This window comes from Nocardia sp. NPDC004654 (assembly GCF_040609595.1).
In the GTDB taxonomy this organism is placed as follows: Bacteria; Actinomycetota; Actinomycetes; order Mycobacteriales; family Mycobacteriaceae; genus Nocardia.
This window is the reverse complement of record NZ_JBEXKI010000002.1, coordinates 607805-664369: the sequence shown is the minus strand read 5'-3', so window position 1 is coordinate 664369 and position 56565 is coordinate 607805. Positions and strand designations below refer to the sequence as shown.

The 56565-nt window shown below is 69.5% G+C and carries 51 protein-coding genes and 2 pseudogenes (2 of these 53 only partly in view); 13 read left to right on the top strand and 40 right to left on the bottom strand.

All coding sequences use genetic code 11. The features are described 5' to 3' along the window. Positions 1-719, bottom strand: partial view of a DUF4192 domain-containing protein gene (locus tag ABZV58_RS08900; RefSeq protein ID WP_354999569.1) — the 5' portion only. 649 nt of this gene lie to the left of the window's left edge; 719 of the gene's 1368 nt are visible here — the first part of the coding sequence; it begins with the start codon at positions 717-719; the stop codon falls past the left edge of the window. 164 nt (positions 720-883) lie between these two features. Then, positions 884-1591 (bottom strand): sensor domain-containing protein, encoded by a 708-nt coding sequence (locus ABZV58_RS08895; RefSeq protein ID WP_354999568.1) that lies wholly within the window; start codon positions 1589-1591, stop codon positions 884-886. A 299-nt stretch (positions 1592-1890) separates the two neighbouring features. Here ABZV58_RS08895 and ABZV58_RS08890 point away from each other — a divergent pair, with 299 nt between their 5' ends. The 4 genes from ABZV58_RS08890 (at position 1891) to speD (ending at position 7818) form a co-directional block, all read left to right on the top strand. Further along, on the top strand, positions 1891-2823 hold the full coding sequence (locus ABZV58_RS08890) for a PAC2 family protein (RefSeq protein WP_067779533.1): 933 nt from the start codon (positions 1891-1893) through the stop codon (positions 2821-2823). A gap of 66 nt (positions 2824-2889) precedes the next feature. Beyond that, entirely contained in the window at positions 2890-5388 is a 2499-nt protein-coding gene (locus ABZV58_RS08885) for a DUF3516 domain-containing protein (RefSeq protein ID WP_354999567.1), read from the top strand. Between the two features lie 97 nt (positions 5389-5485). Continuing rightward, positions 5486-6601: a type III PLP-dependent enzyme gene (locus ABZV58_RS08880; RefSeq protein WP_354999566.1), complete on the top strand. Its 1116-nt coding sequence runs from the start codon at positions 5486-5488 to the stop codon at positions 6599-6601. 8 nt (positions 6602-6609) lie between these two features. Beyond that, the gene (gene speD / locus ABZV58_RS08875) at positions 6610-7818 is read left to right on the top strand and encodes an adenosylmethionine decarboxylase (RefSeq protein WP_354999860.1); all 1209 of its coding nucleotides are present in this window, start codon (positions 6610-6612) and stop codon (positions 7816-7818) included. A gap of 257 nt (positions 7819-8075) precedes the next feature. Here the strand turns inward: speD and ABZV58_RS08870 are convergent, their stop codons facing one another. The 7 genes from ABZV58_RS08870 to ABZV58_RS08840 all read right to left on the bottom strand — a co-directional run bounded on the left by ABZV58_RS08870 (position 8076) and on the right by ABZV58_RS08840 (position 13734). Then, on the bottom strand, positions 8076-9470 hold the full coding sequence (locus ABZV58_RS08870) for a cation:proton antiporter (protein WP_354999565.1): 1395 nt from the start codon (positions 9468-9470) through the stop codon (positions 8076-8078). A 219-nt stretch (positions 9471-9689) separates the two neighbouring features. Continuing rightward, positions 9690-9893, bottom strand: a complete 204-nt coding sequence (locus tag ABZV58_RS08865) for a 4-oxalocrotonate tautomerase family protein (protein ID WP_354999564.1) — start codon at positions 9891-9893, stop codon at positions 9690-9692. After that, positions 9893-10630 (bottom strand): SDR family NAD(P)-dependent oxidoreductase, encoded by a 738-nt coding sequence (locus ABZV58_RS08860; protein ID WP_354999563.1) that lies wholly within the window; start codon positions 10628-10630, stop codon positions 9893-9895. The genes ABZV58_RS08865 and ABZV58_RS08860 overlap by 1 nt, the downstream gene beginning before the upstream one ends. Positions 10631-10709: 79 nt before the next feature. Beyond that, positions 10710-11300, bottom strand: a complete 591-nt coding sequence (locus tag ABZV58_RS08855) for a TetR family transcriptional regulator C-terminal domain-containing protein (RefSeq protein ID WP_354999562.1) — start codon at positions 11298-11300, stop codon at positions 10710-10712. Positions 11301-11324: 24 nt separating this feature from the next. Next, the gene (locus tag ABZV58_RS08850) at positions 11325-11858 is read right to left on the bottom strand and encodes a gamma-glutamylcyclotransferase family protein (RefSeq protein WP_354999561.1); all 534 of its coding nucleotides are present in this window, start codon (positions 11856-11858) and stop codon (positions 11325-11327) included. A gap of 114 nt (positions 11859-11972) precedes the next feature. Next, positions 11973-12752, bottom strand: coding sequence for an MBL fold metallo-hydrolase (locus tag ABZV58_RS08845; RefSeq protein WP_354999560.1), 780 nt, complete (start codon positions 12750-12752; stop codon positions 11973-11975). Between the two features lie 73 nt (positions 12753-12825). Further along, the gene (locus tag ABZV58_RS08840) at positions 12826-13734 is read right to left on the bottom strand and encodes a hydrogen peroxide-inducible genes activator (RefSeq protein ID WP_354999559.1); all 909 of its coding nucleotides are present in this window, start codon (positions 13732-13734) and stop codon (positions 12826-12828) included. 108 nt (positions 13735-13842) lie between these two features. Here ABZV58_RS08840 and ABZV58_RS08835 point away from each other — a divergent pair, with 108 nt between their 5' ends. The 3 genes from ABZV58_RS08835 (at position 13843) to ABZV58_RS08825 (ending at position 15918) form a co-directional block, all read left to right on the top strand. After that, positions 13843-14430, top strand: coding sequence for a peroxiredoxin (locus tag ABZV58_RS08835; RefSeq protein ID WP_354999558.1), 588 nt, complete (start codon positions 13843-13845; stop codon positions 14428-14430). Positions 14431-14538: 108 nt separating this feature from the next. Beyond that, entirely contained in the window at positions 14539-15078 is a 540-nt protein-coding gene (locus ABZV58_RS08830; protein WP_253808802.1) for a carboxymuconolactone decarboxylase family protein, read from the top strand. Positions 15079-15243: 165 nt separating this feature from the next. Beyond that, positions 15244-15918 (top strand): PhzF family phenazine biosynthesis protein, encoded by a 675-nt coding sequence (locus tag ABZV58_RS08825; protein ID WP_354999859.1) that lies wholly within the window; start codon positions 15244-15246, stop codon positions 15916-15918. Positions 15919-15927: 9 nt separating this feature from the next. On the opposite strand, the gene ABZV58_RS08820 is transcribed toward ABZV58_RS08825, so the two are convergent. The 5 genes and pseudogenes from ABZV58_RS08820 to ABZV58_RS08800 form a co-directional block, all read right to left on the bottom strand. Then, complete coding sequence (locus ABZV58_RS08820; RefSeq protein ID WP_354999557.1) at positions 15928-16608, bottom strand: DUF5134 domain-containing protein; 681 nt, start codon at positions 16606-16608, stop codon at positions 15928-15930. Between the two features lie 127 nt (positions 16609-16735). Continuing rightward, positions 16736-17659: pseudogene (locus tag ABZV58_RS08815) on the bottom strand (hypothetical protein); the annotation flags it as partial. Positions 17660-17671: 12 nt separating this feature from the next. Next, complete coding sequence (locus ABZV58_RS08810) at positions 17672-18565, bottom strand: hypothetical protein (protein WP_354999556.1); 894 nt, start codon at positions 18563-18565, stop codon at positions 17672-17674. 2 nt (positions 18566-18567) lie between these two features. Beyond that, positions 18568-19626 (bottom strand): MoxR family ATPase, encoded by a 1059-nt coding sequence (locus ABZV58_RS08805; protein ID WP_354999555.1) that lies wholly within the window; start codon positions 19624-19626, stop codon positions 18568-18570. A gap of 77 nt (positions 19627-19703) precedes the next feature. Beyond that, positions 19704-20756 carry an AraC family transcriptional regulator ligand-binding domain-containing protein gene (locus ABZV58_RS08800; RefSeq protein WP_354999554.1) on the bottom strand — a complete coding sequence of 351 codons (1053 nt, stop codon included), beginning with the start codon at positions 20754-20756 and terminating at the stop codon, positions 19704-19706. A 220-nt stretch (positions 20757-20976) separates the two neighbouring features. On the opposite strand from ABZV58_RS08800, the gene ABZV58_RS08795 reads away from it, so the two are divergent. Next, positions 20977-21687 carry an SDR family NAD(P)-dependent oxidoreductase gene (locus ABZV58_RS08795; protein WP_354999553.1) on the top strand — a complete coding sequence of 237 codons (711 nt, stop codon included), beginning with the start codon at positions 20977-20979 and terminating at the stop codon, positions 21685-21687. A gap of 29 nt (positions 21688-21716) precedes the next feature. Here ABZV58_RS08795 and ABZV58_RS08790 read toward each other — a convergent pair whose 3' ends face one another. After that, positions 21717-23354 carry an acyl-CoA synthetase gene (locus tag ABZV58_RS08790; RefSeq protein ID WP_354999552.1) on the bottom strand — a complete coding sequence of 546 codons (1638 nt, stop codon included), beginning with the start codon at positions 23352-23354 and terminating at the stop codon, positions 21717-21719. Positions 23355-23458: 104 nt separating this feature from the next. Between ABZV58_RS08790 and ABZV58_RS08785 the strand changes: the two genes are divergently transcribed. Beyond that, positions 23459-23947 carry a GNAT family N-acetyltransferase gene (locus ABZV58_RS08785; protein ID WP_354999551.1) on the top strand — a complete coding sequence of 163 codons (489 nt, stop codon included), beginning with the start codon at positions 23459-23461 and terminating at the stop codon, positions 23945-23947. A 76-nt stretch (positions 23948-24023) separates the two neighbouring features. On the opposite strand, the gene ABZV58_RS08780 is transcribed toward ABZV58_RS08785, so the two are convergent. Together ABZV58_RS08780 and ABZV58_RS08775 are read right to left on the bottom strand one after the other, a co-directional pair. Next, positions 24024-25247: an aminotransferase class III-fold pyridoxal phosphate-dependent enzyme gene (locus tag ABZV58_RS08780; RefSeq protein ID WP_354999550.1), complete on the bottom strand. Its 1224-nt coding sequence runs from the start codon at positions 25245-25247 to the stop codon at positions 24024-24026. A gap of 128 nt (positions 25248-25375) precedes the next feature. Further along, positions 25376-25540, bottom strand: a complete 165-nt coding sequence (locus ABZV58_RS08775; protein WP_354999549.1) for a hypothetical protein — start codon at positions 25538-25540, stop codon at positions 25376-25378. Positions 25541-25679: 139 nt separating this feature from the next. Here ABZV58_RS08775 and hrpA point away from each other — a divergent pair, with 139 nt between their 5' ends. Continuing rightward, positions 25680-29753 (top strand): ATP-dependent RNA helicase HrpA, encoded by a 4074-nt coding sequence (hrpA, locus tag ABZV58_RS08770; RefSeq protein ID WP_354999548.1) that lies wholly within the window; start codon positions 25680-25682, stop codon positions 29751-29753. 82 nt (positions 29754-29835) lie between these two features. Here hrpA and nrdR read toward each other — a convergent pair whose 3' ends face one another. The 3 genes from nrdR to ABZV58_RS08755 all read right to left on the bottom strand — a co-directional run bounded on the left by nrdR (position 29836) and on the right by ABZV58_RS08755 (position 32375). Next, positions 29836-30306 (bottom strand): transcriptional regulator NrdR, encoded by a 471-nt coding sequence (gene nrdR / locus ABZV58_RS08765; protein ID WP_067779472.1) that lies wholly within the window; start codon positions 30304-30306, stop codon positions 29836-29838. A 120-nt stretch (positions 30307-30426) separates the two neighbouring features. Continuing rightward, positions 30427-31674: a hypothetical protein gene (locus tag ABZV58_RS08760; protein ID WP_354999547.1), complete on the bottom strand. Its 1248-nt coding sequence runs from the start codon at positions 31672-31674 to the stop codon at positions 30427-30429. Positions 31675-31928: 254 nt separating this feature from the next. Next, positions 31929-32375 (bottom strand): hypothetical protein, encoded by a 447-nt coding sequence (locus ABZV58_RS08755; protein WP_354999546.1) that lies wholly within the window; start codon positions 32373-32375, stop codon positions 31929-31931. 208 nt (positions 32376-32583) lie between these two features. Here ABZV58_RS08755 and lexA point away from each other — a divergent pair, with 208 nt between their 5' ends. After that, entirely contained in the window at positions 32584-33315 is a 732-nt protein-coding gene (lexA, locus tag ABZV58_RS08750; RefSeq protein ID WP_354999545.1) for a transcriptional repressor LexA, read from the top strand. Between the two features lies 1 nt (position 33316). Here lexA and ABZV58_RS08745 read toward each other — a convergent pair whose 3' ends face one another. The 13 genes and pseudogenes from ABZV58_RS08745 to ABZV58_RS08685 form a co-directional block, all read right to left on the bottom strand. Continuing rightward, positions 33317-33691, bottom strand: coding sequence for an AraC family transcriptional regulator (locus tag ABZV58_RS08745; RefSeq protein ID WP_354999544.1), 375 nt, complete (start codon positions 33689-33691; stop codon positions 33317-33319). Positions 33692-34003: 312 nt separating this feature from the next. Beyond that, entirely contained in the window at positions 34004-34885 is an 882-nt protein-coding gene (locus ABZV58_RS08740) for an SDR family oxidoreductase (RefSeq protein WP_354999543.1), read from the bottom strand. A 42-nt stretch (positions 34886-34927) separates the two neighbouring features. Then, on the bottom strand, positions 34928-35737 hold the full coding sequence (locus ABZV58_RS08735) for a class I SAM-dependent methyltransferase (protein ID WP_354999542.1): 810 nt from the start codon (positions 35735-35737) through the stop codon (positions 34928-34930). Positions 35738-35870: 133 nt separating this feature from the next. Beyond that, a complete protein-coding gene (locus ABZV58_RS08730; RefSeq protein ID WP_354999541.1) occupies positions 35871-37004 on the bottom strand; it encodes an Mrp/NBP35 family ATP-binding protein in 1134 nt (377 codons plus the stop codon). A 35-nt stretch (positions 37005-37039) separates the two neighbouring features. After that, positions 37040-38410, bottom strand: a complete 1371-nt coding sequence (locus ABZV58_RS08725; RefSeq protein ID WP_354999540.1) for an FAD-dependent oxidoreductase — start codon at positions 38408-38410, stop codon at positions 37040-37042. Next, positions 38407-38742, bottom strand: coding sequence for a ferredoxin (gene fdxA / locus ABZV58_RS08720; protein WP_354999539.1), 336 nt, complete (start codon positions 38740-38742; stop codon positions 38407-38409). The genes ABZV58_RS08725 and fdxA overlap by 4 nt, the downstream gene beginning before the upstream one ends. Continuing rightward, positions 38739-39524, bottom strand: a complete 786-nt coding sequence (locus tag ABZV58_RS08715) for an ABC transporter ATP-binding protein (RefSeq protein WP_354999538.1) — start codon at positions 39522-39524, stop codon at positions 38739-38741. Before ABZV58_RS08715 ends, fdxA begins: the two co-directional genes overlap by 4 nt. Continuing rightward, entirely contained in the window at positions 39521-40396 is an 876-nt protein-coding gene (locus ABZV58_RS08710; RefSeq protein ID WP_354999537.1) for an ABC transporter permease, read from the bottom strand. Before ABZV58_RS08710 ends, ABZV58_RS08715 begins: the two co-directional genes overlap by 4 nt. A gap of 32 nt (positions 40397-40428) precedes the next feature. Next, the gene (locus ABZV58_RS08705; protein ID WP_354999536.1) at positions 40429-41850 is read right to left on the bottom strand and encodes an ABC transporter substrate-binding protein; all 1422 of its coding nucleotides are present in this window, start codon (positions 41848-41850) and stop codon (positions 40429-40431) included. A gap of 21 nt (positions 41851-41871) precedes the next feature. After that, positions 41872-42099 carry a ferredoxin family protein gene (locus ABZV58_RS08700; protein WP_067782630.1) on the bottom strand — a complete coding sequence of 76 codons (228 nt, stop codon included), beginning with the start codon at positions 42097-42099 and terminating at the stop codon, positions 41872-41874. Further along, a pseudogene (locus ABZV58_RS08695) lies at positions 42099-44764 on the bottom strand (fumarate reductase/succinate dehydrogenase flavoprotein subunit). The gene ABZV58_RS08700 and the pseudogene ABZV58_RS08695 overlap by 1 nt, the downstream one beginning before the upstream one ends. Before the next feature lie 11 nt (positions 44765-44775). Beyond that, positions 44776-45561 (bottom strand): GntR family transcriptional regulator, encoded by a 786-nt coding sequence (locus ABZV58_RS08690; RefSeq protein ID WP_354999535.1) that lies wholly within the window; start codon positions 45559-45561, stop codon positions 44776-44778. A gap of 134 nt (positions 45562-45695) precedes the next feature. Further along, positions 45696-46613: a LysR substrate-binding domain-containing protein gene (locus ABZV58_RS08685; RefSeq protein ID WP_354999534.1), complete on the bottom strand. Its 918-nt coding sequence runs from the start codon at positions 46611-46613 to the stop codon at positions 45696-45698. Positions 46614-46734: 121 nt separating this feature from the next. On the opposite strand from ABZV58_RS08685, the gene ABZV58_RS08680 reads away from it, so the two are divergent. Both ABZV58_RS08680 and ABZV58_RS08675 read left to right on the top strand, forming a co-directional pair. Further along, positions 46735-47937 (top strand): putative sulfate exporter family transporter, encoded by a 1203-nt coding sequence (locus ABZV58_RS08680; RefSeq protein WP_354999533.1) that lies wholly within the window; start codon positions 46735-46737, stop codon positions 47935-47937. Between the two features lie 228 nt (positions 47938-48165). Continuing rightward, positions 48166-48810, top strand: a complete 645-nt coding sequence (locus ABZV58_RS08675) for a histone deacetylase (RefSeq protein WP_354999532.1) — start codon at positions 48166-48168, stop codon at positions 48808-48810. Positions 48811-48945: 135 nt separating this feature from the next. Here the strand turns inward: ABZV58_RS08675 and ABZV58_RS08670 are convergent, their stop codons facing one another. The 7 genes from ABZV58_RS08670 to miaA all read right to left on the bottom strand — a co-directional run. Next, on the bottom strand, positions 48946-50091 hold the full coding sequence (locus tag ABZV58_RS08670; protein WP_354999531.1) for an acyl-CoA dehydrogenase family protein: 1146 nt from the start codon (positions 50089-50091) through the stop codon (positions 48946-48948). Positions 50092-50295: 204 nt separating this feature from the next. Next, positions 50296-51345: an alpha/beta hydrolase family protein gene (locus ABZV58_RS08665; RefSeq protein ID WP_354999530.1), complete on the bottom strand. Its 1050-nt coding sequence runs from the start codon at positions 51343-51345 to the stop codon at positions 50296-50298. Between the two features lie 67 nt (positions 51346-51412). Next, positions 51413-52273, bottom strand: coding sequence for a lysophospholipid acyltransferase family protein (locus ABZV58_RS08660; RefSeq protein ID WP_354999529.1), 861 nt, complete (start codon positions 52271-52273; stop codon positions 51413-51415). 331 nt (positions 52274-52604) lie between these two features. Beyond that, positions 52605-54050: a GTPase HflX gene (hflX, locus tag ABZV58_RS08655; RefSeq protein WP_354999858.1), complete on the bottom strand. Its 1446-nt coding sequence runs from the start codon at positions 54048-54050 to the stop codon at positions 52605-52607. Positions 54051-54222: 172 nt separating this feature from the next. Beyond that, positions 54223-55104 carry a diaminopimelate epimerase gene (gene dapF, locus ABZV58_RS08650; protein ID WP_354999857.1) on the bottom strand — a complete coding sequence of 294 codons (882 nt, stop codon included), beginning with the start codon at positions 55102-55104 and terminating at the stop codon, positions 54223-54225. A 31-nt stretch (positions 55105-55135) separates the two neighbouring features. Continuing rightward, positions 55136-55972: a TrmH family RNA methyltransferase gene (locus ABZV58_RS08645; protein WP_354999528.1), complete on the bottom strand. Its 837-nt coding sequence runs from the start codon at positions 55970-55972 to the stop codon at positions 55136-55138. Next, on the bottom strand, positions 55969-56565 hold the 3' portion of the coding sequence (gene miaA, locus ABZV58_RS08640; protein ID WP_354999527.1) for a tRNA (adenosine(37)-N6)-dimethylallyltransferase MiaA. The gene runs 324 nt beyond the window's last position; only the last 597 of its 921 coding nucleotides appear in the window; its start codon lies off the right edge, out of view; it ends in the stop codon at positions 55969-55971. The genes ABZV58_RS08645 and miaA overlap by 4 nt, the downstream gene beginning before the upstream one ends.

Here is a 56565-nt window from a genome sequence, read left to right as displayed (position 1 = left end):
GTACCGCGGTCGGACCCGCCCCGCAGACTCCACCACGGTCGCCCCTCCTCGATCGCCGTCACCGCCCACGCGCCGCCGACCCGGATGCCGTCGGCGCCGAGCCGACCGGCCAGCGCGGCGATCAACGCCCCCGGCGGCGAACCACGCCGCCCGCGCCCCGCCTTCCCGAGCGGTCCGCCGAGCCGGTCGTCGACGACCACCGCGAGCGTCTCCGTCGCCCGCTCGGCGGCGCAGATCTGCCCGATGAGGTCCGCGAACGACCCGACGAGACCGCGGCGCGCGCCGACCGGCTCGAGATCGAATCGCAGCACCGCCGCGATTCCGTGGCTCGCGCCCGGTTCCGCGGGCCCGAGCACCGCGACGACCAGCGAGCGATGCGGGTAGAACCCCACCATGGCGGGCAGCGCGGCGATGAGTTCTCCGGGATCGTCCACCCGGAGTGGTCGCGCCGAATACCCGGCGCGGTACAGCGGTGACGGCTGCGCGAACACCGCGCTCGGCCCCGAGTCGTCGTCGTTCCCCGTCCGGCGGATTCGCGAACCGGCGGCGGATGGCCGTAGACACAATCGCTGGTGCGGCGGCCGCCAGTGCACCCGCCCCGGCGGAAGCTCGGAACGCATCGGGTCGCCCGGGTAGCGGCCGGGCGGATCGACGGATTCGCTGCCCTCGCCGCCGCGCCGGGCGCCCGCGCCGAGTGGCGGATTCGCTGAAGTCGTCATGTCGCCATAGTGCGCATCGCCCCTCCGTCCGCCGATCGCCCGACCTGCGCGAACAGCTCCCCTGTGGACAACCCGCAGCCTGTGTACGAAGCACGGCGACGGCCCCACCCGGTGGCACTGATTGTCGGACCGGGCGAGTACACGGCCCCGTTCGACCGGGCCGCCTACGCCTCGCGCACCTTCCGCACCGCCGTCGTGAACAACTCGTCCAGCGCCGCGGTGTCCGGCGGCGCGTCGCTGAATGTCATGTAGGTCACCGCGATTCGCACATCGCCCACCTGCCCGACCAGCGTCCGCATGGTCTGCGTCAGGCCGGGCCCCCCGACGTCGGGGGCGACGGTGCGGCGCAGCGCCAGCGTGTCGTCGGCGTAGAAGGGCGGCGGCGGATCCAGCTCGGTCGACACCGTTGTGGTCGCCCCGGCCCTGGCCACCCGCATCTCGCCGCAGCGAAGCACCTGTTCGCGCAGCGTAGACAGCGGCTGTCTGGTCCGGGTGAGCTCGACGGTGAGCGTGGCGCGCGACGTCTCGTCGCTGCCGACCGCGATGGCGGTGTGGTCGGGGCCGAACTGCTGTTCGTCGGGGGCGCAGCCGTCCGGCCGCACGGTCGCGCCGCGGATCACGCCGTTCAGGTCTCCCGCCGCCTGGGCCGCCGCCTCCGGGGGTAGCACCACCGCGGGATAGCGCGCCGGGAACTGCGCGGGCTCGGGCAGTAGCGTGGTCAGTCCGGCGGCGATATGCCGCACGGTCGATGGCCGCGCCGCGACGGGCTGCCCGGTCACGGTGGAGCCGCACCCGGTGAGCAGCAGCGCGCACACGGCCGCCGCGCAGGCGCCGAGCGCGCGCGTGCGTCCCGTCGAATCCGGCACAGTCACACCGCCCACTGTGCCAAAAGCGGGTTCGGCGCTTCCCGCGCCACGCCGACCCGCCCACACGACCTGCGCGCACCCGACCTGATTTCGCCGTAACCGGTGTCACCCGTCGCGACGAGGGAATACAGGTATCTACCCGGTGGGGAATGCCGGGCGTTCGGGCGCTGTTGGCTCGTTCTATGGGTCGGTGTCCGCACCGTGCGCGGTGCGCGACATCGCCATGGGGGACAATGGACATGGGTTCCCCGCGGTGCTGCCCTCGATCGGCCGCCGCGGTGGACCGCGCAGGAAGGAGTGACGCGATGGACTACGAGTCGCGAATGTACGAGCTGGAGTTCCCCGCTCCGCAGTTGTCGTCCGCCGACGGCGCGGGTCCGGTCCTCGTGCACGGGCTGGAAGGCTTTACCGACGCCGGGCACGCCGTCCGCCTGGCCACGACGCACCTGCGCGAAAGCCTGGAAAGCGAACTGGTCGCCTCGTTCGACGTCGACGAACTGCTGGATTACCGCTCCCGCCGTCCGCTGATGACGTTCAAAACCGATCATTTCGCCGATTACGCCGAACCCGAGCTGAACCTGTGGGCGCTGCGCGACACCGCGGGCACCCCGTTCCTGTTGCTCTCCGGTCTGGAGCCGGATCTGCGGTGGGAGAAGTTCACCACCGCGGTACGGCTGCTCGCCGAACAGCTCGGCGTGCGCCGCAGCATCGGCCTGAGCGCGATTCCGATGGCGATTCCGCACACCCGCCCGCTGGGTGTCACCGCGCATTCCTCGGATCGCGACCTGATCTCCGATCACCAGCGCTGGCCGGGAGAGTTGCAGGTACCGGGTAGCGCGTCGTCGCTGCTGGAGTTCCGGATGGCCCAGCACGGGCACGAGTCCGTCGGCTTCTCGGTGCACGTGCCGCACTATCTCGCCCAGACCGCCTACCCGGAGGCTGCCCAGACGCTGCTGGAGAACGTCGCCGAGAACGCGGGCCTGGAGCTGCCGCTCGCCGCGCTGGGCGAGGCCGCGGCGCGCGTCCGTGAGCAGGTCAACGAGCACATCTCGGGCAACTCCGAGGTCGAGACGGTGGTGCACGCGCTGGAGCGCCAGTACGACAGCTTCGTCACCTCCCAGGAGCGCCAGTCCAGCCTGCTGGCCGGTGACGGCGAGCTGCCCAGCGGTGACGAACTGGGCGCCGAGTTCGAGCGTTTCCTCGCCGAGCAGGGCGGCTACGACGGCGACAACACCTAGACGCCGGCGCCGCGGCGCGCCGATCGCGGTGACGGCCGCGGCGAGGCCTGCCCTAAGCTGGTCGGAGTGGATCTGACCGAACTGCTCGACATTCCAGGAACCGACGCCGACGCGCTCTACGAGTCGTTCGGCATGTGGGCCGCCGAGCAGGGCACGCCGCTGTATCCCGCGCAGGACGAGGCGCTGCTGGAGCTGGCGTCCGGATCGCACGTCATCCTGGCCACGCCCACCGGTTCCGGCAAGTCGCTGGTGGCGGTCGGCGCGCATCTGTTCGCACTGACCCGCGGGCAGCGCACCTACTACACCGCCCCGATCAAGGCCCTGGTCAGCGAGAAGTTCTTCGCGCTGTGCGAGGTGTTCGGCGCCGACAAGGTGGGCATGGTCACCGGCGACGCGTCGGTGAACGCCGACGCGCCGATCATCTGCGCCACCGCCGAGATCCTGGCCAATCTCGCGCTGCGCGAGGGCGCGGACGCCGAGGTCGGCCAGGTGGTCATGGACGAGTTCCACTTCTACGCCGACCCGGACCGCGGCTGGGCCTGGCAGGTGCCGCTGCTCGAGCTGCCGCGCGCGCAGTTCCTGCTGATGTCGGCGACCCTGGGCGAGGTCGACTTCTTCGCCCGCGACCTGGAGCGCCGCACCGGTCGCGGCACCGCGATCGTCGCGGGCACCGAACGCCCGGTGCCGCTGAGCTTTTCGTATGTGCGGACGCCCATCACCGAGACCTTGGAGGAGCTGGTCACCACCCACCAGGCGCCGGTCTACGTGGTGCACTTCACCCAGGCCGCGGCGCTGGAGCGAGCGCAGGCGCTGACCAGCGTGAACTTCGCCACCCGCGCGGAGAAGGACGCCATCGCCGCGGCGATCGGCGACTTCCGCTTCGCCGCGGGCTTCGGCAAGACCCTGTCGCGGTTGATCCGGCACGGCATCGGCGTGCACCACGCGGGCATGCTGCCGAAATACCGTCGGCTGGTGGAGCGGCTGGCCCAGGACGGTCTGCTGAAGGTGGTGTGTGGCACCGACACGCTCGGCGTCGGCATCAACGTCCCGATCCGCACCGTGCTGCTGACCGGACTGACCAAGTTCGACGGCGTGCGCACCCGCAGGCTCAAGGCCCGTGAGTTCCATCAGATCGCGGGACGGGCCGGACGCGCGGGCTTCGACACCATGGGCACCGTGGTGGTGCAGGCGCCCGAGCACGAAGTGGAGAACGCCAGGCTGCTCGCCAAGGCGGGCGACGATCCCAAGAAGCAGCGCAAGGTGCAGCGCCGCAAGCCGCCGGAGGGTTTCGTCTCCTGGAGCGAGGAGACCTTCGACCGCTTGGTGGCGGCCCAGCCGGAGCCGATGGTGTCGCGGTTCAACGTCACCAACGCGATGCTGCTCAACGTGATCGCCCGGCCGGGCAACTGTTTTCAGGCCATGCGCCATCTGCTCGAGGACAACCACGAGCCGCGCCCCGCGCAACGCAGGCACATCCTGCGCGCGATCCGCCTCTATCGCGCGCTGCGCGACGCCGGGGTGGTGCAGCAGCTGCCCGAACCCGACGCCACCGGCCGCTACGCCCGCCTCACCGTCGACCTGCAACGCGATTTCGCCCTCGACCAGCCGCTCTCGCCCTTCGCGCTGGCCGCGCTCGACCTGCTGGACCGCGACTCCCTCGGCTACACCCTCGACGTGGTCTCGCTCATCGAGTCGACCCTCGAAGACCCCCGCCAGCTGCTGATGGCCCAGCAGCACAAGGCGCGCGGCGAGGCCGTCGCCGAGATGAAGGCCGACGGCATCGAGTACGACGAGCGCATGGAGCTGCTCGAGGAAGTCACCTGGCCCAAGCCGCTGGCCGAGTTGATCGAGCCCGCCTACGAGACCTACCGCGCGGGACATCCGTGGGTCTCGGAGTTCGCGCCCTCCCCCAAGTCGGTGGTGCGCGACATGATCGAGCGCTCGATGACCTTCGCCGAACTCATCTCGCACTACGAGCTGGCCCGCTCGGAAGGCGTGGTGCTGCGCTACCTGGCCGACGCCTACCGCGCGCTGCGCCGCACCGTGCCCGACGCGGCGCGCACCGAGGATTTCGAGGACCTCACCGAGTGGCTGGGCGAGCTTGTCCGGCAAGTGGATTCGAGCCTGCTCGACGAATGGGAGCAGCTGACCAGCCCCGGTGCGGAAACCGACGCCGAGCAACTGGCCTTCGGCGCGGAGACCATCCGCCCCATCTCCGCCAACGAGCGCGCCTTCCGCGTGATGGTGCGCAACGCCATGTTCCGCCGCGTCGAGCTGGCCGCGCTGCGGCGCTGGGACGATCTGGCCGAGCTCGGCACCGGCCCGGACTGGGCGGACGAGCTGGCCCCCTACTTCGAGGAGTACGAGCGCATCGGCACCGGCCCCGACGCGCGCGGTCCCCAGCTGTTCCAGATCGAGCAGCGACCCGGCTTCTGGCATGTGCGGCAAGTTCTCGACGACCCCGCGGGCGACCACGGCTGGTCGATCGAGGCGGTGGTCGATCTCGCCGCGTCCGACGCCGCGGGCGAGGTGGTGTTCGACGAGGTCACGGTGTCCGAAGGGTAGGCGGGCAGCCCCTGCTCGAATACGGGTTTCGACGGATTCGTATCTGGGTAGGGGCCGCTGATACTCTCTCCGCTGCTGCCCACGCGAAAGATCAACTATGCCCGAATCTCCGTACCTTGTCATCCACTCCGAGCGAGTTCGCGAAAATTACCGCGCGCTCGATGCCGCCGTCACCGTCCGCGGGGACGACAAGGCACGCATTCGCTTCGCGGTGAAGGCGAGCCCGGTGCCGGAGTTGATCATTCTGCTCGATGCCGAGGGCGCGGAATTCGACGTGGCGAGCATCGGCGAGATCGAGCTGTGCCTGGACCTCGGGGTGGCGCCGGACAAACTCTGCTACGGCAACCCGATCAAGAAGGCCGCCGACATCGCCCGCGCCTACGCCAAGGGCGTGCGCCGCTACGCCTTCGACACCGAGGACGATCTGCTGCGCATCGTGGAGCACGCACCGGGTTCGGAAGTCGAATGCCGCTTCCTCGCCGCCACTCCCGCCTCGCAGACGCCGTTCGGCACCAAGTTCGGCTGCTCGCCCGCCGAGGCGCTGCGCCTGCTGGTGCGCGCCCGCGATCTGGGGCTGGTCGTGGCCGGACCCTACTTCCACGTCGGCTCCCAGCAGCTGGATCCCGCGGCATGGCGGATCGGCATCCAGCAGGCCGGTGAGATCGCGGAAGCGTTGGCCGCCAAAGACATTCACATCACCTCGGTGAACATCGGCGGTGGGCTGCCGATCTCCTACGCCGAGGCCGCCCCCGCGCTCGGCGAGATCGCCGCGGTCGTGAACGCCGCCGCCGCCGAATTCCTGCCCGAAACCGCCGGACTGGTCGTCGAACCCGGTCGCGCGCTGGTCGGCAACGCGGGCACCATTCACGCCGAGGTCGTCGGCGTCCGTATCGCGCCGGACGGACGGCGCTGGGTGTATCTCGACATCGGCCGCTACAACGGAATGGCCGAGACCGAGAACGAGTACATCGCCTACCGGTTCGTCACCGAACGCGACGGAGACCCCGTCGACGAGGCGGTGGTCGCCGGTCCGACCTGCGACGGCGACGATGTACTGTATCAACGCACACGGGTCCTTCTGCCGACCACGTTGCGAGCCGGTGATCGCATCACGATCCTCGACACCGGCGCCTATACCGCGAGCTATTCGTCGGTGTCCTTCAATGGTTTTCCGCCCTTGACCGTTCATGTCTCGGGCGCTGAGCGAGAGTGAGTTTGCCTATGACGGCGGAATTCACCGGCTGGCATGTGCTGGCCGAGTTCGGTGGTGTCGACGCAGATCTCTGCGACGATCTCGAACGACTCGAATCGGCGTTGCGTGAGTCTCTGATCGCGGCGGGCGTCACCATCTGCGATGTCGTTCACAAGAAGTTCGATCCGCAGGGGGTGACCGTCCTCGCGCTGTTGTCGGAGTCCCACGCCTCGATTCACACTTATCCGGAGTCCGGCGACATCTTCGTCGACGTCTTCACCTGCGGCAGCATCGGCGCGGGCGCGACGAAGGCCGTCGAGATGTTGCGGGACAAGCTGTCTCCCAAAGACGTTCGCATGAAGGTCATCCAGCGGGGGCACGGCGCGCAGAAGATCGAGGAGCCGGTGGGCGCGGGCCTGACCCGGATCTGGGATCTGCACGATGTGATCATCGACACCAATACCCCGTTCCAGCACATGGTCATCGCGCGCACCGAACAGGGCATCAGCCTGTTCTCCGACGACGACCGCCAGTCCACCGAGTTCTCCCAGCTGACCTACCACGAGGCGATGATGGTGCCCGCCTTCGTGCTGGCCGAGAAGCTGGACAGCGTGCTGATCATCGGCTCCGGCGAGGGCGTCGCGAGCCAGATGTCGGTGGCCGCGGGCGCGACCCTGGTCGACCACGTCGACATCGACCAGCTCGAGGTCGAGCTGTGCGCCGAACACCTGCCCTACGGCTACACGACCGAGGAGCTCGCCGCGGCGGTCGCGGGCGAGGGCCCGATCAAGGTGCACTACGCCGACGGCTGGGACTTCCTGGCCAACGCGCAGCAGGCGGGCACCCGCTACGACGTCATCGTGATCGATCTGCCCGACGAGCGGGTCGAGGACGCGCAGCACAACCGGCTCTACGAGTCGGAGTTCCTGTCCCGATGTCGAGCCCTGCTCGCGCCGGGCGGCGTGCTCAGCGCGCAGGCGGGTTGCGCGACGATGTGGCGCAACGAGACCCTGAAGCGGTCCTGGCAGCGTTTCCACGAGCAGTTCGGCACGGTCGTGCACTACGGCAGCGACGAGCACGAGTGGTCGTTCCTGTTCGGTCTCGTCGACGCGATCGAGGACCCGGTGCCCGGCATGGTCGACCGCCTGGCCACCTTGCCCTACCGCGCGGAGACCATCGACGGTCGCGCGCTGGTGCGCGGCGCCATCGAACCGCACGCGCTGCGCGCGGCCGAATAGGTCCCGACCGACGAACGCCGAATCGCATCGGCGCCAAGGAGTTTCGACATCCTCGGCGCCGGTGCGATTCGTCTTTTCCGGCGCCCCGCGGCGAGCCGAGGCCTGACCGGCGCGGTTCATGCGCGCCCGCGCCGATCGCCCCAGCGCCCCGCCCCGGTCGACCCAGCAGCCGCGCGAATCGACCCAACGGCCGCGCGAATCGACCCAGCGGCCGCGCGAATCGACCCAGCGGCCGCGCTGGTCGGCCTAGCGCCCGCTCACGTGGCGACGGGCGCCGGTTCGCCGGAACGCTCCGGCTCGCCGCCCGGCTCCTTCCCCGGCGTCTCCGGCTTGGGCTGTTCGCCGTCCGGGCCGAAGACCAGACCGGCCTTCCACGCGTTGCGTTCGAAGATCCGCTGCACCGGCGTCGCCATGAACGTGGTGATGATCGTCATCAGCGCCAGGATCGTGTACAGCTCACCGGTGATGAGCCCGGCCCCGAGACCGATGTTCAACAGGATCAGCTCCATCAGGCCGCGGGCGTTGGCCAGCGCGCCCATCGACGCGGCCTCCCGCTTGCTCATGCCCTGCCAGCGCGCCGCGAGTCCGACGGCGCCGAACTTGCCGACGAACGAGACGATCAGCACGATCGCCGTCACCAGCAGGACCTCCGGTTCGAAGATCAGGCTGAGTTCGGTGTTCAGGCCGGAGTAGATGAAGAACGCGGGCAGCAGCAAGTAGGCCACCAGCGGCTCGAAGCGCGCACGGATGGTGTCGAGCAGGTGGCCGCGCGGCATCACCGCGCCCGCGACGAACGCGCCGAACACCGAGTAGATCCCGCACCAGTCGGTGAACCAGCTGGCGAGCAGCACCACCAGCAGCACAACGGACAGCTGTGCGATGGGCAATCCGCCCGCGCGCTCGGTGTCGCCGCGCTTGGGCTGCCAGGTCTCGAGCCTGGCCAGCCAGCGCCGCGCGACGAACATCATGAACAGCAGGTAGGCCAGTCCGCCGCCGACAGCGAGGAACGCGCCGTTCATACTGTCCTTGGTGGTGGCGACCACGGTGGCCAGCAGGATCCAGGCGCACGCGTCGTCCACCGCGGCGCACGCCAGCGACATGGTGCCGAGCCGTGTGTTCAGCAGCCCGGAGTCGTAGATGATCCAGGCCAGCATCGGGAACGCCGTGATGGCGACGGCCGCGGCCACGAAAAGCCCGCCCTGCCACTGCTCCACCTTGTCGGTGAAATATCCACCGCTGCCGACCATCCACCAGCCGAGCGCGCCGCCGAGCACCAGCGGCACGGCCACGCCCGCGGTCGAGGTCGCGCCCGCCTTGCGCAGGTGCGAGGACAGGATGTCCACCTTGAACGATGCGCCGACCAGGAACATGTACAGCACCAGACCGAGCTGGCCCACGACGTAGATCGCGGTCAGGTTCGGGTGCGTGATGCTCGCGCCTCCCACCGCGAGCGTGGTCGGGAACAGCCATTCCTGGGCTTCGGGCCAGATGAGGCCCAGAATCGAAGGCCCCAAAACGAATCCGGCGACCATGATGGCCACGACCTGTACCTGACCCAACCGGCGGAACACCGGCCAGAGCAGGCGATAGGTCACCAGGATGACGGCGACCTGTAAGAAGAAATGAGTGGTGATTTCCAAAAGCGATGGCATCGCAGCTCCCCTCCGTCGAGCTGGATCGTGCACTGACACTGTGAGATCGCGGGCACTCTCCGTAACGCAACGCCGTGCCGAATACGGTACCCGAACCCCTTGCCGTGCGACCGCTTTCCCGCCGCGCCGCCCTGCGGCGAACCACCCGGAAACGCCGACGCCCGGCGGCGCGAGGCCGGAACCGCGTTCCGGGCCGATCGCGTCCGCCGGGCGTCCCGCTCAGGAATTGCGCGCGCGCCAATCCGCCACGTTCATCCCGCCGACACCCCAATCGGTCAGCGGCACTTCGTCGATCACCACGAACGTGCTCGCCGAATCCTTGCCGAGCACCTCCCGAAGCAGGTCGGTGACGCCCTTGATGAGCTGGGTCTTCTGCTCGGCGGTCACGCCTTCGTCGGTGACCTTGATGTTGACGTACGGCATTACGCTGCCCTCCCGGAGATGAACCCGCCGTCGACGGGGAAGATATTGCCTGTGGTGAATTCCGCGTCCGCCAGATAGAGGACGGCTGCGGTGGTCTCGGCGACCTCGCCGATACGGTTGAGCAAAGCCAAACGGCCCGAGGCTTTTTCGTCGCCGTCACCGAAGAGCGGGGTGCGGACGATGCCCGGCGCGACCAGGTTGACCCGGATGCCGTCGACCGCGAGTTCGGCCGCGAGGCTGGTGGTGAGCGCGTGTACGCCACCCTTGCTGACCAGCGCGGCGGAGGCGGGCAGCCCGGCGAGCGCGTGGTTGATCAGGACGGTGCCGATGTTCACGATGCTGCCGCCGCCACCCTGCTCGCGCAGCCTGCGCACCACCGCCTGGGTGGTGAAGTAGGTGCCCTTGAGGTTGCCGTTCAGGTAGCTGTCCAGTTCCGCCTCGGTGACGTCGACGAACGGCTTGGCTCCGAAGATGCCCGCGTTGTTCACCAGCACGTCCACCCGGCCGAACCGCTCGACCGCGGTCCGCACGAGCGCGGAACCCGTTGCGGCCGAGCCGATGTCGCCGATCACCTCGGCCACCCGTTCGGGCGCGCCCAGCTCGGCGGCGACCGCGGCGAGCTTGTCCGGGTCGCGCCCGTTGATCACCACGTTGTCGCCGCGGGCCACCAGCGCCCGTGCGACATCGCGACCGATCCCGCTGGAGGATCCGGTCACGATGACCGTTTTGGCTGTCATGTTGATTCCCTTCTCATATGATACGACCGGTCGTCTTGGAATAGACAAAGTAGTCAGCTGCCCTGCTGGGCAAGCGAATTCAGGGGCGGAAGTAGTCGTCCAGGAGACGCCGCAGACACTTGTGCAGCGGTTCCAGCGAGCGGTCGATCTTCATCCGGATCACCGCCCCCTCCCAGGACTCGATGAGCAGGTCGGCGAGTTCCTCGGCCGGGATGTCGCCGCGCACCAGATCGCGCTCCTGCGCCTCGAGCAACGCCTTGGCGACGCCGTCGCGCCAGCCGCGGAACGCCCCGGACAGCGACTCGCGCAGCGTCTCGCTGCCCTCCAGCTCGCCGCCCAGGTTGGCGATCAAACACCCACCGGTGAAATCGGTTTCGACGAACTCGTCCATCTGCTTGGCGAAGAAAGTCCGCAGCCCGGTCACCGGATCGGGGGCCGGCCCGAGCGCCTCGGCGAGGTTTCGCTGGATGCAGCGGGAGTGGTAGTCGATGACCGCCTGCCCGAAGCTCTCCTTGCTGTCGAAGTAGTTGTAGAACGAGCCTTTCGGCACGCCGACCGCGTCGAGCACCTGCTTGATGCCGGTGCCGTGGTAGCCGTTCGCCAGAAAACCGGCGGCGCCCTCCTCCACCAGGAGCTGGCGGGTGTCGCCACTACGTCGCGGTCGTGCCATACGGAGAAATATACGACCGGTCGTCTAGGAATTGCAATCGGTGGGCTCGACAGTGCGGCGCCAGCCCGCGCACCGCGTGGCGAATACGGTCAGATGTTCGGCGGCGAATTCCTCGGCGCGCCAGTCGTGCGGGGTGACATCGGCGGTCCACACGTAAGTCCACACCACGCCGGGCGCAGAGCGCGCGGTCCCCGCGAGATCGGGATTCTCCGGCCGACGCCCCCAGCGAGCGCCAGGATCGCCGCCGAAATCCACCGGGCGCAAGTCGTATTCGTCGTCCTCGAAGGCATCCAGCACCGCCCACTCCCCCGCGCTCAAACCCGAGAGCACGACGCCACGCACCGTCGCTCGCACCGAGGAGACCAGCCCTGGATACACCCGGCCGGGCAGCGCGGCCGCCCGCCATCCGGTCAGTTCGACGGGCGCTAGATCGGGGCAGCGTCCGAGCAACGGGAGCAGCACCTCGGGGAATTGCAGGGTGCCGTAGACGAAGAGCGCATGCTCGGTTGTGGACACCCGCGCGAGGCGTCCACCGGGGCGGTTGCCGATCACCTCCACACCTCACTCCTCTCCGGCGTTGTCACCACTGTGCCCGATTCGAGTTTGCCCCATTCGACGCCGCGCCTGATCCCCACCGCCACCGACCGTTCCACCAGGCGAACCGGAACGGCGTCAATCCCGCCCCGCCAGCCGGGCGAACGCGTCGGGGTCGTGGGACGAGAACACGGCGATCTCCGCACCGTGCGCCCGATTGAGTTCGAGGAGACGTTCGCGGTTCTGCCGGAAGTCGTTCGAGCCGAGCGAACGCAACTCCATCAACTGCCAGATCAGCGGGGTTCGCGGGCGCACCGGGTCGATCTCGCTGCCGACGTAGAAGGCGTCGCCCGCGTGCAGCAGCCAGCCGTCGCCGGTGTCGACCGCCACGCCCACGTGTCCCTCGGTGTGGCCGTACAGCGGGACGACGAGAATCTCCGCGGGCAGGCCGGGCAGGTCGCGGACCGCGCGGAAACCGAACCAGTCCGCGCCGCCGTCGATCTCGTTGGTCAGCCACTTCGGCCGGTGCGCCCACTGCGCCGGTTGGTAGCGCAGCCGGTCGAACAACCCCTTCGACGAATTCGCCGCGCGCAGTTCCGGGCCGTGCACGTGCACGGTCGCGTCCGGGAAATCGACAAGCCCACCCGCGTGGTCCAGATCCAGATGGGTGAGCACGATATCGCGGACGTCGGCCGGGTCGTAGCCGAGCGACTGGATCTGCCGTATCGCCGTCTCCCGTTCGAGCAGCTTGGCGCCCAGCGAGAATCGCGCTGGCCCCATCATCCGTCCCGGATCTCGCACGCACTCCAGGCCGTAGCCGGTGTCGACCAGGACGAGCCCGGTATCGGTCTCGATCAACAGGCAGTGGTCGACCATGCCCAACGTCATCGACCCGCAGTTCAGGTGGTGAATCCGCACCAGCCGAGCGTCCCAGCCGCCGAACCCGCGGTCAATGCCACGAAGAGCTCGTTACGGGGGACCGCTCGATGCCTCACATCGGCCGATGCGCGCGGATGATGGCGGCGAGGTATTCGTAGTCGTCGCTGCGGGCGCTCGAGGCGCGGAACGCGAGACCGATGGTGCGGCCGGGCGCCGGATCGGCGAAGCGCGCGGTCTCCAGTGTGCCCCTGGCGGTTTCGGCGGGCACGGCCATTTCCGGGATCAACGTGACGCCGAGGCCGCCCGCGACGCATTGGACGACGGTGGCGAGCGAGGCGGCGCGGGTGTCGCCGACCGCGCCGGGGTGGACGTCGACCGAACGGCACAGGTCGAGCGTCTGGTCGCGCAGACAGTGCCCCTCGTCGAGCAGCAGCAGCGGCAGCGTGCCGAGCACCGCGGGCGCGATGTCCTTGCGCCCGGCCAGCGCGTGGCCGCGCGGGGTCACCAGCACGAATTCCTCGGTGTAGAGCGGAATCTCCACCAACCCCGGGTTCTCGGTGGGCAGTGCGAGCAGCGCGACGTCGAGCACGCCGGTGCGCAATCCCTCCAGCAGACGCGCGGTCTGGTCCTCGACGACCTGCGGCACCAGCGCGGGCAGTCGCTTGCGCAGCTCGGGCAGCAGAGCGGGCAGCACGTAGGGCGCCACGGTCGGAATGATCCCCATCCGCAGCGTGCCGCCGAGCCCGTCGCCGGTGGCCGAGGCGACGAAGCGGTCGGCGGCCTCCAGCGTCGCCATCGCCTGTGGCAACAACCGCATTCCGGCCGCGGTGACGAGGACGCGGCGGGTGCTGCGCTCGATCAGCTGGAGTCCCAGTCCGTTTTCGAGCGCGGCCAATGCTTGCGATAACGTGGGCTGGCTCACACTGAGCCGGGCGGCCGCGGTGCCGAAATGCCGGTATTCCGCGATCGCCACGAACGCACGCAGCTGCGAAAGTGTCGGCTGATAAGTCTGATCAGTCACGCCTATCAGTGTAGTGCGACTGATCACCTTTACCTTTCACTGCCCTTTGTGCAAGATCACAGAGAACTTCGCACGCCCAAAACCCCACGAAGGACGAGGAGACAAAGCATGGCCCTGCTGACCATCGGCGACCAGTTCCCGGCATACAACCTCACCGCGGTCATCGGCGGTGATCTGTCGAAGGTCGACGCTCAGCAGCCTGACGACTACTTCACCCAGGTCACCAGCGACGATCACGCGGGCAAGTGGCGGATCGTCTTCTTCTGGCCGAAGGACTTCACCTTCGTCTGCCCGACCGAGATCGCCGCGTTCGGCAAGCTGAACGAGGAGTTCGCCGACCGCGACGCGCAGGTGCTCGGCGCCTCGGTGGACAACGAGTTCGTCCACTTCCAGTGGCGCGCGCAGCACGAGGACCTGAAGACCCTGCCGTTCCCGATCCTGTCGGACCTGAAGCGCGAGCTGGCGACCGCCACCGGCGTGCTCAACGCCGACGGTGTCGCCGACCGCGCGACCTTCATCGTCGACCCGAACAACGAGATCCAGTTCGTCTCGGTCACCGCCGGTTCCGTGGGCCGCAACGTCGACGAGGTGCTGCGCGTGCTCGACGCCCTGCAGTCCGACGAGCTGTGCGCCTGCAACTGGAAGAAGGGCGACCCGACCATCAACGCCGGTGAGCTCCTCGCCGCCAGCGTCTGATCCGGAACACCCACTCCCCGAACAGATCCCGCTCCCCGCTCCGGCGGGGAGCGTCTTCGAGAACATCCCCGCGCTCGCCGGGCCTGACACACACAGAGGAAACGTCGAATGAGCATTGAGAACCTGAAGAACTCCCTTCCCGAGTACGCCAAGGACCTCAAGCTCAACTTGTCATCGATCGCGCGCACCACCGTGCTGAACGAACAGCAGCTGTGGGGCACCCTGCTCGCGTCGGCGGCCGCGACCCGGTCGGCGACCACGTTGCGTGAGATCGCCGAGGAAGCCGCCGACATCCTGTCGGCGGAGGCGTACAACGCCGCGCTCGGCGCCGCCTCGATCATGGGCATGAACAACGTGTTCTACCGGGGCAAGGCGTTCCTCGGCGGCCGCTACGACGACCTGCGGGCCGGTCTGCGCATGCAGATCATCGGCACTCCCGGCGTCGACAAGGCCGATTTCGAGCTGTGGTCCTTCGCCGTCTCCTCGATCAACGGCTGCGCCCACTGCCTGGAGGCGCACGAGCACACCCTGCGCGAGGCCGGTGTCTCCCGCGAGGTGATCTTCGAGTCGCTGCGCGCCGCCGCCATCGTGGCCGGTGTCGGCCAGGCCGTGCAGTCCACCGAGACGCTCGCCGCCGCGTCGGTCTGACGCCGCGACGACCCGGAAGCCCCGTCTTTTCTCGGACGGGGCTTCCGGCATTTTCCACCTAGACCGGCCTCGCGCGGAGTGATCGGCGCCACGTTTGCTCTGCGGTAGCCGATGGTACGAGCCGGTAGGCTCGCGTGCATGGGCACACAGGATGAACCGGAAGCCATGGGCACGCGGGTCGAGGTGGTGCGCGTATTCACGGATGCGACCGGACGCCTCGGCAATCCACTGGGCATCGCCCGTGCGAAGGACGTCGGCGAGACCGATCCGCAGGCTCTCGCGGCGCGGGCCGGCTACAGCGAGACGGTCGTCGTCGAGGACCCGGTCGCCGAGATCGCCCGCATGCGGATCTACACCCCGGCCGTCGAACTCCCGTTCGCCGGACATCCGTCGGTCGGCACCGCGTGGTGGCTCGCCGAACAGGGCATCCCCGTGCGAGTGCTCGACATGCCCGCCGGACCGGTGCCCGTCGAGGTGGCCGACGGCCTGACCTGGATCAAGGCGCGCGGCGAGTGGGCGCCGGACTTCACCTTCCATCAGCTCGACAGCCTCGACGAGCTGGCCGCGGCGCGGCCCGAGGAGTTTCCCGGTGGACCGCACTACCTGTGGTGCTGGACCGAGGAGCACCGTGCCACGCTGCGTTCGCGAATGTTCGCTCCCACCATGGGCATCGAAGAGGACGAGGCCACCGGCGCGGCAGCGGTCGCGCTCACCGCTCGGCTGCGCCGCAGCCTGATCATCACGCAGGGCCAGGGCTCGCAGTTGTTCACCGAGTGGGACTCCGACGGCTGGGTGCGTCTCGGCGGTCGCGTCGTCGCCGACACCGTCGTAGAAATCTGATTCCCGGTCTCATCCGAGCGCCGCGGCGACGAGCATGTACGCCATACCGAGATCCATCACCACGTGCGGCACGACGGCCGCTGACCGGATCGCGCCGACCGAGTGCGCGATCCGGTGCCATCCGCTGCCGCGCAGGAACAGCACCGCGAGCGCGTCGGCGAGGAAAAGCGCGGCGAGCGCAGAGGCCGCGACGGGCGGCGGTCCCGCATGGCCGGCGGCCGAATGCCCGGACATCGCGTAGAGCATGGCCGCGGCGGCGAACGCGTGATACCCGATCGCGAAGATTCGTCCCGCCGAGGCGTTCTCGCGCGTCGCGCGCCATTCCACGATCCGGCCGACGAGCAGCGCGCCGAACGCGACCGTCATGGCGATCAGCACGCCACGCACGGCGTGCGGGCTGGCTCCGGTCGGGAAGAGCAGCATCGCCAGCATGATCAGGCACATGACCAGATGGGCGGCATCCGACTCTTGGTGTGCGGCCTGCGGGTGAGATGAGATGCGCTGGGAAGCAACCCGGTTCGAACCCGCGGGCGATTCGAGGATTCTCGCACCACCTATCCCCTGATCGACCGAGCCCGCGTTCCCGCGAACGGGTCCCGCCAACCGCAACGTCACGATCGCGGACGCCACCAGGAACGCCGCCACCACCGACCACCGCAACGCGGCGTATTCCTGCACGAACTCGGCCACACCCCACCACCTTTCGCCGCGGCGATCGTGAGACAGCCCTTCCATGCTCGCATTCCGGACGGGGTTAGGGTGCCCTTTCTCGCTACTCCGAGCGTGAGCTACCGACGCCGTCCTCGGACACCCCGGCTCACCGCATCCGGAAGACCGGACCATTCGGCCGAAACGGCAGCGACGCGCCCGCGGGCACGAGGTAGGCGTGCTCACGGCGCACCCGCAGTACATCGCAGGCGCCGTCGGTGATGATCAGAATCGGTCCGTCGGCGGGAAAGTCGTCGGCGCGTTCGAGCAGCCGAACTCCGGGCTGCAAGACCGTGCCGCCGCGGCCGCGCACGCGCACGCCGCGCGCGATCTCCTCGACCGGCAGGTATCCGGCGTCGTAGGCCGCGGCGTCGCAGTACACCACCCGGGCGCGCGGCACGTCTCTGGCCAGCGCGTAGGAAGCGATGGCGCCCAAGCCTTTTCCGAGCAGCGCCGCGTCCATCGAGCCCGAGGTGTCGAGGACGACGCCGAAGGTCGGCAGCCGCGCGCTCTCCTCCGGCCGCACCCAGGCGGGGCGGGGGATGTCGGGCGTCGACGCCTGCCTGCGGGAGGCGCGGGCATAGCTGCGGCGCTTGTCGACCGAGGGGACGTGCTCGTCGAACCAGTGCGCCAGCTGCGCGTCCCACGGCAGCGGCGGCTGGTCCATGGCGCGGATCGCCTCTTCCAGCGCGGCGGGGAGGTAACCGCGCCCACTGTTCAGGTGATAGGCCAGGCCGGTGGTCAGCGCGTTGCGGTAGTAGTCGTCCAGGTCGACGTAGCGTCCCGCGCCGCCGGAGTGCGGCAGCGGTTCGCCGAGCACGTCGCCGCGGCCGCGCCCGCGCAACGTGGCGAGCTTGCGCAATCGCCGCAGATCCGTCGCGATGCGGTCGTACACCTCTTCCGCCGAGCAGCCTTTCAGCGCGGGGTCGTAGAGCAGGCCCTCGGGCATGACCCCGACTCCCAGCTCCACCAGCCAGCCGTTCACCACGTAGTCGCACGCGATGTTGAACAGGTACGGGTCGCGCCAGGCGGTGCGTTCGCCGTGTCACAGTGCGGCGTGCAGCATTTCGTGCGCGAGCACGAAGCGCCACTCCTCCTGGGTCAGCCCGGCCAGCGGGTTGACGTAGATCTCCGCCGCCTCCGCGTTGACCGCCGCGATGGCGATATCCCAGCCGCGCGCCAGATCGGCGTCGGCGACCAGCGTCATCCCGGCCGCCAACGCGCCGAGCAGCGGGTACGAGGAGACGAACCAGCTGAGCGCCGCGTCCCAGGCCTGCTGCGGCCGACGCCCGTCCGGTGTCGAATCGCCGCCCGCGACGGTCAACGCGTCGCGGGCGGCGGCGGCGATGCCCGCGGCGAAGCGCGCGGGGTCGTCGGCGCGCTCGGCCGCGGCGGCGCCGCTGATCAGGAAGTCCGGCGGGTCGTCGCGCCGGTACTCGACGGGGACGGCGGTGTCGCGCCAGCGCGCCGCGGTGGCGTGCTCGTCGGAAATGCTCGGCGTGGCAGGAAGTTCGGTCGGCCGACGCCCGATCTTCATCGTGGTCAGATACTGGTCGACGACCGCGCAGCAGGCGGCGCGATAGGCTGGGTGCGGTTCGGCCGCGTCGCTGGACCAGCTTTTCGCCAGATGGCTGTCGGTGACGATATTCGCGGGATCCACGCCGCGCGGATCCATGTGCCCGAATCCGGCGTGCAGCAGGCAGTGCGCGAAAACCCAGGCCCACTCGGCGGATTCGGCGCGGCGCTTCGGGTGGTAGCCGATGCGCCCGCCTGCGATGCGCGCCCACACCTCCGGCGAAGTCTGGCGCGGGTCGAGCTCGTAGAGCCGACCCGGCAGATATCGGAAGGCGCGGTGCGCCATGACCATGCCCCAGCCGTCCAGCACGGCCTCGCGCCAGGGGTCGACGGTCGCGCGGCGCTTCCCGCGCGCGGCGCCCACGACTATCGCCGCGCGGCCAGGCGCGGCAGGTCGCGGGTCACCTCGACCAGGAACCAGGAGGGCAGTACCGGCACACCGTCGGCGTCCGAGGCGATCACCAACTGCGCGCATTCGACCGAGATCTCCGCCAGCTCGACGAGCATCGTCTTGGCCCGCAACACGAATCGGTGCGTCGCGGCGGAGACGTGCTTGCGGGAGCCGGGCAGGTCCTTGATCAACCGCGCGCGGAAGGTCTCGGACAGGAAGTACAGCAGATCGCGGTCGCCGGGATCGCGCGGCCAGTCGGCCTCGCCCTCGAGCACGGCGTCCAGATCGTACGCGTGCCGGATGGTCCTGACGAAGGCGCGGAACCCCGAGGCGTGCGCGGGGGTCAGCGTGCCCGCCGCGAGCACCTCGAGCAACGTGTCGTCGAGATCGTCGCCGCAGGAGTGCAGCGCGTCGGAGAGCATGTGCCAGCCGCGCGGGGTGGAGAAGGGCGCCTCGGTCTTCGGCGCCGCCGACCACAGGTGATCGGGGCGCTGGGTCACGTAGCGCACCACCCACGGGTGAATGTCGTTGTGCGCGGCCCACTTCAGCCAGTCGTCCACGTCGGCCCGCAGGTGCAGGTGCACCATGCGGTTGACCAGCGCCGAGGCCATCGGACGGGCCAGCGCGTTGTCGGTGGCGCGGTTGCCCGCGCCGATCACCACCGAACCGGCGGGCAGCTCGTAGCCGCCGATGCGGCGGTCCAGGATCAGCGAGTAGAACGACTTCTGCACCTCGGGCGCCGCCGCGTTCAGTTCGTCGAGGAACAGGCAGTACGGCGTCGGCCGGGCGATGAGCTCGGGCGGCGCGAAGCGGCTGCGGTCGCCGACGATTTGCGGCACCCCGATCAGGTCCTCCGGCGCGAGCTGGGTGCCGAGCAGCGTGACGCACTCCAGCCCGAGCGATTCGGCGAACGAGCGCACCAGCGAGCTCTTGCCGATACCCGGTGCGCCCCAGAGAAACACCGGCCGCACCGAGGCGACATGCAGCAGCAACTCCGGCAGCTGGTCCGGAGTCACCGTGACCGTCGCCTCCATAACTTTCCTCCCCCGTCGAGAATTACGAGGGTCGAAGGTACGCGCGCCGACGCCGGCTCGGCCACCGGTTTTTCGCGTCAGATCGGTCGGCCGTGCCGTTCCGCGGCCGCGCGGGCGAACCGGCCAGGGGAGACGCCGCGCCACTGTTTGAACGCGTTGGAGAAGCTCGGCGCGCCCGAGTACCCCATGCGGTAGGCGACGTCCTCGACGGTCAGGCCGGTGGTGAGCAGTTCCTCGGCCAGGTTGCCATAGGTCTCGCTGCACAGCCTGCGATACGACGTGCCCTCGTCCGCTAGGCGGCGGCGCATGGTGCGCAGACTCATGTGCAACGCGGCCGCCACGTCCTCCTGCGAGACGCGCCCGCCCAGCCGGTGCAGCAGGACCTCCCGTACCGATCCGGCGATGCCCTTGGCAAGCCCCCGCCGTCGCAGCAGGTCCGCGCACTGCTCCTCGAACAGCGCCGCGGTGAGCGGGCTGGCTTGCGGCAGTGGGTCGTCGAAGCCCGCGGTGTCGAAGACGACCAGGTGCGGGCCGGCGCCATCGGTTGCCGTGAGGCCGTACTGGTCCAGGATCGGTTGCAGCCGGGGACGCAGTCCCCAGGCGACCTGGCCGCCCAGAATCGGCGCTGGCGCGTGGTACACCGCCGTCCAGTTCGTCAGCAGCACAGCGACGTCCCGCTCCAGCAGGAAGCCGCGCAGTCGCGACGGCACGGCGCGGTCGTCGGCGTAGAGCAGCAGCGTGTCGTCCTGGTAGACGTGCCGGGTGCGGGCGAAAGTCGTGGTCATCCGGATGTAGCGCATCAGCAGGTCCACCGCCGAGCGCGCCGTCGGACTGCTGAGCAGCGCCAGCCCGAGCGCGCCGTAAGTCGTGACGTGCGTGCGCATTCCGGCTTCCAGGCCGAGGCCGGGTCGGTCGTCGAACCGGGTGACGATATTGCCGATGAGAGCCAGCTCCTGCGCGGCGGTGACTTCCATGCCCGGCGTCGTGAGCTGCGCGGGCTCGATCCCGGTGTCGCGCAAGCATTCCGCGAGCGGCAGACCGTGGTCGCGCGCCACTTCGACCAGCACAGCCGACAAGGTCACCGAGCGCCGCCACTCCCACGAGGACACCGCTTCATCGTCGTCCGGCATGGCCGGATTCCGCATGGTTTTGGCCGGACATCGCAAGGACAGCCGGACGTCCTGTCCGTCCGGACGGTGGGCGCGGCGAACACCTCACGGTCGGGCGGCACAAACTGGCCGATATCCGAAATGTCCTGACCCGACATCGCATGGCATCGACACCGCGCCGCGCCCTACCGTCGAGGCCCGAGGCGAAAGCGGGCGAAATCACATGTCGAAGAAGACACTTGTGGGCAAACGGGTAGCGATCACCGGAGGCGCGCACGGCGTCGGCCGCGAGATCGCGCTGGCCTTTCTCGCGGCCGGAGCGGACGTGGCGCTCGGGGACTGCGACACGGGACGGGCCCGCGCGGTGGCCGAGCAGTTCGCGCGAATGCACGGCGGCACCGCCGTGGGCCTCGCGCTGGACACCGCCGACAGTGCGCGGTTCGCCGAGTTCCTCGCCCGCGCCGAACGCAAACTCGGCGGGCTGGACGTGGTGGTGAACGCCGCCGACACCGCGCCGAGCGGATCGTTCCTGAGCGAGTCCGAGATCGAATCGGATCACCAGATCGACGTCAACCTGCGCGCGGTGATCAACGGATCCCGTTTGGCCGGAAGACGTTTCGTGGAGCAGGGACACGGCCACATCGTCAACATCGGCTCGGCGGTCGGCGTCACCGCGGCACTCGGCGCGGCCGTCTACAGCGCGACCAAACACGCCGTCGTCGGCCTCGGCACCGCGCTGCACCGCGGCCTCGCCGAACAAGGCGTGCTGGTCAGCACCATCGCCCCCGGCTATGCCCCGGCCCCCGAACTGGTCGCCGACGCCATCGTCGACTGCGTCGAACACCGCAGAAGCGGACTCGTCGTGGTCCCACCCGACGGCTGGCTCCGCACCGCACTCCCCGACCGCGCCCGCCTCCGCCACACCATGCGCCGCCTGTTCGGCATGGACTGACCCATTCCCGTGTCCCAGCCGGACTCGTTCTAACCCATCTCCCGCAGGACGCGTTTGAGGACTTTGCCGGTGGGGTTTCTCGGGAGTTGGTCGACGAAGAGGACGTCGCGGGGGACCTTGAAGCGGGCCAAGTGGGTTTTGACGTGGTCGCGCACCTCGACTTCGGTGAGTGTGTGGCCGGGGCGGACGACGATGACCGCGCGCAGGCGCTGGCCGTGTCGGTCGTCCTCGACGCCGAAAGCGCTCACTTCCTCGACCGCGGGGTGGGCGGCGAGCAGTTCCTCGACTTCGCCGGGGAAGACGTTCTCGCCGCCGGAGACGATCATGTCGTCGTCCCTGCCGTCGATGAAAAGCCGTCCCGCGCTGTCGAAATGGCCGACGTCGCCGGTGGACATCAGGGAGCCGATGCGGTCTTTGTCTCCCCCGCCGGTGTAACCCTCGAACTGGTAGTTGTTGCCGACGAAGATGCGTCCGGTGCGGCCTTGCGGCAGCTCGGCGTCGTTCTCGTCGAAGATCTTGACGGTGGTGCTGGGCACCGGGGTGCCGACACAGCCGGGCTCGACCGCCAGGTCGGCGGGCGTGGCGATGGTCGCGTACGCCACCTCGGTAGAGCCGTAGACGTTGTAGACCACGGGACCGAACGCCTCGGTGACCCGCACACACAGCTCGGCGCCCAACTGCGAGCCCGCGACGAAGACGATCCGCAGCCGCGAGAAGTCGAGTCCCGCACGGGCTTCCGCCCCGAGATCGACCAGCCTCTGCAGCATCACGGGCACGGTGATCAACGCGGTGGCGCGATTGCGGTGCAGGCTGTCGAGTACCGCCTGCGGATCGAAGCGCCGCCGGATCACCAAAGTCGAGCCGAAAGCGACGGCCATGATGGCGTGCGCGAAGCCGAGGGTGTGGAACAGCGGCGCCGGGCATTCGGTGACCTCTCGGGCGCGGAACGGTACCCGGCCGAGGATGGCGCCCAGCGGCGCCAGCGAGGTCGGCTCCCGGCGCGGCGCCCCTTTGGGGGTTCCGGTGGTGCCGCTGGTCAGCAGGATGATCCGCGCGGCGGTGCTCGGTCGGCGCGGCGGTTTTCTGGAGCCGCCCGCGATCAGGTTCTCCAGCGTGTCGACCGCGGGCGCGTCGGTCCAGGCGCGGTAGCGGCCGCGCGGTGTGCGCAGATCGCCAAGGATGCCCGCGTATTCGTCGTCGTAGACCAGCAGATCGGCGCCTTCGCGCGCCAGGACCTCGCGCAGCTGCGGCCCGGCGAAATCGGTGTTCAGCAGGATGATCTTGGCGCCGCATTTGGCCGCGCCGAGCACCGCGTAGTGGAAGCCGCGGTGATTGCGCGCGAGCACGGCCACGCCCTCGCCGTCGCGTAGACCGCGCGCCCGCCAGGCGTTGGCCAGCGCGGTGGTGCGTTCGTCGAGTTCGCGAAAGCTCACCGTGCCCAGTTCATCGATGATCGCGGCCCGGTGCCGGTAGCGCAGCGCGGCCACCGTCACCAGTCCCCCGAGCATGCCCGACCGCAGCACCGCTAAACCGATGCGCGCCAGCCGATCCGGCCGTTGCGGGGTGGCCAGGCCCGCGCGCACCGCGAGGCTCGCGTAGTAGGTCTCGTCGGCGACGCGGCGGGCCGCGCCGACCACGACGGAGCCGAGGCTGTTGACACGGTTCATGGATCCACCTGAGCTGAAGCGCGCGGGACGAGGACGAGTGTCCTCACAGTAAGGTGTCTCACACAGTTCCGTCGAGGGTTCGCTTCGCGACCATAATGGTCGGTATGTCGAGCCACGCCGAGGAACAGCGCACCGCCGCGCGCATCGCCGTCGACGACCTCACCGGCTCCGACATCATCGCTCTGCTGGCCACCCACTTGGCCGAGATGCGAGCCAACTCCCCCGACGACAGCATGCACGCGCTCGACCTGTCCGAGCTGCGCCATCCCGACATCACCTTCTGGAGCGTGCGCGAGGAGGCAAAACTCCTGGGCTGCGGAGCGCTGAAACAGCTCGACGCGACCCACGGTGAGATCAAGTCCATGCGCACCTCGGCCGAGCACACCGGTCGCGGCGTCGCCGCCACCCTGCTCGCGCACATCGTCGACGAGGCTCGCGCCCGCGGCTACCGCCGACTCAGCCTGGAGACCGGCGCGGCACCGTATTACCTTCCCGCCCAACGCCTTTACGCGCGCCATGGTTTCGAGGTCGGTCCGCCCTTCGCCGACTACACCGAAGACCCGCACAGCGTGTTCATGACGCTGGCACTGTGAGCCGGAGGATCAGGCCGGCGCCCGGCCGAGGTTCAGTCCACCGGCCCGGCCGAGGTCAGCCCAGCTCCGGCCGAGATCAGCCCAACGCCCGGGTGAACGCGGCGGTCAGCTCGTCGACCTGAGGGTCGGTCATCACGAACGGCGGCGAGACCTGCATCGCCCCCTGTCCCGCGGCACGACTCGAAACGCCCTGGGCGCGTAGGTCTTTGACGAACGCGGGCGCTTCGGCCGGATCCGCCAGCTGTACCGCCGCCACCGCACCGAGCCCGCTGCGCACCTCCGCCACCCGCGGATGCGCGGCCAACGGCGCGAGCTTCTCGTGCAAGGTCCGTTCCAGCCGGGCCGCCTCGGCGAGCAGGTTCTCGCGTTCGATGATGTCGAGGTTGACCAGCGCCGCGACGGCCGCGGCGGCGTGCCCGCCGTAGGTGTACCCGTGCCGCCACCACACGCCGCCGCCGAAGAACGGCTCGGCCAGTTCCGGCGCGACGAACACCGCGCCCATCGGCAGATAGCCGCTGGTGAGCCCCTTGGCGGTGGTCATCATGTCGGGCCGCAGGTCGAAGCGGCTCGAGGCGAACCAGCTTCCGCCGATGCGCCCGAATCCGGTGACGACCTCGTCGGCGACGAACAGGATCTCGTAGTCGTCGCAGATGCGCCGCACCTCGTTCAGGTACCCCTCCGGCGGCAGATACACCCCGCCCGCGCCGATGATCGGCTCGCAGAAGAAGGCGGCGATGTGTTCGGCGCCCACCTCCTCGATCAGCGCGAGCAGCGCCTTGGCGTCGTCCCACGCGACGGTGCGCGCGTCGGGCATGAGCTCGCCGTATCCCTCGCGGTTGAGCGGCAGTCCCGCCAACGCCGTTCCGGCGACGTGCATTCCGTGATACGCGCGCTCCCTGCCCACCACGATCGTCTTCTCTGGCCTGCCCACCTGGTGCCAGTAGCGCCTGGCCAGTTTGGCGGCGGTGTCGATCGCGTCCGATCCGCCCGAGGTGAAGAAGATCTTGCTGCCCGGCACCGGCGCGATCGCCGCGAGCCGCTCGGCGAGTTCCCGGGTGGGCGCTTCGGCGATGTCGCCGAAATTCGAGTAGTGCGCGATCTCGCGCAGCTGGGCGGCGACCGCGTCGGCGATCTCGCCGCGGCCGTGCCCGATGTTGGCGAACCACAGTCCGGCGGTGGCGTCGAGATATCGAGCGCCCGACTGGTCGTAGACGTAGGCGCCCTCGCCGCGCGCGATCACGAACGCGCCGTCCCGTTCGACGGCGCCCATATCGGCGAATCCATGCCACAACGCGCTCATGCCTTCGCCTCGCTGACGCTCGGCTCCGGCACGCGCGAGGCGCGCTGGCACATGATTCGCTCACTACGTTCCCTCATGTCACCACCTTTACCTCAGCGAACCCGAGATCGGACCGACCGCGACGCGGCTCACCCGCACCACGCCACCGCGACCGCCGCCACCGGAGCCCAGCCGCCGGGGCCGGGCCGACGCCATCGCTCGGCGCGCCCACCCGGCGCGGCCACCACACCGAGTACACCGAAGGCAACACCGCGTCCGCGCACCGCCGACGCCGCGTCCGAGCCCGCGTCCATGGGCCGATCCTCGCATACCTCGGCACGCCCGACCCGCCGATTCGGCACCCTCGGCACACGTTCGGCTATCGGTGTGGGCGCCCGCGGCAGCCCGGCAGCGGCTTGCGGTGAGGCCCGGCCCGGTAGGCTGGACGACGCAATGACCAGGACAGCTGATACCGGAACCCGCGAGCTCCGCACCCGCCTGGCGAATCTCTCCCTCCGCGACGAGTACCGGCTGCGACGTCGGCTGGACCGGGCGCGCGGCACGGACCTCGAGGAGATCGCCGCCGACATCACCGCCGCCGAGCTGCGCGTCGAAGCGCGCCGAGCTGCGGTGCCGCGGATCCGCTACCCCGAGCAGCTGCCCGTCACCGCCCGTCGCGCCGACATCGCCGAGGCGATCGCCGCCAACCAGGTGGTGATCGTCGCGGGCGAGACCGGCTCCGGCAAGACGACGCAGATCCCGAAGATCTGCCTGGAGCTGGGACGCGGCATCCGCGGCGCGATCGGGCACACCCAGCCGCGCAGACTGGCCGCGCGCACCGTGGCCGAACGCATCGCCGAGGAGCTGGACACCGAGCTGGGCGACGTCATCGGCTACACGGTGCGGTTCACCGATCAGGCCTCCGAGCGCACCCTGGTCAAGCTGATGACCGACGGCATCCTGCTCGCCGAGATCCAGCGCGACCGCCTGCTGCGCCGCTACGACACGATCATCATCGACGAGGCGCACGAGCGCAGCCTCAACATCGATTTCCTGCTCGGTTACCTGAAGCAGTTGCTGCCGCGCCGCCCCGATCTGAAGGTGATCATCACCTCGGCGACCATCGATCCGGAGCTGTTCGCCAAGCATTTCGCCGACGAGAAGGGCACGCCCGCACCGATTGTCGAGGTGTCGGGCCGCTCCTACCCCGTCGAGCTCCGGTACCGGCCGCTGAGCCTCGAACTACCCTCCGCCGACGAGGACGACGAGGACACCCGCGTGGTGGACCGCGACCCCGTCGACGCGATCGGCGACGCGGTGCGCGAGCTGTTCGCCGAGGGCGACGGCGATGTGCTGGTCTTCCTCTCCGGCGAACGCGAGATCCGCGACACCGCCGACGCGCTGCGCGACCTGAAGCTGCCGCGCACCGAGATCCTCCCGCTGTACGCGCGGCTGTCCACCGCCGAGCAGCACCGCGTCTTCGCGCCGCACACCGGCCGTCGCGTGGTGCTGGCCACCAACGTCGCGGAGACCTCGCTGACCGTGCCCGGCATCCGCTATGTGATCGACCCCGGCACCGCGCGTATTTCCCGCTATTCGATGCGCACCAAGGTGCAGCGGCTGCCGATCGAACCGGTCTCGCAGGCCTCGGCGCGGCAGCGGTCCGGGCGCTGCGGCCGCGTCGCGGACGGCATCGCCATCCGGCTGTACTCCGAGGACGATTTCGAATCCCGGCCCGCGTTCACCGAACCGGAGATTTTGCGCACCAACCTGGCCGCCGTCATCCTCCAGATGACCGCGCTCGGGCTCGGCGACATCGAGAACTTCCCGTTCGTGGAGGCGCCGGACAAACGCGCGATCCGCGACGGCATCGCGCTGCTGGAGGAACTGGGCGCGCTGGCCCGCGGCGCGGCGGGCCCGGATGCCGCGTTGGCGCTGACCCCCGTCGGTCGCGAGATGGCGCAGCTGCCGGTCGATCCGCGCATGGCGCGGATGCTGGTGCAGGCCAACGGCAACGGCTGCCTGGCCGAGGTGCTGATCATCGTCGCGGCGCTGTCGATCCAGGACGTCCGCGAGCGGCCCGCCGAGTTCCAGCAGGCCGCCGACACCAAGCACGCGCGTTTCGTCGTCGAGGGCTCCGACTTCCTCGCCTACCTGCGGCTCTGGGACTACCTCACCGAGCAGCGAAAATCGCTGTCGTCCAATCAGTTCCGGCGAATGTGCCGGGAGGAGTTCCTGCACTACCTGCGGATCAGGGAGTGGCAGGACCTACACGGGCAGCTACGCACGATCACCAAGGGGCTGGGCTGGTCGGCCGACGGCCGCGGCTCCCGATCCGCCCGCGCGACAACGGAATCCGCCGATCGCGGTGACGACGCCGCCGCATCGAACCGGCCCGGCAAGCGGCGCGGCGGCCGAGGGACGGTCAAGGCAGCGGACGTTCCGGTTGTCGCAGCCGAGAACGACGGCCTCCCTTGGGATTCCACCGCGATCCACCAATCGCTGCTGGCTGGCATGCTCTCGCACATCGGCGTGCGCGAGGCGGAGAGCCGGGAATTCCTCGGCGCGCGGGGCGCCAAGTTCATGATCTTCCCCGGCTCGTCGCTGGCGAAGAAGCCGCCGCGCTGGGTGATGGCCGCCGAGCTCGTCGAGACGTCGCGGCTGTTCGGCCGCATGGCGGCCAGGGTGGAACCCGAGTGGGCCGAGCGGCTGGCGGGCGATCTGGTCAAGCGCACCTACTCCGAGCCGCACTGGTCGTCCAAGCGCGGTTCCGCGCGGGCCTACGAGCGGGTCACGCTGTACGGGGTGCCGCTGGTGACGAGCCGACCGGTGGACTACGGCCGCATCGACCCCGAGGTGTCCCGCGAGCTGTTCCTGCGGCACGCGCTGGTGCAGGGCGTGTGGCAGACCAAACACGAGTTCTTCCACCGCAATCGGGAGCTGCTGGACGACGTGGCCGACCTCGAGCACCGGGCCCGCCGCCGCGACATCCTGGTCGACGACGAGGTGCTGTTCGAGTTCTACGACCAGCGCGTCCCCGCCGACGTCGTCTCCGCGCGGCATTTCGACAGCTGGTGGCGGACCGCGAAGCGGAAAGACCCGGCACTGCTGGACTTCTCGAAATCGACGGTCGTCAACGAGAACGCGGCGACGCTGGATCCGACGGACTTCCCGGACGCGTGGCGCCAGGGCGAGCTGAGCTTTCCGCTGACCTACCAGTTCGAGCCGGGACAGGAGGACGACGGTGTCACCGTGCGCATCCCGGTCGAGCAGCTGGCGCACGTGCGCGCCGTCGGCTTCGACTGGCTGGTGCCTGGCATGCGCGAGGAACTGGCCGCGGCGCTGATCAAGACGCTGCCGAAGTCGTTGCGGCGCAGCGTGGTTCCCGCGCCGGACTTCGCCGCCGCCGCACTCGCCGCGCTCACCCCGCGCGCCGAACCGCTGCGCACCGGTCTGGCCAGGGAGCTGTCCCGGCTCGGCTCGGTGACGATCACGCCGAACGACCTCGATCCCGCCGCGCTGCCCGACCACCTGCGCATGACCTTCGCCGCGGTCGACACCCGTGGCGGGGTGCTGGCCAAGGGCAAGAGCCTGGCCGCGCTGAAGACGCGACTCGCCGAACAGGTCTCGGCCTCCGTGGCGCGCGCGACCGCGGGCGCCGAGCGCGCCGCGGCCACCGTGTGGACCTCGGAGTCCCTCGGCACCGTCGAGCCGACGGTGCGGCGGAAGGTCGCCGGGCAGACCGTAACCGGATACCCGGCACTGGTGCCCGAAGGCGAGGGCGTGGCGGTGCGAGTCCTCAGCTCGCCCGCCGAACAGGCCACCGCGATGCGGGCCGGCACCCGCGCCCTGGTCCTGCACGCGATACCGACCTCGGTGCGCACCGTCACCGCCGGACTCTCGCCCACGGATCGTCTTGCGCTGAGCCAGAATCCGTACGGCTCGCTGGAGGCGCTCGTCGAGGACTGCCGCGCGGCGGCCGCCGACGAACTGATCGCGGGCGCGGGCGGCCCGGTGCGCAGCCCGGACCGATTCGAGGCCCTCGTCGGCGCGATCCGCCCCAAGCTCGCGACCGAGGTGGCCCGCATCGTCCGCGCGGTGGTGCCGGTGCTGGCCGAGGCGCACAGGGTGACCTCGGCGCTGGGTGGCGTCGCCGAGCGCGACATAGCCGACGACGTCCGCCACCAGCTCGACGATCTGGTCTTCCCCGGCTTCGTCTCCGAATGGGGCAGCGCGCGCCTGCGGGACCTACCCCGCTACCTGCGCGCCGCGCTGGTGCGGTTGGAATCGCTGCCCGGTTCCGCCGTGCGCGACCGGCAGGGCATGGCCGAGATCGACCGTGTCCTCGCCGCGTACGACCGCTTGGTCGCCGCACTGCCCGACGGACGCAAGCAGGCGCCCGATGTCACCGAGATCTGGTGGATGATCGAGGAATTCCGGGTCAGCCTGTTCGCCCAGAAGCTCGGCACGCCGTATCCGGTGTCGGCGAAGAGGATCGAGAAGGCGATCGCGGCGATCCGCCGTTAGCCGGACCCGCGCGGACGATTGCCGGACCAAGCGACCGCGAGCCCGCCGGATTGCGTTCCGGCGGGCTCGGAGTCGGAGCGAATCAGTCTGCGGCGACGCCCGCCGCGGCGCGCGCCTCGCGCATCTCCCGTATCTCGCGTTCGAAGTCCTCGGCGGAGGTGAAGGACCGGTAGACCGAGGCGAAGCGCAGATAGGCGACCTCGTCGAGATCGCGCAGCGGGCCGAGGATCGCGAGACCGACCTCGTGGCTGGGCACCTCGGGCGAACCGGTCGCGCGTACGGCGTCCTCGACCTGCTGGGCCAGCAGGTTCAGAGCGTCGTCGTCGACCTCGCGGCCTTGGCAGGCGCGCCGCACGCCACGGATGACCTTCTCCCGGCTGAACGGTTCGGTGACGCCGCTGCGCTTGACCACGGACAGGATGGCGGTCTCGACCGTGGTGAAACGCCGCCCACAGTTCGGGCAGGAACGTCGACGGCGGATGGCCGCGCCTTCCTCGGCCTCGCGCGAGTCGACCACCCGCGAGTCAGGGTGTCGGCAGTACGGGCAATGCATCCGAGAGATCCTTCGTCGATGTACCCGGCACAAGGTATACCCCGGTTGACACGCGGTATACCTCCATAGCTCTTCGAGAATACCCGGGTCGTTACCGGGAGTTCCGTCCGGCGGGCCGCATCACTCGACTAGTTGCCACCGGGCGGTCAGATCGGCGAGCAGTTCGGGCAGACGCGGCACGAGCCGCCCGCGGGCGAGTTTGTGCCAGAACGACTCGCCGAGCACGGTCGCGGCGAGCACCGCGTCGGACTCCATGTCGATGTGGCGCGGCACCAGGTCGCCCATGATGTAGGTCCAGCGGTCCTCCCGGTCGGCCCAGTTGAAGGCGGGCAGCGCGGTGCGCAGCGCCATCGACCGGCCGCCGAGATCGGCGCGCACGGTGGCCGGTGCGAAGACGCCGGGCGCCCGCACGCCGGGCACCGCGGGTTTGCCCGCGATCGTGCTGACGTAGGTGAGCACGCGACCGATGCCGTCACGGCCCGCGGAGGTGACGTCCCACTGGTCGGCGATGACACGGTTCTGTTCCCGGTCGGTCATGCGAATCAGCGCGTCGATGTAGCCGTCGCGGGTGCCCGTCGTGATCGAGTGCCAGGCGGCGCGGATGTCCGCGTCGATGATCCCGGCGGCGAACATCTCGTCGATCCCCGGCATGCCGAGCGCGACGAAGGCTTCGTGCATCGGAACCAGGTCGGTGAAGATGTGCTTCTGCATGATCATCAGCCGGGTCTGGTACCACGCGACGTCCTCGGCGGACAGCCGCGCGCCTTCGGTGGCGAGCAGCCGGATGTCGGCGGGCAGTTCGCCGACCAGTTCCTCGGGGGTCCCGCGCAGCAGATCGGCGACCGCGTTGCCGAGTTGATGAATGCCGGGCACATCGAGGACGATGCCGACATCGCTCATGTCGAAGAAACCGGAAGCGAACGAGCCACCCGCGATCCCGGCGAGACCCGCCCAGTAGAACTCCGGGTGCGACGTGGTCAGCCGCAGGTAGTTGACATACACCTGATTGAACGTGCGCTCGTTGGCCCGCACACCCCGGCTGGGATCCCACCCGGCCAGATCGATAGCGGCATTGCCGGTCGCCACCACGAGCCAGTACTGATGCAGCAGTGTCGCATAGCGTTCCGGCGCGATGCCGTCGGCGCGCGCCTGGTCCAGCGCCGCGCGCAACGTCGGTTCGTCCAGCGGCAGTGCGGGATTCAGTCCGCCGCCGTACTCGCCGTCGCCGTTGACCGACGGAAGATCCAGATAGCCGTGGTAGGTGGCGTTCGCGTGGGCGGCGGGAATCGCGCCGAGTCCCAACAGAAGACAGAAGAACAGCCCGGCGAAAGCCCGAAGCGCCCGGCCCGCTGTGTGTCGCTGCGTCATTGCAAGTGGTCCCGAAATCGTTCGAGGCAGGTGTTGCCTGGGTCACGTTTTCAGCACAGTAGCAACGCGTTCTAGTTCTGGATCGAGATTTTCGGCCACGCCCCTTGGCCGACTCCCTGGATGTCTTATACGCCGCAAGGGAAATGGATTCGGAGCCCATCCCCCGCCGGACGATCCCGACGGCGCCGTCGGCGCCGACGCGACACCGGCGACCGCCCGTGCGCGACGAACTCGATGGCAGCGGGTTCACCGAATCAGCGCGTGAAGTTGCCGTAGTGCGACTGCTGTCCGATTTCCGCGGGAATCGAAGGCGACGGCGCGGGTTCTTCGAAAGTGCCTGCTCGCCAATGGGCCAACGCGAGGAAAGCCACGACTACCAGCGCGCTGAGCAGGGCCGCGACGGCGAGCACCGCGAATCCGAGTTGCGCCTGCTCGACACTCGGCGCCGGATGCGCGCCGCGAGGCCGCCGGGCCGCGAGCGTGCGCACGGAACCACGCCGATACAGTTCCACAGCCCCGCCCGGCCTGCTCGCGCGCGGGCGGCGATTCGCCACCGCGCGACCCGGCCCGTCCAGCGCGCGCAGTCCGCCGCGGCGCGCGCGCCGCACCCGCGGCACGGAGTCGAAGCCCAGGTCATCGATCGGACCCTCGGAGGCCGGAGCGGATTCGGTGGCGCGGATTTCGCGGATCGCTGTGTTCATCGGACAAACCTCCGTGTGGATACAGGCGGGATGGCTCGAAGGGAGTCGCTTTCGATCACATGTTCGAAGAACTGATGTTCGATTTCTACCACGCGGCGGCGCCGAAGTCAGCACGAAACGCCCGACATGCGTCGAACAGATGTTTGAAACCTGGGCGTGACCGGACTAAATTCGAAAAGCGACATCAACGACAGGAAGGGCGGTTGCGGTGAGCCACACAGACGACACGGGCGATGAGAGCGGAGTCGGCGGCGACCCGTCGCCGACCGGGGCAGATCTCACCGTGCGTCAGCGCAAGGTGCTGGAGGTCATCCGGACCTCGGTGAGCGAGCGCGGCTACCCGCCGAGCATCCGCGAGATCGGCGACGCGGTCGGACTGACCTCCACCTCGTCGGTCGCCCACCAACTTCGGGCCCTGGAACGTAAGGGCTATTTACGCCGCGACCCCAACCGCCCCCGCGCGGTCGACGTCCGCGGACTCGACGAGGCGGTGCGTGCGGTGACCAGCCTGCCCGGCGCCGCGATCGAGGACGCCGAGGCCGCCGCGATCGATCCGAGCCGTCCGACCCCGACCTTCGTCCCGGTGCTGGGCCGGATCGCCGCCGGTGGGCCGATCCTCGCCGAGCAGGCCGTGGAGGACGTGTTCCCGCTGCCGCGCGAATTGGTCGGCGACGGTTCGCTGTTCCTGCTGAAGGTCGTCGGCCAGTCGATGGTCGACGCCGCCATCTGCGACGGCGACTGGGTGGTCGTTCGCCAGCAGAACGTCGCCGACAACGGCGACATCGTGGCCGCGATGATCGAGGGCGAGGCCACGGTGAAGACCTTCAAGCGCAGCGGCAAGGACGTCTGGCTGATGCCGCACAACCCGCTGTTCGAGCCGATCCCGGGTAACGACGCCCGCATCCTCGGCAAGGTCGTGACGGTCATCCGCAAGATCTAGGTCAGGGTCGAACGGAATGTCTGCCGCGGGAACGGAATTCCTGCGGCGGGCACCCGTTCCAGCGCCGGAAGGCGCGGATGAACGAGGCCGATTCGGCGTAGCCGAGTCTGCTGGCGACCTGTTCGGTGGTCAGACGCGTGTGGCCGAGCAACTGTTCGGACCGCGCCCGGCGCACCTCGTCCACCAGCGCGCGAAACGACGTCCCCTCCGCGTTGAGCCGCCGGGAGAGCGTGCGGCAACTGAGGAACAGGGCCGCCGCGACCTGCGGCAGGTCCGGGATGGCGGCCGGGTCCCGGACCAGCTCGTCGCGCACCGCGCCCGCGACGTCCGCGCGAATCCTTCTGCCCGGCAGTCGATCACGGCGTCCGACGGACACGCTTCCCGATAGTTCCGAGCCGGACATCTCCGCGAACCCCCATCGACCTTGCCTAACGCACCCGCGCGGTTCCGCGAAAACTACCAATTCCCGGTCACTTCGGCGGCGGAATGCGCGAATTCCCTTCTGGGAGAACGTCTATGCCCCGCAACGCGCCGCTGCGGGCGCCGTGCGGCAGCGGTGGCCTCCTCGACAGGCCGAGGCAACCTCGGACAGCCCCGTCGGACGGCGGTTCGTCACCAGACCGCGCATGGCACGAGCGAATTCGGAGGTACGCAAGACGCGCATGGCCGGAGCGAATGCGGAGTACGCCTAATCCCCTCCGAGCGCCTGTGTCCGGGCACTGAACGAACGACCGAGCCCGGCCACCTCGGCGTCGACCTCGGGCAGCCAGTCCGGGGTCGTCTTGCCGCTCGAGCGCTCGACGAGCCGCGTCTGCAGCAGCGGCCGCAGCCAGCGCAGCATGCCGACCCACACGGGAACGTTGATCCGCCTGGCGCGCCGCGCGATGCCCCGCTCGAACCTGGCGCCGCACTCCTGCACCGAGGTCGTCTTGCGGATCGGGCTCGGCAGCGCGGCGAGCCCGCGCGCGACCGCGGGCAGATCGGCGAAGCTCTCCCGCACGAGCGGGGTATCGATCCACGACATGTGCGCGGACCCGACATCGACGCCGAGGTGGGCGACCTCGAGCCGCAACGCGTTCGCGAAGTGCTCGACCCCGGCCTTGGCGGCGTCGTAGGGCGCCATCCCCGGCATCGCGAGATAGGCCGCGAGGGAGGACACGATCAGCACGTATCCACGCCGCTCGACGACCGATGGCAAGGCGGCCCGGACGGTGTGGAAGCAACCGACGAGGTTGACCTCGATCACCCGCCGGAAAGCGGCGGGATCCACGACAAGGACCGACCCGTAGCTGGCGATGCCCGCGTTGGCCATCACGATGTCGATGCCGCCGAACCGCTCGATTCCCCGCGCGACCGCGGCCTCCATCGCGGCGAAGTCGCGCACGTCGGCGGGGACCGCCAGGACACGCTCCTCGCCACCCAGTTCCGCCGCGAGTTCCCGCAGCGGGGGCGGATCGACGTCCACGAGGATCAGGTGCGCGCCGCGCGCGTGCAGCCGCCGGGCGACTTCCGCACCGATGCCGCGGGCGCCGCCGGTGATGAGTACGACCTTGCCGGTGAAGGCGGTCATGGCTCTAAAGCCTAAACCCCTCGGGCGCGCTTCGGAACGCGTTCAGGCAGCGGTGCGCACGTGCGCGATCGCGGGCGGGATGTCGCGCAAGACCGGCAGTCGCTCGAACAGCGGCAGCGTGGCGGGCAGCGGTCCGTGCGACGGGCTGTAAGACGAGACCGTCACCTCGGTGACCTTCGGACTCCACGAGCGCACCAGGTCCGCGATGTCGCTGCGCCGGACGCCCCACGGCATCGGCGGCGCCTCGTAGTGTGGGGTCTTGTGGAAGCCGCGCACCGTCTTGTGGGAGAACCAGGGCGGGATGGTGTCGAACATCAACTCCACGCCGGGGAACCGGTCCAGGATCGCGGAGCACAGCTGTCGCACTTGCTCCGGCTCGAAGTACATGAAAAGCCCTTGCGCCGTGACGAATACGCCGCGCGACGGGTCCACCTGATCCAGCCAGGCGGTGTCCAGCGCGCTCACGGGCAGATGCCTGCACCGCTCGCTCGGCGGCAGGAATCGTTCGCGCACCGCGATCGCGTCCGGCACGTCCACGCACAGCCACCGCACCTGCCCGTCGTCGCAGCGCTGGAATTCGGTCTCGAGTCCGGCCGCGAGTTCCACCACCGTGCCGCCGGGGTGCGCCGCGAGCCAGGGCCGCAGCACCGCGTCGAACTTCTTCGACCGCACCGCGTGCGTGCCGTCCGGCTTGCCGAAGGTCCGCTCGTAGTCGAAGGCGATCGCGTCGTAGATCCGCTCGCAGTCGGGGTCGCGCAGGATCGCGTCGGGTCGTTTGGACTCGCTGGCCCGGTTGTGCAGGGTCCAGAGCATGGTCAGCGGGATCCCGTCGAGTTCGACATCGGCGCCCATGGATTCGTCCTCCCACTCGGTCGGTCGGAGTCACCCGCGCACCCCGGCCGCATTAGTGAAATCGATGTTCAACAACAACTAAGGACAACCTAATTCAGCGCAGCCGTCGCCGCAACGACTTCCGACTACGAGGTCATTTCACGTCGACCGCCAGCGAGCGCCCCGCCAAACCGCGGGGGCGTACGGCAAGCCGCTGTGCCACAGCGCGGAGCGCGCTCGCGGCCGTGGAGTTGGGCTCCGCGACAACGATCGGTGCACCCCGATCCCCCGCCGCGCCCACGTCGGGATGGAACGGGATCCGCCCCAGCAGCGGACACGCGGAGCCGAGCAGGGCGGTCAACCGATCGCTGACCGCGCGGCCACCGCCCGCACCGAACAGTGCCTGACGACCACCCGCGGGATCGTCGTACCAGGACATGTTCTCCACGACACCGACCACCCGCTGCCCCGTCTCCGCCGCGACGGCGCCCGCCCGCACGGCGATGCCCGCCGCCGTCGGCTGCGGCGTAGTGACGATCAACAGTTCGGCATCGGGCAGCAGTTGCGCCAGCGAGATCGCGATGTCACCGGTGCCGGGCGGCAGGTCGACGAGCAGCACGTCCAGATCGCCCCAGAACACTTGCGCGAGGAACTGCCGCAGCGCGCGGTGCAGCATCGGTCCACGCCACACCACCGGCTTGTCGGCATCGAGGAACATGCCGATCGAGATGACCCGGACGCCGCGGCCCGTCGGCGGCATGATCATCCGATCGACCTGAGTCGGTACGCCCGTGACGCCGAGCATCCCGGGAATCGAATGGCCGTGAATGTCGGCGTCCAGCACACCGACCGCGAGCCCGCGCGCGGCCATGGCTGCGGCGAGATTGACCGTGACCGTGGACTTTCCCACGCCACCCTTGCCGGAGGCCACGCAGTAGACGCGGGTCCGGGAGTGGGGCTGGGCGAACGGAACGACATCGTCCTGTGCGTCGCCGCGCAACTGGGAGCGCAGCACGGCCCGCTGCTCGTCGGACATCACGCCGAACTCGACGCTCACCTCCGTGACGCCAGGAACGTCGAGCACGGCCGCTCGGACGTCGCGGTCGATCGTGGTCCGCATCGGGCAGGCGGCCACGGTGAGCAGCACCCGGACGGCGATCCGGTTGCCTGCACGCACGTCGATGGCGTCGATCATGTTCAATTCGGTGATGGGACGGTGGATCTCGGGATCCTGGACCAGCGCCAGCGCCTGCTCGATTCGTTCCTTCGATACCAACGGCTCGGTCATCACGGTTGCCTTTCAGTTCGGGGTCGGGGCATGCGTCAGCCGAGACTCGCGCGGAGCATGTCCTCGCGCTCCACCACCTTGACGCGCTCGCGGCCCTCGGGCTCGCCGAGCGCGCGCTCGTGCGCGTCGAGGCGGTACCAGCCCGCCCAGGTGGTGAACGGGATGCCCTTGCCCTCGAGGAACTCGGTCACGGCCTGCGGGTCCGGGTTCTCGGCCGGGGCGAAGCCGGGGGCGTCGTCGAGCAGGCAAGCGATGGTCTCGTTGGCGTCGCCCTTGGTGTGGCCGATCAGGCCGACCGGGCCGCGCTTGATCCAGCCGGTCACGTAGGTGGCGGGCATGTAGCGCGCCGGGCCGTCGGCGTTCTCGTCGGCGATGACGCGACCCGCCTCGTTGGGCACGGTGCCCGCCTGGTCGTCGAACGGCAGCTGGTTGATGTTCTGCGACAGGTAGCCCACGGCGCGGTAGATCGCCTGCACGTCCCAGTCCTTGAACACCCCGGTGCCCTTGACGTTGCCGGTGCCGTCGAGCTGGGTGCGCTCGGTGCGCAGACCGACGACCTTGCCGTTCTCGTCGCCGAGCACCTCGGCCGGGGACTCGAAGAAGTGCAGGAACAACTTGTGCGGGCGGTTGCCCTGGTCGCGGATGGCCCACTGCTCGAGGGTGTTGGCGACCATGTCGACCTGCTTGGAGTGCCGCCGCGCGGCCTCCGAACCCTCGTCGTAGTCGATGTCCTCCGGATCGACGATGACCTCGATGGTCGGCGAATGATCCAGCTCGCGCAGCTCCAGCGGGGTGAACTTCGCCTGCGCCGGACCGCGACGCCCGAACACGTGCACCTCGACGGCCTTGTTCTGCTTCAGGCCCTCGTAGACGTTCGGCGGGATCTCGGTCGGCAGCAGCTCGTCACCGGTCTTGGCCAGCACACGCGCCACGTCCAGCGCCACGTTGCCCACACCGAGCACCGCGACCTTCTCCGCCTCCAGCGGCCACGAACGCGACACGTCCGGGTGCCCGTCGTACCAGGACACGAAGTCCGCGGCGCCGTAGGAGCCATCCAGGTCGATGCCGGGGATCGGCAACGCGCGGTCGGCGTTGGCGCCGGTGGAGAAGATCACCGCGTCGTAGAAGCGACGCAGGTCCTCCAGGGTGATGTCGGTGCCGTAGTCGATGTTGCCCAGCAGTCGCACCTGCTCCTTGTCGAGCACCTTGTGCAGGGCGGTGATGATGCCCTTGATCCGCGGATGGTCCGGCGCGACGCCGTAGCGGATCAACCCGAACGGCGCGGGCATACGCTCGTAGAGGTCGATGCTCACATCGGCATCGGACTTCATCAACGCGTCGGCGGCGTAGATCCCGGCCGGTCCTGCGCCCACGATCGCGATGCGGAGCGGGCGAGCCGCGCTCACCGCTGGTACTCCGCGACGTACGGCGTGTCCACCCCTAGTTCGCCCACCTTCGCGGCGCTGCCGGGCGAGCCGAGCGCGGCGTCGCGGCCGGGCAGTGGCTCGCCGAAGAACCGGGCGTTCTCGGCCACAAAAGCCCGTTGCGCTTCCGGGATGTCGTCGTCCAAGTAGATCGCCTCGACCGGGCAGACCGGCTCGCACGCACCGCAGTCCACGCATTCGGTGGGATGGATGTAGGCCATCCGCCCTCCGGTGTAGATGCAGTCCACGGGGCATTCCTCCACGCACGCCCGGTCCATGACGTCGACACAGGCGGCGCCGATCACGAAGGTCATGACGCGCTCCGCACATCGATCGCCGCGTCGGCCGTCTCGGCGGACTCGCCGAGCGCGGCCAGGATTTCGTAACGCCTGCGGGCGAATTCGGGTTCGAAGCGGGCGCCGGGCGCCCGCGGGTGCTCGATCTCGACGACAAGCTGGATACGGGCCGGTCGCGGCGTCAACAAGACGATGCGGTCGGCGAGCAGCAGCGCCTCGTCCACGTCGTGGGTGACGAACAGGACGGTGGTCTCGTGCCGCTGCCACACCGAGATCAGCAGCCGCTGCATGTCCGCGCGCGTCTGGGCGTCCAGTGCGCCGAACGGCTCGTCCATCAGCAACACCCGGGGATGCGCGGCCAGGGTGCGGGCCAGCTGCACCCGCTGACGCATGCCGCCGGACAACGCGCCGGGCAGGTGATCGCCGAAGCCCGCGAGACCGACCTGATCCAGCAGGTCGAGCGCTTCGGCGCGGCGCCGCCCGCGCGGCACGCCCCGCAACTTCAACGCGAACTCGACGTTCTTGCGGGCCGTGCGCCAGGGCAGCAGCGCGTCCTCCTGGAACACCATGGCGCACTGATCGGCCGCCGCGCCGACGGTGGCGCCGTCCACCGACACGGTGCCGCCGATCGGCGGGAGCAGTCCCGCCATGGCCCGCAGGATGGTGGACTTCCCGCATCCCGAGGGCCCGAGCAGCACCACGATCTCTCCCGGATCGACCGTGAGATCGACTTCCGCGGCGAGGCTTTCGCCATAGGCGATGCGCAGACCGGTCAGCCGGACGGCCGCTCCGGCGCTCATCGGACGGCCCTAGGCAGCCAGCGGTTGACCCGGCGGCCGACCAGTTCGACGAGGAACGCGGTGGCCCAGCCGAGCACGCCGATGGAGAGCATGCCGACCACCACGCTCGGATAGTCGAGCAAACCGTAGGACTGCCAGGTGAAGTACCCGATCCCGAACTGGCCGGAGATCATCTCGGCACTGATGACGCAGATCCACGCGACACCCATGGCGACCGAGAGTCCGGAGAAGATGCCCGGTAGCGCACCCGGCAGTGCGATCTGGAACAGGATGGCCCCGCGGCGCGCACCGAGCGTGCGGGCCGCTTCCTCCCACACTTTGGGCAAGGCGTGCATGGCGTGGATAGTGCTGACCGCCACCGGGAAGAACGCGGCGAAGAACGTGATGAACACGATGCCCTGTTCGCCGGTGGGAAACAGCAGGATGGCGAGCGGCACCAGCGCGATCGCGGGAATCGGGCGGAACACCTCGACGACGGGGCGCACCAGCGCGCTGACCAGTGCCGACCGGCCGATGGCCATGCCGATCAGCACACCGGCGACGGTGGCGAGGCCGAAGCCGACCAGGATGCGCCGGGTGCTGGCGAGGATGTTGCTGTAGTACGAGCCGGTGCCCAGTTGCGCACGGAGCGACTCGAACACCGCACCTGGCGTCGGGATCTTGTCGAAGCGCAGCCAGAACACCACCTGGTTGATGGTCAGCAGATACCAGAGCAGCACCAGCGCCGCCAGCGGAATCGCGGTGAGCAGCGCGGCACGCAGCTTGGGCGGAATAGGGTTTCGGAGGGATCGCCCACTGCTCGGGTGGGTCGTTGTCGCGGCGTCGGTGGACGCGGCGGGGACGGCGGAAATCGGTTCCGCGGATACCGTCATGGTCGGCTCCTCGATCTCGAAGATGATGCGGGTCAGCGCGCTTGGAGTGCGGCGCGGTAGTCCAGGACCGTGCTGCCCGGATGGGCCCCTGCGTACGCCTTGGCGTCGGCCTCGACGGCGAACGGCCGGAGCCGCTGCTCGGGCGCGGCGGCCGGATCGCTCACCCAGGTGGCGGTGGCGGCGAAGATCCGGATCCCGGTGGCGGCGTCGGGCACATAGGCGGCCCGGACCTCGCCGCCGCGCTCGGCGATCTGGCGCAGCAGACAACTCGGCGTCCTTGCGACGGAGGTGCCCTCCTGTCCGGCGAACCACACCTCCGAGGCGGTGGCCGGATCGTCCAGCTGCCCGCCGCAGACCGGGTCGACGCCGGTCAACGGGCTCGGCGGCGCGGTGCCGGCGCGCTCGGCGTCGTACTCGGTGCCGTAGAGCGCACGCAGATACTTGTCCTCGACGAATTCGTCCAAGTCCAGATCGGCCAGCGCGCCAAGGCTTTTCAGGAACGGCAAGAGCGTGCCGAGCCCGTCGACGAGCGGCTGCTTGATGGTTGGGTCGAAGCTGACCAGACCGTGCGGGCCGTTGTACAGGTAGACGACCTCGGCCGGTAAGCCGGTGATCTCGGCGACACGTTGCGCCGCGGCCAGCGGATTGCGGTTGAGATAGTCGGTCGTTTCGCGCTGCGCGGCCAAGAACGCCGCGACGACGTCGGGGTGATCGGCGCCGAACCGCTTGGTGGACACCACGGCGTGGAACGTCGGGATGTTCGCGTTGCCGCCGTCGTAGAGCAGCCGTGCCTTGCCGTCGAACACCAGCTTCTGCGGCCACGGCACGAACTGGGCCAGCGCGGCGACCTGGTCTCCCTGGAGCGCCGAGGCGCCGACAGGCGGATCCTGGCCGAGCAGCTTCACGTCGTCGAGGGTCATGCCCGCGGCGGACAAGCCGGTGGCGAGCATGCCGTGCGCGGCCGAACCGACGCTGGTCGAGACCACCTCACCGCGCAGGTCGGCGAGCGTCGAGGCGGGCGAATCCACCGGTACCACGACCTGATTCAGTGAGCCACGCAGGTTGTAGCCGGTGACCGCGATCAGCTCCGAGGCGACGTCGGGATGGTCGCGGGTCTTGGAGCCGTTCACCAGGATCGGAGCGTCGCCCATCGAGCCGATGTCGACCTGGCCGGCCAGCATCGCCGCGGTAAGTGGCGGGCCGGAGGCGAAGTCCTTCCATTCCACGCGGTAGCGCACGCCTTTGGCCTTGCCGAGTTCGTCCAGCTTGGCCTCGAAGGCGGCGCGGTCGCGCAGCAGCGTGCCCGCTGTGACGGTGTTGATGGTCTTGGACTGGTAGCCGATGTCGACGGTGATCGTGTTGTCGTCGCTGCCGGAGCCGCAGCCCGTGAGCAGTGTGGTCGCGGTGGCGGCGCCGAGCAGCAAGGCCGCGAGCCGGGTGGGTGGTTTCCTCATCGTGTGTTCCTCCGCCCGGATTCAGCGCAGCAGGTACGGGATGTTCACGGTGACCGCCCCGACCGGGCAGCGCGCGGCGCACGGTCCGCAGTACCAGCACTCGTCGACGTGCATGTACGCCTTGCCGGTGTCGGGGTGGATCGCCAGCGAGTCGAGCGGGCACATGTCGACGCAAAGCGTGCAGCCGTCGATGCACTTGGCTTCGTCGACGGTGACCGGGACGTCGATGCGAGTGGTGACCTGGGCCATCAGAGTTCCTTTCCGGAGTTGGCAATGCCGATGCGTGCGAAGGCGCGGACATCGGCGTCCGGGTCTTCCAGTGCGGTGCGGAGGGCGGCGGTGACCTCCGGTCGTTCGGCGATTCGCTCGGCCAGACCGCGCACGGCGGCCTTGCGGACGTCGAGGTTGCCGTCGGTGACGGCCGAGATCAGCCGCGGGGCGGCGAGTTCGGGGTCGGCGACGGCCAAGGCGATCGCCGCGCCCTGGCGTACCTGCCAGGCGGGGTCGTCCAGGGCGGCCGACGCGACGGCCGCGGCGTCGTCCCCGCAGCCGGTCTGCGCGAGCGCGGTCAATCCCGCTGCCCGCACCAGCGGTTCCGGATCGCCCGCCAGCCGGAGCAGGGTCGCCGTGCCGCGCGGGTCACCCACCGCGGCAATGCCTTTCGCGACCGCGATGCGTACGTTCGGTGCCGGGTCGGCGGCGGCGGCGTCGAGTTCGACGAGCGCGTCCACCGAGGTGAGGCCCGCCACCACGGTGCGGCGCACCGCGGCGTTGGCATCGGCGAACCAGCCGGCCAGTTCCGTCGCGTCGGTGCGGCGGTGCCGCCACAGCGCCTCGATCGCGGCGGCGCGCACCGCGGGCTCCTGCGCCGTCGCGGCGGCACGCAGCGCGGCATCGAATTCCGTTCCGGCGACCAGCACTTCGAGAAGCTCGGTGAGCAGGCCGATGGCGGCGTGGCGCACGGACACGTCCGTATCGGACAGGCCCGCCGCGACCAGAGGTGAGGATTGCGCCCACTCCTCGGTGGTCTCGCTGAGCACCGAGAGCGCGGTGCGGCGCACCTCCGGGTCGGGGTCGGTCAGGAACGGCCGCAGCTCGGACAGCTGCGGGCATTCCTCGGCGAGGTCCATCAGCTCGAGCAGCCGGGCGCTCATCGGGCGCTCCACGCGCCGACCAGCTCCGGCGCCGCGACGTCGGGAACGCCGTCGGGCCGCGTGAAGCCGGGCACCGGAACGATGTAGGGCGCAACCGGACGGGTCAGGAACCGCATGTCGCCGGACTCACCACGGTAGAGGTTGAGGTGGCAGAACCACTCCGCGTCGTCACGCGCGGGCCAGTCGGAGCGCTGATGGTAGAGGCCCCAGCGGCTTTCGGTGCGCCGCAAGGAGGCCCGTGCCGCCATCTCCGCGCAGTCGCGGATGAATGTCACCTCGGCGCAGCGCATCAGCTCGTGCGGGGTGTGCCCGCTCATCTGGGCGATGTCGGCGTGCATCCGCTCGAACGCGGCCAGACCGAGCGAGAGGTAGCGCTGGGTCTTCGGGGGTTGCAGGTAGTCGTTGACGAAGCGGCGCAGTTTGTATTCGACCTGCGACTGCGGCGGGCCGTCCGGATTGCTCAGCGGACGGTAGATCAGCGCGTGCGCCGCCTCGATCTGATCCTCCGGCAGCACGGGCCGCGCCGCGCCCCGCGCGTATTCGGTCGCGCTCTCCCCCGCGATGTCGCCGTAGACGAAGGCGCCGATCATGTAGTTGTGCGGCACCAGGGCCATGTCCCCCGCCGCGTAGAGCCCCGGCACGGTGGTCGCCGCGTGCTCGTCGACCCACACGCCCGACGCGGAATGTCCGCTGCACAGACCGACTTCGGAGATGTGCATCTCGATGTCGCTGGTGCGGTAATCGGTGCCGCGGCCCGCGTGGAAGGTGCCGCGAGTCGGGCGCTCGGTGGTGTGCAGGATACCCTCGATCTCCTGGATCGTGGCGTCGGGCAGGTGGCTCAGTTTGAGATAGATCGGGCCGCGCGCGCTGTCGAGTTCTCGCTTGACCTCGGCCATCATCTGCCCGGACCAGTAGTCGCAGTCGACGAACCGGTTGCCCTCGGCATTGACCTGGTAGCCGCCGAACGGGTTGGCGACGTAGGCGCAGGCGGGTCCGTTGTAATCCTTGATGAGCGGGTTGATCTGGAAGCACTCGATACCGGAGAGCTCCGCGCCCGCGTGGTAGGCCATCGCGTAGCCGTCGCCCGCGTTGGTCGGGTTCTCGTAGGTGCCGTACAGGTAGCCGCTGGCGGGCAGCCCGAGACGACCGCACGCGCCGGTCGCCAGGATCACCGCGCCGGCCGAGATGGTGACGAATTCGCCGGTGCGCGTATCGAATCCGACAGCGCCGACGGCTCGGCCGTCCACCGTGAGTACCCGCACGGGCATCACTCGGTTGCTGATGGTCACCTTGGCGCGGACGTCGCGGGCACGCAGGGTGCGATACAGCACTTTCTTCACGTCGCGTCCCTCCGGCATCGGCAGCACATAGCTGCCCGAGCGGTGCACCTTGCGCACCGCGTACTCGCCGTGCTCGTCCTTCTCGAACTTGACGCCGTAGCTCTCCAGCCGCTGCACCATCTCGAAACCGCGGGTCGCGGTCTGATAGACGGTGCGCTGGTTGACGATTCCGTCGTTGGCCACGGTGATGTCGGCGACGTAGTCCTCCGGAGTCGCCTTGCCGGGCACCACCGCGTTGTTGACCCCGTCCATGCCCATCGCCAGCGCCCCCGAATGGCGCACGTGCGCCTTCTCCAGCAGCAGTACGTCGGCGCCGTGCCTGGCGGCGGTGAGCGCGGCCATGGTACCCGCGGTTCCGCCGCCGACGACCAGTACATCGCAGCTCAGCTCCCGGCGCTCAGCGACGGGTGGAATGTCCATCGACATCCGAATCAGCCCCTTTCCTTCGGTTCGGCCGCACCGCGATTCGGTGTGACCGGGATGCGGTGCAGCCGGCCGGACAGCGAGAACCGGTCGCCGCGATAGCGCACGTACTCGAGGTCGACGGGCCGGCCGGAATCGGTGTAAGTGAGTCGTTCCAGGAACAGCAGCGGCGAGCCGGGCCGCACCGCGAGCAGCCCGGCTACCGTCGGATCGGCGGCGACGGCCTCGATGGAGACCGCGGCCGAGCCGAGCGGCAGCCCGAGTTCCGCCTCCAGCAGGCCGAAGACGTCGCAGCCGGTGAGATCGCACTGCAACAGCGGCGCGCCGACGTCGGCGGTGAGATAGCTGGCGTCCAGCGACAGCGGCGCGCCGTCGAGATGGCGGACGCGTTCCAGCGCCACCACCGGTGTGCCCGGCTCCAGCTCGAGCCGCTCGGCGACGATCGGTGTGGCGGGCACGAGTTCGGCCAGCAAGACCGTGTTGACCACGCGGGCGCTGCCCGTCTCGAAGGTCTCGGCCAGGCCGCGCAGTCGGTCGAGACCTTGCACTGCCTTGTCCGCCACCACGAAAGTGCCCGCGCCGGGCACCCGGTCGACGAGCCCCTCGTCGCGCAGCAGGGTGAGCGCGTCGCGCACGATATTGCGGCTTGTGTCGAAGTCGGCCGCGAGTTGGCTCTCCGAGGGCAACGGCAGATTGCCGTAAACACCGCTGCGGATCCGTGCCCGCAGAATGTCCCTGACCCGCCGGGCGGGCGCCGAGCGGCGTCCGGTGCCGGGATACGTTCTGCCTGTCATGCGGCAAATGCTGGGAACGGATCGTTACGCGCGACGTTTCCGGTGATTACCAGGTGGTTACGCCAGTTCCGTTACCGAGCGCGGAGCTCTCACCTGCGAAAACGCGTGGGCTCCCGCGAGTATCACCAGTTGACTCAGCCGTCCGATTCGGTTCGCTCGGCGATCTCGGCCAGCAGACGCGCCGGACCCGAGAGCGGGAAGCGCGGCCGCCACACCACACGGAACCGCCGAGTCAGCGCGGTGGATTCGGTCAGTGATACCTCGACGAGCGTCCCGCGCTCGAGTTCGGGCGCGGCGATCAGCCTGCTGACCACCGCCGGCGCCACCGCGGTGCGTGCAGCGGCGATGATCGTGGCCGCCGAGCCCAGTTCCGCGGCCGGTCGGGCAGGCTCGCCGAATCCCGCCAGAACCTCCCGGACCGCGTCGCGAGTTCCGGATCCCGGCTCTCGCCACAGCAATGGAGTGGCGGCCAACTCCCGCGGCGATACCCCGCCGCGGCGGCGTGCCCACGGGTGAGCGGGAGAAACCACGACGACGAGTTCGTCCGTACCGAGCACCCGGCTACCGAGATCGGCGGGCGGATGCGGCCCCTCGACGAAGCCGAGGTCGGCGGCCTCGCGGCGAACCAGTTCCAGCACTTGACTGCTGTTGGCCACCTCCAAGGCGACCGCCACTTCCGGGTGGGCGCCGCGCAGCACCTGCAACCACTGCGGAATCCGATGGTCGGCAATGGTTTTGGAGGCGGCGATGCGCAATCGCGGAACGTTGTCCGCGCGCAGGGCGGCGACCGCCGTGCCGAAGGAGCGAGCCGACTCGAGCACGGGGCGCGCGTGGTCGACCACCGCGCGACCCGCGTCGGTCAGCGCCGAGCCGGTCGGCCCGCGGTCCAGCAGCCGCAGGTGCAGCCTGCGTTCCAGTGCGCTGATTCGCATGCTCGCGGCGGGCTGGCTGATGCCGTGGCGGCGGGCCGCCGCGCCGAGACTGCCTAGTTCCGCGACAGAGACGAGCAGATCGAGAACATCCAGATCGGGCGTTCCCGGTGGCAGCGTCATGAGCACCGATTATGGGCCCGGCGGCGACCCGGTGCGTGACCCAAGGACATAAGCGAATCTTATGAGGTCCTCGGGATGCGCTCTCTACCGGGGTGGCCTGGGTGGCGCGAGGGTGACAAGCGTGCGCCGTCTACCTCGTCTTCTCCCCGGGCTCGCGCTGGTTGCCGGGCTCGCCACCGCCGCGACACTGATCGACCGGGCGGCGCCCGTCGTCGGGGCGCCGGTGTTCGCACTAGGCGCGGGCGCGCTGGTCGGACTCGCGCGCAGAAGGGCGGTCGACGAGGACGGCGTGTTCGGCCCAGGACTGGCGGTGACCAGGCAGCGTGTGCTCGGGCTAGCCATCGTGCTGCTCGGATTGGGGCTGCCTTTCGGCGCGGTGCTGAGCGTGGGGCGGCAGACGGCGGTGGTGTTGGTCGGCACGGTGATCGCGGGCGCGACCGCCGCGGTCGTGGTCGGCAGGCTGCTGGCCCTCGACCGGGAATCGGCGACGCTCGTCGCGGTGGGGTCGACGATCTGCGGAGCGTCGGCGATCGCGGCGGCGACCGCCGTCATCAAGCCGGACCGGGAGCGGGTCGCCTACGCGCTCGGCACCATCTTCGTCTTCAATGTCCTTGCGGTGCTGGCATTTCCGCCGCTCGGCCGGTTGCTCGGCATGTCCGAGGAAGCATTCGGGTTGTGGGCGGGCACGGCGATCAACGACACCTCTTCGGTGCTGGCGGCGGGCGCGATCTTCGGCCCCGCTGCGGCGCAGTTCGCGGTGATCGTGAAATTGGTGCGCAGTCTGCTGATCGTGCCGATGTGCGTGGGGTTGCATCTCGGGCAGCGGCGGGTTGGGACGTCCGGCGGTGGGCGACACGGCGCTTGGCAGCGCGACGACAGCCTGCGACTCAGCGCTGGCCATCGCGACGACAGCCAACCCGACAGCGGGCGATACAGCGCCGGGCAATCCGACAACAACCCATCCGACGACGGGCTGCACGGCGCATGGCAAGCCGACAGCGGACCCGGCAGTGGCCACTGGAGAACGCGGCAAGCCGACGCCGACCACCGGCCAGCGGCATGGCGGGTGATCCCGCTGTTCGTGGTGCTCTTCGTGGCAGCCTCGGTGATCGCCGGGTTCGGGTTGGTGCCGGAATCGTGGTCCGGGCCGCTCGGCGCGGTGAGCGCGTGGTTGATCGCGGCGATGCTTGCCGCCATCGGGACGTCGCTGTCGTGGCAACGGGTGCGAGCGGCGGGTGTTCGGCCGCTGGTCTTCGGGGGAGCGCTCAGCCTGGTACTTGCGTTGTCCTGCTTGGCCATCCAGCAAGTCACCGGGTGGTTGTGAGGACGTCGACCGGGCCCGAGCGAGTGTGCAGGTGATCGCCGCGCCCCGGACGGCGATCGAGACTCAGCTCTTGCTACGCAGCACACATAACGGCCGGTCCCGCTGGTCGCGGCGGGACGATCGGCCCGTTACGCGCGGTGTCCTGCCCTGAGACCGATCGGATGGCTATGCGGCCACCCGATCGCGGCCATCGAGCAGACATCCGCCGACACGAGGGACAATGTCAGGGTGACGTGCCTCGTGTGGTACGCCGCCTACGGCTCCAACATGCATCACCGCCGTCTGCACTGCTATCTGGAGGGCGGCCGACCCGAAGGCGGCGCGATCGAACTTCCCGGGTGCCGCGACCATTCCGCGCCGCAGCGATCCCGGCCGCTCATGCTGCCCGGCCTGCTCTACTTCGCCACCGAATCGCTCACCTGGACCGGCGGCCGCGGCTTCTACGCGCCGGACGCCGCGGGCGAGACCGCCGCCCGCGCCTACCTGCTGACGGCCGCGCAGTTCTCCGACATCGTCGCCCAGGAGATGTACCGCCCGCCGGGCGACGACCTCGACCTGACCGACGTGCTCGCCAACGGCCGCACCGCGCTCGGCCCCGGCCGCTACGAAACCCTGGTCCGCGCAGGAACTCTCGACGGCCACCCGATCCTCACCTGCACCGCCCCTTGGCGCCACACCGACCTCCCCGGCAACCCGCCCTCCCCCGCCTACCTGCGCCATTTGGCCGCGGGCATCACCGAATCACACGGCTGGCCGCTCCCCCGCACCGCCGCCTACCTGGCCACCCGCCCCGGCGCCGACCTGCACTGGACCCCTACTTCCGTCGCCAACCTCCTCCGCACCACCGATCCCCCGCCGGTCCCCGCCGAATGACGCCCGCAGGTTCACAAGCCTCGCGGAGCTGTGCGTTCTGCGAGCGCCGAAGGGGTCCGCGTGGTCGTTCGCCCGCCACGGAAAAGCATCCGGCCGCACGGGTTTCCGTGCGGACGGAGACGTACAGGCGAGAGATCAGGACAGGTTCAGCGAGCGGCCGATGATCTCCTTCATGATCTCGGTGGTGCCGCCGTAGATGGTCTGGATGCGCGCGTCCATGTAGGCCTTGGCGATCGGGTATTCCTTCATGTAGCCGTAGCCGCCGTGCAGTTGGAGGCAGCGGTTGATGAGGTCGAGCTGTTCCTCGGTGCTCCACCACTTGGCCATGGCGGCGTCTTCGACGGAGAGCTTGCCCGCGTTCAGGTCCTCGATGAAGCGGTCGACCATGATGCGCACGGCGGTGGTCTTGGTGGCCAGCTCGGCGAGCACGAAGCGGGTGTTCTGCAGGGCGCCGATCGGCTTGCCGAACGCCTTGCGGTCGCGCACGTACTGACAGGTCATCTCCAGGCAGGCCTCCATCGCGGCGGCGGCCATGACGGCGATGGACAGGCGCTCCTGCGGCAGGTTGTGCATCAGGTGGATGAAGCCCATGCCCTCGGTGCCGAGCAGGTTCTTGCCGGGCACCCGCACGTCGGTGAAGCTCAGCTCGGCGGTGTCCTGGGCCTTGAGGCCGATCTTGTCCAGGTTGCGGCCGCGCTCGAAGCCCGCCATGCCGCGCTCGACCACCAGCAGGCTGAAGCCCATCGCGCCCTTCTCGGGATCGGTCTGGGCGACCACGATGACGATGTCGGCGTTGACGCCGTTGGTGATGAAGGTCTTGGCGCCGTTGAGGATCCAGTCGTCACCGTCGCGGACCGCGCGGGTCTTGATGCCCTGAAGGTCCGAGCCGGTACCGGGTTCGGTCATCGCGATGGCGGTGATGATCTCGCCGGAACAGAAGCCGGGCAGCCAGCGCTGCTTCTGCTCCTCGTTGGCCAGATCCAGCAGGTAGGGCGCGATCACATCGTTGTGCAGCGTGAAACCGAGGCCGGAGTACTGGCCTTGCACGGTTTCCTCGGTGACGATCGCGTTGTAGCGGAAGTCCTTGACCCCGCCGCCGCCGTACTCCTCCGGGACGGCCATGCCGAGGAAGCCCTGCTTGCCCGCCTCGAGCCAGACCTCGCGGTCGACGATGCCCTGCTCTTCCCACTTCGCGTGGTTCGGTGCGACGTGCTGATCGAGAAACTTGCGGAACGACTCCCGGAACAAATCGTGTTCGGGCTCGAACAGTGTGCGCTCCACACCAACCTCCTAGTGACCACACCGGGCGGTCCACACCAGCCCGTCGTTACCGCATACGGTACCCGGAACCGGAATGGCAGTTCACTTCACGTCCGAAATTCGCGGGTTCACCTGGTCTGGCAGCTTCGAAACGGGCGCAGACGTGACGATTCGCGACAAACCTGAGGCAAGATTAATACATAGCGTTCCGCTATGAAAGTCGGTTCAGGCCGGTAAGTCGAGGCCCTTGGCCAGGATCGGCCAGGACGCGACGAGAGCGTCTTCCCAGTAGCCCCACGAGTGTGTGCCGACCGGCTGAAAATCGAAGGTCGCGGGGATGCCGAGCTGGTTCAGGCGGGCCTGCATGTTGTGCGTGCAGTAGTTCGAGGCAGCCTCGAGCGCGCCGCCGACAGTGAGCTGATTGGCCAGCCCGCCGACGCCGGGCAGGGTGTACGGGCCATCGAGGGTGTCCCATTGTCCCGGGATGCCACTGCCCGTCGACAGGAACAGCTCGAGCCCGCGCAAACCCTCGGCGTTCAGGTAGGGATCATTGGCCGCCCACAGCGGATCACCCTGCGGGCCGTACATGTTCGCGGTGTCGCCGCCGCCCGCGGAGACCACCGTCCTGACGAAGTTGTAGCCGACCGGGTCGCTGATCTGGGCGCAGCCGCTGTAAGCCGCGGCCGCGCGGTACAGCCCGGGCGCGGCGATCGGCAGTTGCAGCACCGACGTGCCCGACATGGACAATCCCGCGATGGCGTTGGTGCCGTTCGTGCCGAGAGCGCGGTCGATCAACGGCGGCAGTTCCTCGGTCAGGAACGTTTGCCACTTGTTGACCCCGAGCGCGGGATCAGCCGAGCGCCAGTCGGTGTAGTAAGTGAACGCCCCGCCGACCGGCTGCACGACGTTGACATCCTTTCCGGCCAGGAACTGCAGCACGGTGGTGCGCTGTTGCCAGGTCGCCGTGTCCTCGCCACCGCCCGCGCCCGCGAGCAGGTACAGCGTCGGACGAGGCGACGAGGCGTCGGCCGGACGCTGCACGTCGATGTCGATGGTCCGGTCCATGGCCGCCGAATACACCTGAAGCCGCAGGTTGCGCTCGTCCAGCACGGTGGTGTCGACGATGCGGGAGCCGTCGGCTTGCGTCCTGAAGCCTTGCGCGGCGAGCGAATCGTCGGCTGCCGCGATCGCCGTCCCGCCGCCCGCCGTGGCCGCGCCGCAGAGAAGGGCGATGGCGGCGGCCGCGGCGGCCGATCTGCTTCGTTTCCTGCGCATCTCCCCACGCTACGTACCCGTAGCTGAGAGATTGCCAAGTGAATTCTCGAGATCTTCTCAGAAAGGTTCAGAACGGCAGCAAGCCGCGCACCCGACCGATCAGGGTGCGACCGGAATCACGGTCGCGCTCGCCGAACAGGAACTTCAACTCCTCTTCCAGCGCCTTGCGTACCACGTCGCGCAGGTCGGAAGCCGCGACGTCGAGGTCGTCGGCGTCGCACCACGGCGCCGGGTCGATCGGGGTGCCCGCGGAGAAGTAGAACCGTTCGGGGCGCGGGATCAGGGTCGGGCCGACGCCACGCAGCAGCGGCGGGGTGAGGTCGCGCTTGAGGCCGAGCGCCTCGACCGTCCAGCGCAGCGGACGCATCACCGGGTGATCGCCGTCGAAGACGATGTCGAAGGCGTCATCCACGCCGATCATGGCGACCGGAACGATGGGCGCGCCCGCCTCGATCGCCATCCGGGCGAATCCGGTGCGCCCTTCCCATTTGAGCACGTACTTCTCGTTCTTGCGGCGCACCGCCTCGCGGCCGCCGCCGGGAAAGACGATGACCGCCTCACCCTTGGCGAGCAGCGCCATGCAGTTGTTCCGGTTGCCGCGGACCGCGCCGTAGTAGTGCAGGAAGTGGCGCAGGCCGGGCACCGCGATCAGCACGTTCTCGGCGAGGCCGCGGATCAGCCTGCCGCGGCGACGCAGCACCTCGGGCATCAGCAGCGGGGCGTCGATGCCGCCCATCAGGTTGTGGTTGCCGACCAGCAGCACCGGGCCGTCGGCGGGAATGTTGTCCAGGCCGTAGAAGCGCGGACTCGTCCACGCGCGCACCGGCGCGAGCAAGGCTTCGATCAATCGGATGTCGGTCTCGTCGAGACGCACCTCCAGCGGCGCCCCGTCGGTCAGCACCGCCGCGGTAGGCGAGGATTCAGGCATTGGTGGCTACCCCATCGCATGTCGGATCCCGGCACATCGTCGTACGGAATTAAGGTCCCCTGCGCCGCAGTCGAATACGGCATCCGGGCCGATGCTACCGGATGACGTTGTAACAAGTTGCAACATGGGTGGTCGTCAAGTGTGACCCGCCACAACCTTTGCCACGACGGAGTGGCGACAGGGCCGCCAACCGAGCATCGAAAAATACTGTGGGCGAACGGGATACGGCACCGAAACGGATCAACGCCCGGCGGAACGACAAACCGTCACGTCCGTTATCGGCACGATAGCGAACGTGACGGTCGGTTCTATTTCCGTCCGATTCCGCGGTCTACGCGGACGGCCCTTCGTCGGGGCCCGCGCCGTCGCCGCCCGCGTGCGCGTATTCCGACAGCGCCGCGGCCAGCGCGTGCGGTACCCGCGCCCGGACCCGGGTGCCCGCCTCCTCGTGAGTGGAGGACAGGATCCGGCCGTCGGCGTGGATGCGCGCGAGCAAGTCGCCCCGGGTGTACGGCAGCAGCACGCCGACCTCGACGTCCAGTCCGCCGAGCACCTCGGCCAGCCGGTCGAGCAGGCTCTCGATGCCCTCGCCGGTCTGCGCCGAGACGAACTCGGCGTCCGGCAGCAGCGCGCGCAGCCTGGTCAGCTCCATCGGATCGACGGCGTCGATCTTGTTGAGCACCAACAGTTCCGGCGGTGCGGCCGCGCCCTGCTCCTTGATCACGTCGGTGATCACCTCGCGCACGGCCTTGATCTGCTCCGCGGGCATCGAGTCGGAGCCGTCCACCACGTGCAGCAGCAGATCGGCGCCGGTGACCTCCTCCAGCGTCGAGCGGAACGCCTCGACCAGCTGGGTCGGCAGATGCCGCACGAAACCGACGGTGTCGGTGAACACGACCTCGCGGCCGTCGTCCAGATCGGCGCGCCGAGTGGTCGGATCCAGGGTGGCGAACAGCGCGTCCTGGACCAGGAGGCCCGCGCCGGTGAGCGCGTTCATCAGGCTGGACTTGCCCGCGTTCGTATAGCCGACGATGGCGACCTGCGGAATGCCCGAGGACGTCCGCCGTGCCCGCTTGGTCTCGCGCGCGGTCTTCATCTCCCGGATCTCGCGCCGCAACTTGGCCATCCGCTCGCGGATGCGGCGGCGGTCGGTCTCGATCTTGGTCTCACCGGGACCGCGCAGACCGACGCCGCCGTTGCTGCCCGCGCGACCACCGGCCTGCCGGGACATCGACTCACCCCAGCCGCGCAGCCTGGGCAGCATGTACTCCATCTGGGCCAGCGCGACCTGCGCCTTGCCCTCGCTGGAGGTGGCGTGCTGGGCGAAGATGTCCAGGATCAGGGCGGTCCGATCGATCACCTTGACCTTGACCACCTTCTCCAGCGCGGTCAGCTGGGCCGGGGTCAGCTCACCGTCGCAGATGACGGTGTCGGCGCCGGTCTCCAGCACCACCGAGCGCAGCTCGTCGGCCTTGCCGGAACCGATGTAGGTGGCCGGGTCCGGCCGGTCGCGGCGCTGGATGAGCGCCTCGAGCACCTCCGAGCCCGCGGTCTCGGCGAGCGCGGCGAGTTCGGCCATGCTCGCCTCGGCCTGGGCCGCCGAGCCCGAGGTCCACACGCCGACCAGCACGACCCGTTCCAGGCGCAGCTGCCGGTACTCGACCTCGGTGATGTCGGTGAGTTCGGTGGACAGACCGGCGACGCGGCGTAGCGAGCTGCGTTCGTCCAGCTGCAGCTCACCGACCGTCGGCTCCATCGTCCAGCCGTTGCGCTTCATTCGGGCGGCACGCTCGGCCACCACGTCACCGGAGCGCGCGGTGTCGTCGGCCGAGTCGACGAAGTCGAAGTCGTCGTCGGCCGGATTGATGTCGTACGTCTCTGAATTCCTCATACACCATCCATGCTGCCAGGTGCGACGACCCGGCGCATTCCGTTATTTCGGGGCGCGCTCAGCGCCCGTTCCACCACTGTTCGGCCAGCGTGCCGGTGGCGAGCAGCACCGAAGGTCCGCGCAGCCATGCCGCGCCGCCCTCGAGGCCCACGGTGACCGCGCCGCCGGGCACCCGCACCGTCACCTGGCCGGTGTCCTCGGCGATGCGGAAGCCATCGGCGGCCAGCGCCGCCGCGGCCGCCGCGACGGTTCCCGTTCCGCAGGAACGGGTTTCGCCGACGCCGCGTTCGTAGACGCGCATGTCGACCGAACGGTCCGCGTCCAGCGAGGTCAGGATCTCGACGTTCACCCCGTGCGGGAAGAGATCCGGGTCGTAGCCGGGCGGGACGCTCAGATCGAGTTTGCCGAGCGCCTCGGCGGTCAGACCGGAGTCCACGCAGGCCAGATGCGGGTTGCCGACATCGATGCCGATCCCCTGATAAGCCCAACCAGCGATGGTCGCCGTTGATTCCCCGAGCTCCTTCGCTCGGCCCATCGTGACGGTGACCTCGCCCTCGACGGGTCCGCCCGCGTGCACGACGACCGGCCGGGCGCCCGCCCTGCTGCCCACCACGTACTCCGCGCGCGATTCCCGCCCGGTCGCGGTCAGGTAGTGGGCGAAGACGCGCACGCCGTTGCCGCACATCTCCGCGATCGAGCCGTCGGCGTTGCGGTAGTCCATGAACCAGTCGTCCGCGCCGACGCCCTCGGGGAGGTCCGCGAGCACGCCCGCGTCCCGCAGCGCACCGGCGCGCGCGACCCGCAGCACGCCGTCGGCTCCGAGGCCGCGCTGCCGGTCGCAGAGCGCGGCGACGCGGTCCTCGGTCAGTTCGAGCCGGACATCCTCGTCGGGCAGCACCACGAAGTCGTTCTGGGTGCCGTGCCCCTTCGTGAACTCGATGTCCGTCACGTGTGCGTTCTCCTCGTCGTCGTCATCTGGCAAACGTCCGGCGCTGCCGGGAAATTTCGTACAGTGCGACCGCGGCCGCCGAGGGCGCGCCGAGCGAGCTGGCGGTGCCGCCCATGGGGATGGAGACCAGGTCGTCGCACGCATCCTGCCAGGCGGCGCTCATCCCGCTGGTCTCGTTGCCGATGACCAGGATGGTCGACTCGGTGAAGTCCTGGTCGAACACCGCGTGCGAACCGTGCTCGTCGGTGCCGACGATCCTGGTCGGGATGCCGCGGGCGACCTGGCGGTCGCGCAGCGCGAGCACCTGCGCGGGTCCGGCGGCGCGATAGACCGGGACCGCGAACAGCGAGCCGGTGGAGGCGCGCACGGACTGCGGGTCGTACTGATCGGCGCCGTGACCGGTGACGATCACCGCGCAGGCGCCGAAGGCGTCCGCGGACCGGATCAGGGTGCCGAGGTTGCCCGGCGAGTTCGGGCGGTCGAACACCACGATCACCGGCGCGTCCTCGCCGGGTTCGCCGGGTTCGAAGGTGTCCAGCTCGGGCTGGCGCGAGATCGCGACGGCGACCAATTCCGGTATGTTGCTCGCCTTCTCACCGAGTTCCGCCATCAGCTCCGGCACCAGCCCGACCTGCGGCACGTCGGTGGTGTCGAGCACCTCCCTGGCCCAGCCGGACAGGTCGGGCGCGCCGAGCCGGTAGAGCAGGGTCTCCAGCGGCCACCCATTGGCGATCGCCTGGGTGATCGGTCGCACGCCCTGCACCAGGAACCGGCTGTCGCGGTGGCGCTTGGTGCGATTGTTCAAGTAGGCCTGCCACACCTGCACCGAGGCGTTTCGGGTGCTGACACGTCGGGTCACAGCGAGTTCCGTTCTGTGTTGTCGATCTGCCGCATCGCCGCGCCGAGCAGGTCGGGATCGGCGCCGTCCACCCAGCGCACCCTGGGATCGCGGCGGAACCAGGAACGCTGTCTGCGCACGTAGCGGCGAGTGCCGATCAGGGTGCGTTCCCTGGCGTGGTTCAGGTCGTATTCGTCGTCCAGGTAGGCGAGGACTTGCGCGTAGCCGATGGCGCGGCGCGCGGTGACGCCCTCGCGCAGGCCGTGCTCGAGCAGGCCGCGCACCTCGTCGACGAGTCCGGTCTCGAACATGAGCGCGGTGCGCCGCTCGATGCGCGCGTCCAGCTCGGCGGTGTCGCGGTCGACGCCGAGGATGACGGTGTCCCAGCGCGGCGCGCCGATGGTGGGCGCCGAGGCCGCGAACGGCTGCCCGGTGAGCTCCACGACTTCCAGCGCCCGCACCATGCGACGGCCGTCGGTGGGCAGGATGGTGTCGGCGGCGACCGGATCCGCCGCGCGCAGCGCCGCGTGCACGGCGGCGACGCCCTGCTCCGCGAGCACCTGCTCCCAGCGGGCGCGCACCACCGGATCGGTGGCCGGGAACTCCCATTCGTC

What these genes read in the sequence shown, in the direction of transcription:
- ABZV58_RS08890 (WP_067779533.1), top strand. Translation starts at nt 1,891, where the DNA reads ATGGACTACGAGTCGCGAATGTACGAGCTGGAGTTCCCCGCTCCGCAG.
- ABZV58_RS08880 (WP_354999566.1), top strand. Translation starts at nt 5,486, where the DNA reads ATGCCCGAATCTCCGTACCTTGTCATCCACTCCGAGCGAGTTCGCGAA.
- speD (WP_354999860.1), top strand. Translation starts at nt 6,610, where the DNA reads ATGACGGCGGAATTCACCGGCTGGCATGTGCTGGCCGAGTTCGGTGGT.
- ABZV58_RS08870 (WP_354999565.1), bottom strand. Translation starts at nt 9,470, where the DNA reads ATGCCATCGCTTTTGGAAATCACCACTCATTTCTTCTTACAGGTCGCC.
- ABZV58_RS08865 (WP_354999564.1), bottom strand. Translation starts at nt 9,893, where the DNA reads ATGCCGTACGTCAACATCAAGGTCACCGACGAAGGCGTGACCGCCGAG.
- ABZV58_RS08860 (WP_354999563.1), bottom strand. Translation starts at nt 10,630, where the DNA reads ATGACAGCCAAAACGGTCATCGTGACCGGATCCTCCAGCGGGATCGGT.
- ABZV58_RS08855 (WP_354999562.1), bottom strand. Translation starts at nt 11,300, where the DNA reads ATGGCACGACCGCGACGTAGTGGCGACACCCGCCAGCTCCTGGTGGAG.
- ABZV58_RS08835 (WP_354999558.1), top strand. Translation starts at nt 13,843, where the DNA reads ATGGCCCTGCTGACCATCGGCGACCAGTTCCCGGCATACAACCTCACC.
- ABZV58_RS08830 (WP_253808802.1), top strand. Translation starts at nt 14,539, where the DNA reads ATGAGCATTGAGAACCTGAAGAACTCCCTTCCCGAGTACGCCAAGGAC.
- ABZV58_RS08825 (WP_354999859.1), top strand. Translation starts at nt 15,244, where the DNA reads ATGGGCACGCGGGTCGAGGTGGTGCGCGTATTCACGGATGCGACCGGA.
- ABZV58_RS08805 (WP_354999555.1), bottom strand. Translation starts at nt 19,626, where the DNA reads ATGGAGGCGACGGTCACGGTGACTCCGGACCAGCTGCCGGAGTTGCTG.
- ABZV58_RS08800 (WP_354999554.1), bottom strand. Translation starts at nt 20,756, where the DNA reads ATGCCGGACGACGATGAAGCGGTGTCCTCGTGGGAGTGGCGGCGCTCG.
- ABZV58_RS08790 (WP_354999552.1), bottom strand. Translation starts at nt 23,354, where the DNA reads ATGAACCGTGTCAACAGCCTCGGCTCCGTCGTGGTCGGCGCGGCCCGC.
- ABZV58_RS08785 (WP_354999551.1), top strand. Translation starts at nt 23,459, where the DNA reads ATGTCGAGCCACGCCGAGGAACAGCGCACCGCCGCGCGCATCGCCGTC.
- ABZV58_RS08780 (WP_354999550.1), bottom strand. Translation starts at nt 25,247, where the DNA reads ATGAGCGCGTTGTGGCATGGATTCGCCGATATGGGCGCCGTCGAACGG.
- ABZV58_RS08775 (WP_354999549.1), bottom strand. Translation starts at nt 25,540, where the DNA reads ATGGACGCGGGCTCGGACGCGGCGTCGGCGGTGCGCGGACGCGGTGTT.
- hrpA (WP_354999548.1), top strand. Translation starts at nt 25,680, where the DNA reads ATGACCAGGACAGCTGATACCGGAACCCGCGAGCTCCGCACCCGCCTG.
- nrdR (WP_067779472.1), bottom strand. Translation starts at nt 30,306, where the DNA reads ATGCATTGCCCGTACTGCCGACACCCTGACTCGCGGGTGGTCGACTCG.
- ABZV58_RS08760 (WP_354999547.1), bottom strand. Translation starts at nt 31,674, where the DNA reads ATGACGCAGCGACACACAGCGGGCCGGGCGCTTCGGGCTTTCGCCGGG.
- ABZV58_RS08755 (WP_354999546.1), bottom strand. Translation starts at nt 32,375, where the DNA reads ATGAACACAGCGATCCGCGAAATCCGCGCCACCGAATCCGCTCCGGCC.
- ABZV58_RS08740 (WP_354999543.1), bottom strand. Translation starts at nt 34,885, where the DNA reads ATGACCGCCTTCACCGGCAAGGTCGTACTCATCACCGGCGGCGCCCGC.
- ABZV58_RS08735 (WP_354999542.1), bottom strand. Translation starts at nt 35,737, where the DNA reads ATGGGCGCCGATGTCGAACTCGACGGGATCCCGCTGACCATGCTCTGG.
- ABZV58_RS08730 (WP_354999541.1), bottom strand. Translation starts at nt 37,004, where the DNA reads ATGACCGAGCCGTTGGTATCGAAGGAACGAATCGAGCAGGCGCTGGCG.
- fdxA (WP_354999539.1), bottom strand. Translation starts at nt 38,742, where the DNA reads ATGACCTTCGTGATCGGCGCCGCCTGTGTCGACGTCATGGACCGGGCG.
- ABZV58_RS08715 (WP_354999538.1), bottom strand. Translation starts at nt 39,524, where the DNA reads ATGAGCGCCGGAGCGGCCGTCCGGCTGACCGGTCTGCGCATCGCCTAT.
- ABZV58_RS08710 (WP_354999537.1), bottom strand. Translation starts at nt 40,396, where the DNA reads ATGACGGTATCCGCGGAACCGATTTCCGCCGTCCCCGCCGCGTCCACC.
- ABZV58_RS08705 (WP_354999536.1), bottom strand. Translation starts at nt 41,850, where the DNA reads ATGAGGAAACCACCCACCCGGCTCGCGGCCTTGCTGCTCGGCGCCGCC.
- ABZV58_RS08700 (WP_067782630.1), bottom strand. Translation starts at nt 42,099, where the DNA reads ATGGCCCAGGTCACCACTCGCATCGACGTCCCGGTCACCGTCGACGAA.
- ABZV58_RS08690 (WP_354999535.1), bottom strand. Translation starts at nt 45,561, where the DNA reads ATGACAGGCAGAACGTATCCCGGCACCGGACGCCGCTCGGCGCCCGCC.
- ABZV58_RS08685 (WP_354999534.1), bottom strand. Translation starts at nt 46,613, where the DNA reads ATGACGCTGCCACCGGGAACGCCCGATCTGGATGTTCTCGATCTGCTC.
- ABZV58_RS08665 (WP_354999530.1), bottom strand. Translation starts at nt 51,345, where the DNA reads ATGCGCAGGAAACGAAGCAGATCGGCCGCCGCGGCCGCCGCCATCGCC.
- ABZV58_RS08660 (WP_354999529.1), bottom strand. Translation starts at nt 52,273, where the DNA reads ATGCCTGAATCCTCGCCTACCGCGGCGGTGCTGACCGACGGGGCGCCG.
- hflX (WP_354999858.1), bottom strand. Translation starts at nt 54,050, where the DNA reads ATGAAGCGCAACGGCTGGACGATGGAGCCGACGGTCGGTGAGCTGCAG.